General features: G+C 70.8%; 44 protein-coding genes, 1 rRNA gene and 1 other RNA gene (1 of these 46 running past the window's edge). 18 read left to right on the top strand and 28 right to left on the bottom strand.

What is annotated here, in order from left to right; all coding sequences use genetic code 11:
- Together ACZ6MZ_RS18420 and ACZ6MZ_RS18415 are read right to left on the bottom strand one after the other, a co-directional pair.
- Positions 1-243: the 5' end (the start) of a CGNR zinc finger domain-containing protein gene (locus ACZ6MZ_RS18420; RefSeq protein ID WP_469352996.1), read on the bottom strand. The gene continues 351 nt to the left of window position 1, outside the view; the window shows 243 of its 594 coding nt (coding positions 1-243); the start codon lies at positions 241-243; the stop codon falls past the left edge of the window.
- 130 nt (positions 244-373) lie between these two features.
- Complete coding sequence (locus tag ACZ6MZ_RS18415; RefSeq protein ID WP_384189227.1) at positions 374-904, bottom strand: GNAT family N-acetyltransferase; 531 nt, start codon at positions 902-904, stop codon at positions 374-376.
- Positions 905-1,383: 479 nt separating this feature from the next.
- Between ACZ6MZ_RS18415 and ACZ6MZ_RS18410 the strand changes: the two genes are divergently transcribed.
- The gene (locus tag ACZ6MZ_RS18410; protein ID WP_469352994.1) at positions 1,384-2,439 is read left to right on the top strand and encodes a LacI family DNA-binding transcriptional regulator; all 1,056 of its coding nucleotides are present in this window, start codon (positions 1,384-1,386) and stop codon (positions 2,437-2,439) included.
- 16 nt (positions 2,440-2,455) lie between these two features.
- On the opposite strand, the gene ACZ6MZ_RS18405 is transcribed toward ACZ6MZ_RS18410, so the two are convergent.
- The 4 genes from ACZ6MZ_RS18405 to ACZ6MZ_RS18390 all read right to left on the bottom strand — a co-directional run bounded on the left by ACZ6MZ_RS18405 (position 2,456) and on the right by ACZ6MZ_RS18390 (position 7,775).
- Positions 2,456-3,715, bottom strand: coding sequence for an acyltransferase family protein (locus ACZ6MZ_RS18405; RefSeq protein WP_469352992.1), 1,260 nt, complete (start codon positions 3,713-3,715; stop codon positions 2,456-2,458).
- Positions 3,712-5,835 carry a bifunctional polysaccharide deacetylase/glycosyltransferase family 2 protein gene (locus tag ACZ6MZ_RS18400; protein WP_469353332.1) on the bottom strand — a complete coding sequence of 708 codons (2,124 nt, stop codon included), beginning with the start codon at positions 5,833-5,835 and terminating at the stop codon, positions 3,712-3,714. Before ACZ6MZ_RS18400 ends, ACZ6MZ_RS18405 begins: the two co-directional genes overlap by 4 nt.
- Positions 5,836-5,901: 66 nt before the next feature.
- Positions 5,902-6,618, bottom strand: coding sequence for a hypothetical protein (locus ACZ6MZ_RS18395; protein WP_469352990.1), 717 nt, complete (start codon positions 6,616-6,618; stop codon positions 5,902-5,904).
- A gap of 191 nt (positions 6,619-6,809) precedes the next feature.
- Positions 6,810-7,775 (bottom strand): LysR family transcriptional regulator, encoded by a 966-nt coding sequence (locus ACZ6MZ_RS18390; RefSeq protein WP_469352988.1) that lies wholly within the window; start codon positions 7,773-7,775, stop codon positions 6,810-6,812.
- 103 nt (positions 7,776-7,878) lie between these two features.
- Between ACZ6MZ_RS18390 and ACZ6MZ_RS18385 the strand changes: the two genes are divergently transcribed.
- Complete coding sequence (locus tag ACZ6MZ_RS18385) at positions 7,879-9,240, top strand: MFS transporter (RefSeq protein ID WP_469352986.1); 1,362 nt, start codon at positions 7,879-7,881, stop codon at positions 9,238-9,240.
- Positions 9,241-9,311: 71 nt separating this feature from the next.
- Here ACZ6MZ_RS18385 and ssrA read toward each other — a convergent pair.
- The 5 genes from ssrA to ftsE form a co-directional block, all read right to left on the bottom strand.
- Positions 9,312-9,698, bottom strand: a transfer-messenger RNA (tmRNA) gene (gene ssrA / locus ACZ6MZ_RS18380).
- 127 nt (positions 9,699-9,825) lie between these two features.
- Positions 9,826-10,305: an SsrA-binding protein SmpB gene (gene smpB / locus ACZ6MZ_RS18375; RefSeq protein ID WP_384189217.1), complete on the bottom strand. Its 480-nt coding sequence runs from the start codon at positions 10,303-10,305 to the stop codon at positions 9,826-9,828.
- A gap of 34 nt (positions 10,306-10,339) precedes the next feature.
- The gene (locus ACZ6MZ_RS18370) at positions 10,340-11,524 is read right to left on the bottom strand and encodes a S41 family peptidase (protein WP_389789807.1); all 1,185 of its coding nucleotides are present in this window, start codon (positions 11,522-11,524) and stop codon (positions 10,340-10,342) included.
- Between the two features lie 67 nt (positions 11,525-11,591).
- The gene (gene ftsX / locus ACZ6MZ_RS18365; protein WP_389789804.1) at positions 11,592-12,512 is read right to left on the bottom strand and encodes a permease-like cell division protein FtsX; all 921 of its coding nucleotides are present in this window, start codon (positions 12,510-12,512) and stop codon (positions 11,592-11,594) included.
- A gap of 23 nt (positions 12,513-12,535) precedes the next feature.
- Entirely contained in the window at positions 12,536-13,225 is a 690-nt protein-coding gene (gene ftsE, locus ACZ6MZ_RS18360) for a cell division ATP-binding protein FtsE (RefSeq protein ID WP_360174845.1), read from the bottom strand.
- A 272-nt stretch (positions 13,226-13,497) separates the two neighbouring features.
- On the opposite strand from ftsE, the gene ACZ6MZ_RS18355 reads away from it, so the two are divergent.
- Positions 13,498-13,692, top strand: coding sequence for a hypothetical protein (locus ACZ6MZ_RS18355; protein ID WP_384189211.1), 195 nt, complete (start codon positions 13,498-13,500; stop codon positions 13,690-13,692).
- 166 nt (positions 13,693-13,858) lie between these two features.
- Here the strand turns inward: ACZ6MZ_RS18355 and ACZ6MZ_RS18350 are convergent, their stop codons facing one another.
- From ACZ6MZ_RS18350 to ACZ6MZ_RS18335, 4 genes are all read right to left on the bottom strand, one after another.
- Positions 13,859-14,725 carry a hypothetical protein gene (locus ACZ6MZ_RS18350; protein WP_469352982.1) on the bottom strand — a complete coding sequence of 289 codons (867 nt, stop codon included), beginning with the start codon at positions 14,723-14,725 and terminating at the stop codon, positions 13,859-13,861.
- 268 nt (positions 14,726-14,993) lie between these two features.
- Complete coding sequence (gene prfB / locus ACZ6MZ_RS18345; RefSeq protein ID WP_384189208.1) at positions 14,994-16,100, bottom strand: peptide chain release factor 2; 1,107 nt, start codon at positions 16,098-16,100, stop codon at positions 14,994-14,996.
- 553 nt (positions 16,101-16,653) lie between these two features.
- On the bottom strand, positions 16,654-17,889 hold the full coding sequence (locus ACZ6MZ_RS18340) for a protein kinase domain-containing protein (protein ID WP_389678770.1): 1,236 nt from the start codon (positions 17,887-17,889) through the stop codon (positions 16,654-16,656).
- 145 nt (positions 17,890-18,034) lie between these two features.
- Positions 18,035-19,675, bottom strand: coding sequence for a serine/threonine-protein kinase (locus ACZ6MZ_RS18335; RefSeq protein WP_469352980.1), 1,641 nt, complete (start codon positions 19,673-19,675; stop codon positions 18,035-18,037).
- A 441-nt stretch (positions 19,676-20,116) separates the two neighbouring features.
- Here ACZ6MZ_RS18335 and ACZ6MZ_RS18330 point away from each other — a divergent pair, with 441 nt between their 5' ends.
- The 4 genes from ACZ6MZ_RS18330 to ACZ6MZ_RS18315 all read left to right on the top strand — a co-directional run bounded on the left by ACZ6MZ_RS18330 (position 20,117) and on the right by ACZ6MZ_RS18315 (position 27,380).
- A complete protein-coding gene (locus ACZ6MZ_RS18330; RefSeq protein ID WP_469353330.1) occupies positions 20,117-23,554 on the top strand; it encodes an FHA domain-containing protein in 3,438 nt (1,145 codons plus the stop codon).
- A 293-nt stretch (positions 23,555-23,847) separates the two neighbouring features.
- Positions 23,848-25,149, top strand: coding sequence for an ABC transporter substrate-binding protein (locus ACZ6MZ_RS18325; RefSeq protein ID WP_389789839.1), 1,302 nt, complete (start codon positions 23,848-23,850; stop codon positions 25,147-25,149).
- 3 nt (positions 25,150-25,152) lie between these two features.
- The gene (locus ACZ6MZ_RS18320) at positions 25,153-26,502 is read left to right on the top strand and encodes a carbohydrate ABC transporter permease (RefSeq protein WP_469352978.1); all 1,350 of its coding nucleotides are present in this window, start codon (positions 25,153-25,155) and stop codon (positions 26,500-26,502) included.
- The gene (locus ACZ6MZ_RS18315) at positions 26,499-27,380 is read left to right on the top strand and encodes a carbohydrate ABC transporter permease (protein WP_384189201.1); all 882 of its coding nucleotides are present in this window, start codon (positions 26,499-26,501) and stop codon (positions 27,378-27,380) included. The genes ACZ6MZ_RS18320 and ACZ6MZ_RS18315 overlap by 4 nt, the downstream gene beginning before the upstream one ends.
- A 134-nt stretch (positions 27,381-27,514) precedes the next feature.
- On the opposite strand, the gene ACZ6MZ_RS18310 is transcribed toward ACZ6MZ_RS18315, so the two are convergent.
- A complete protein-coding gene (locus ACZ6MZ_RS18310) occupies positions 27,515-28,123 on the bottom strand; it encodes a TetR/AcrR family transcriptional regulator (protein ID WP_469352976.1) in 609 nt (202 codons plus the stop codon).
- 185 nt (positions 28,124-28,308) lie between these two features.
- On the opposite strand from ACZ6MZ_RS18310, the gene ACZ6MZ_RS18305 reads away from it, so the two are divergent.
- Both ACZ6MZ_RS18305 and ACZ6MZ_RS18300 read left to right on the top strand, forming a co-directional pair.
- On the top strand, positions 28,309-29,196 hold the full coding sequence (locus ACZ6MZ_RS18305) for an ABC transporter permease (RefSeq protein WP_469352974.1): 888 nt from the start codon (positions 28,309-28,311) through the stop codon (positions 29,194-29,196).
- Positions 29,189-29,959 (top strand): ABC transporter ATP-binding protein, encoded by a 771-nt coding sequence (locus ACZ6MZ_RS18300; RefSeq protein WP_469352972.1) that lies wholly within the window; start codon positions 29,189-29,191, stop codon positions 29,957-29,959. The genes ACZ6MZ_RS18305 and ACZ6MZ_RS18300 overlap by 8 nt, the downstream gene beginning before the upstream one ends.
- Before the next feature lie 65 nt (positions 29,960-30,024).
- Here the strand turns inward: ACZ6MZ_RS18300 and ACZ6MZ_RS18295 are convergent, their stop codons facing one another.
- Complete coding sequence (locus ACZ6MZ_RS18295) at positions 30,025-35,076, bottom strand: NAD-glutamate dehydrogenase (protein WP_469352970.1); 5,052 nt, start codon at positions 35,074-35,076, stop codon at positions 30,025-30,027.
- 451 nt (positions 35,077-35,527) lie between these two features.
- On the opposite strand from ACZ6MZ_RS18295, the gene ACZ6MZ_RS18290 reads away from it, so the two are divergent.
- Positions 35,528-36,094 carry a DJ-1/PfpI family protein gene (locus ACZ6MZ_RS18290; RefSeq protein ID WP_469352968.1) on the top strand — a complete coding sequence of 189 codons (567 nt, stop codon included), beginning with the start codon at positions 35,528-35,530 and terminating at the stop codon, positions 36,092-36,094.
- 107 nt (positions 36,095-36,201) lie between these two features.
- Here the strand turns inward: ACZ6MZ_RS18290 and ACZ6MZ_RS18285 are convergent, their stop codons facing one another.
- Both ACZ6MZ_RS18285 and ACZ6MZ_RS18280 read right to left on the bottom strand, forming a co-directional pair.
- Complete coding sequence (locus tag ACZ6MZ_RS18285; protein WP_469352966.1) at positions 36,202-36,873, bottom strand: HAD family hydrolase; 672 nt, start codon at positions 36,871-36,873, stop codon at positions 36,202-36,204.
- A 37-nt stretch (positions 36,874-36,910) separates the two neighbouring features.
- Positions 36,911-37,417, bottom strand: coding sequence for a DUF6912 family protein (locus ACZ6MZ_RS18280; protein ID WP_469352964.1), 507 nt, complete (start codon positions 37,415-37,417; stop codon positions 36,911-36,913).
- 279 nt (positions 37,418-37,696) lie between these two features.
- Between ACZ6MZ_RS18280 and ACZ6MZ_RS18275 the strand changes: the two genes are divergently transcribed.
- Positions 37,697-38,233: an Rv3235 family protein gene (locus ACZ6MZ_RS18275; RefSeq protein WP_469352962.1), complete on the top strand. Its 537-nt coding sequence runs from the start codon at positions 37,697-37,699 to the stop codon at positions 38,231-38,233.
- Positions 38,234-38,338: 105 nt separating this feature from the next.
- Here ACZ6MZ_RS18275 and secA read toward each other — a convergent pair whose 3' ends face one another.
- Entirely contained in the window at positions 38,339-41,164 is a 2,826-nt protein-coding gene (gene secA, locus ACZ6MZ_RS18270) for a preprotein translocase subunit SecA (RefSeq protein WP_389789777.1), read from the bottom strand.
- A gap of 240 nt (positions 41,165-41,404) precedes the next feature.
- On the opposite strand from secA, the gene ACZ6MZ_RS18265 reads away from it, so the two are divergent.
- Positions 41,405-41,974, top strand: coding sequence for a GNAT family N-acetyltransferase (locus ACZ6MZ_RS18265; RefSeq protein ID WP_469352959.1), 570 nt, complete (start codon positions 41,405-41,407; stop codon positions 41,972-41,974).
- A gap of 97 nt (positions 41,975-42,071) precedes the next feature.
- Complete coding sequence (locus ACZ6MZ_RS18260; RefSeq protein WP_469352957.1) at positions 42,072-43,268, top strand: winged helix-turn-helix domain-containing protein; 1,197 nt, start codon at positions 42,072-42,074, stop codon at positions 43,266-43,268.
- Positions 43,269-43,287: 19 nt separating this feature from the next.
- Here ACZ6MZ_RS18260 and ACZ6MZ_RS18255 read toward each other — a convergent pair whose 3' ends face one another.
- The 7 genes from ACZ6MZ_RS18255 to mtnA form a co-directional block, all read right to left on the bottom strand.
- The gene (locus ACZ6MZ_RS18255; RefSeq protein ID WP_384189181.1) at positions 43,288-44,049 is read right to left on the bottom strand and encodes a response regulator; all 762 of its coding nucleotides are present in this window, start codon (positions 44,047-44,049) and stop codon (positions 43,288-43,290) included.
- Between the two features lie 213 nt (positions 44,050-44,262).
- The gene (hpf, locus tag ACZ6MZ_RS18250) at positions 44,263-44,952 is read right to left on the bottom strand and encodes a ribosome hibernation-promoting factor, HPF/YfiA family (RefSeq protein ID WP_384189180.1); all 690 of its coding nucleotides are present in this window, start codon (positions 44,950-44,952) and stop codon (positions 44,263-44,265) included.
- Between the two features lie 316 nt (positions 44,953-45,268).
- Positions 45,269-45,991 carry a ComF family protein gene (locus tag ACZ6MZ_RS18245; RefSeq protein ID WP_384189238.1) on the bottom strand — a complete coding sequence of 241 codons (723 nt, stop codon included), beginning with the start codon at positions 45,989-45,991 and terminating at the stop codon, positions 45,269-45,271.
- Between the two features lie 111 nt (positions 45,992-46,102).
- Entirely contained in the window at positions 46,103-47,953 is a 1,851-nt protein-coding gene (locus ACZ6MZ_RS18240) for an LpqB family beta-propeller domain-containing protein (protein WP_469352954.1), read from the bottom strand.
- Positions 47,943-49,988: an MtrAB system histidine kinase MtrB gene (mtrB, locus tag ACZ6MZ_RS18235; protein WP_469352952.1), complete on the bottom strand. Its 2,046-nt coding sequence runs from the start codon at positions 49,986-49,988 to the stop codon at positions 47,943-47,945. The genes ACZ6MZ_RS18240 and mtrB overlap by 11 nt, the downstream gene beginning before the upstream one ends.
- 1 nt (position 49,989) lies before the next feature.
- Positions 49,990-50,667, bottom strand: a complete 678-nt coding sequence (mtrA, locus tag ACZ6MZ_RS18230) for a two-component system response regulator MtrA (RefSeq protein WP_005486885.1) — start codon at positions 50,665-50,667, stop codon at positions 49,990-49,992.
- Positions 50,668-50,682: 15 nt separating this feature from the next.
- Positions 50,683-51,831 carry an S-methyl-5-thioribose-1-phosphate isomerase gene (gene mtnA, locus ACZ6MZ_RS18225; RefSeq protein WP_384189174.1) on the bottom strand — a complete coding sequence of 383 codons (1,149 nt, stop codon included), beginning with the start codon at positions 51,829-51,831 and terminating at the stop codon, positions 50,683-50,685.
- Between the two features lie 194 nt (positions 51,832-52,025).
- Between mtnA and ACZ6MZ_RS18220 the strand changes: the two genes are divergently transcribed.
- From ACZ6MZ_RS18220 to ACZ6MZ_RS18200, 5 genes are read left to right on the top strand one after another with little or no spacing between them, the layout of a single operon-like run.
- On the top strand, positions 52,026-53,261 hold the full coding sequence (locus ACZ6MZ_RS18220) for a DUF7847 domain-containing protein (RefSeq protein ID WP_469352949.1): 1,236 nt from the start codon (positions 52,026-52,028) through the stop codon (positions 53,259-53,261).
- A 4-nt stretch (positions 53,262-53,265) separates the two neighbouring features.
- Complete coding sequence (locus tag ACZ6MZ_RS18215; protein WP_469352948.1) at positions 53,266-53,955, top strand: DUF4129 domain-containing protein; 690 nt, start codon at positions 53,266-53,268, stop codon at positions 53,953-53,955.
- Entirely contained in the window at positions 53,952-55,151 is a 1,200-nt protein-coding gene (locus ACZ6MZ_RS18210) for a DUF4350 domain-containing protein (RefSeq protein ID WP_469352946.1), read from the top strand. The genes ACZ6MZ_RS18215 and ACZ6MZ_RS18210 overlap by 4 nt, the downstream gene beginning before the upstream one ends.
- A complete protein-coding gene (locus tag ACZ6MZ_RS18205; RefSeq protein WP_384189167.1) occupies positions 55,148-56,131 on the top strand; it encodes an AAA family ATPase in 984 nt (327 codons plus the stop codon). The genes ACZ6MZ_RS18210 and ACZ6MZ_RS18205 overlap by 4 nt, the downstream gene beginning before the upstream one ends.
- 11 nt (positions 56,132-56,142) lie before the next feature.
- Positions 56,143-57,453, top strand: coding sequence for a DUF58 domain-containing protein (locus tag ACZ6MZ_RS18200; RefSeq protein WP_469352944.1), 1,311 nt, complete (start codon positions 56,143-56,145; stop codon positions 57,451-57,453).
- A gap of 125 nt (positions 57,454-57,578) precedes the next feature.
- Here the strand turns inward: ACZ6MZ_RS18200 and rrf are convergent.
- A 5S ribosomal RNA gene (gene rrf, locus ACZ6MZ_RS18195) occupies positions 57,579-57,671 on the bottom strand; the annotation flags it as partial.

The raw sequence follows: 57,671 nt of genomic DNA, 5'->3' as shown, positions 1-57,671 counted from the left end.
GGCGCGTACCAGCTGGCCCACGCCGTCACGGAGTGCGGCGAAGGACCGCACCCAGCGGGCGTCGACCGCGGCGAGCGGAGTGCCTTGCGGCACCAGTCCGGCCCCGATCAGCCAATGGCCGAGCGGTACGGCATCGTCGAGCTGTTCCCGCCCTCTGGTGGTCGGTTCTCCGGTGGCCACCAGATCCAGGCAGACCCGCCCGGAGTCGAACCGCCACTCGTACGAGCCCATGCCCGCCGTCATGTGCCTGTCACCGCCTCGGGTTCACCGGTGCGTGCCGTTCTCCTCAGAGTGCCCGCCCCGGGGCCCGGCCGGAACCCCTGCTACCGGTGCCACTGCCCGCACAGGGGCCCGGACTGGGCCCGCACAGGGCCTAAGGCGCGGCGTTCGGCGGGCCGTCGTGCAGGATGCGCTGGAAGAGATAGACGTCGCGCCACTCCCCGTCGATGTGCGAATAGCGCGGCGCGGTGCCGATCAGCTCGAAGCCGCATTTACGCAGAACCGCCTGCGACGCGCCGTTGGCGAGCACCGTGGCCGCCTCGACGCGGTGCAGGCCCAGGTCGTCGCGGGCCGCGCGGCATGCCTCCTCGACGGCGCGGGTCGCCAGGCCGCGGCCGGTGTACGCGGCATCTGTCCAGTAGCCGACATGCGCGTTGCGGAAGTGCCCGAGGGCGATGCCGGAGAGCGTCGCCTCGCCGACGATGCGCCCGCCGTCGGCGAGATGCCAGCGCCGGACGGACGGATCGGCGAGCCGGTTGGCCTGGGCCCGCGGGGTGAAGAAGTCGGCGGGACGGTACGGCTCCCAGGGGCGCATATGTTCGCGATTGCGGACGAATGCCTCGGCGACGAGTTCGGCGTCGTCCGGGGTCGCGGGCCGGAGGCGGATGGAGGAGTCGTTGGCCATCTCCGTACCGTACCGACGCGATCGGGCCCCGGCCCCGGCGGTCCCCGTGGCCCGGGGCCCCGGTGAGACGTAACAGCGTTCAGGCGCCGGTCCGTTGGGCGCGCGGCAGAGAAACCCGGCGTCGTCGGCGGGCGGTACAATCCGCAGCACGGGGGCGTGGACGACGGAGCCGCCGCGGCGCCGGAGCAGGGCGCCCGGGCCCGCGAAGATCCGCCGGACAGGGCCTGGCTCGTCGGCCCGCCGGGCGGCCGTGATCCCGATCGTGAAGGTCGTGCCCAGGTCCCTCGTCCCGCTCACTCACGCCGGACGGGATCGTCATCGCCGGGGCTCGGTTCGCCGGGATTGCCCCGCTGCTCCGCACCGTTCCCGCAAGCGGCGAAAAACCATGGCACGAACCGTTTTCCCGCATGAAACCCTGAACTGGCGCGGCCGGCAAGGGATGTGGCGGCTCGGACGGCACCCAGAGACGGAGACGACTGATGGCACGTACGACGACGTCCGGTGGGCGCGGGGACAGGCCGGCCACGCTGGCACTGGTCGCCCAGCGGGCGGGAGTATCGCCTCAGACGGTGTCCAACGCGCTCAACTCCCCCGACCTGCTGGCCCCGCTGACCCTGGAGCGGGTCCGCAGGGCCATCACCGAGCTGGACTACCGGCCTCACCAGGCCGCCCGCTCCCTGCGCACCCGGTCCAGCCGGCTGATCGGTTACGGCGTCCAGGCGGCGGTCGACGCGGTGTCGGGGCCGGTGATGGAGCACTTCCTGCACGCGTTCTCGGACTCGGCGAACCAGACCGGATACCGGGTCCTGCTCTTCGCCGCGCCCGCCCACACCGAGGACGAACCCGACTGCTACGCCGAGCTGTTACGCGAACAGTCGGTGGACGCCTTCGTCCTGAGCAACACCCACCGCGGCGACCCCCGCCCCGGCTGGCTGCACAAGCGCGGTATCCCCTTCGTCGCGTTCGGCCGCCCCTGGTCGGCCCGCTCCGTCGGGGACTGGGTGGACGTCGACGGCGCCCATGGGACCGCGGCCGCCGTCGACCATCTCGTCGGCCTCGGCCACCGCAGGATCGCCTTCCTCGGCTGGCCCCGCGGCTCCGGCGTCGGCGACGACCGGGCGCTGGGCTGGCGCGAGGCGATGCGCCGGCACGGTCTGTCCGTGCGTGACCTGCGGGTCACCGCGCTGGACGACGTCGACGCGGCCCGGGACGCGGTCGGACCGCTCCTCCCGAAGGGCATCACGGCGGTGGTGGCGGCCAGCGACACCCTCGCCCTCGGCTGCTACCGGGCGCTGCGGGACAGCGGCCGGACACCAGGACAGGACGTCGCCGTCGTCGGCTTCGACGACTCCTCCGCCGCCGCGCTGCTCTCCCCCGGCCTGAGCAGTCTCCGGCAGCCCCTGGACGAGGTCGGCCGGGCCTGTACCCGGCTTGTCCTCAGCCGGATAAAGGATCCGCAAGGAGCCCCGGAACACGTCCTGCTGACACCCGAGCTGATCGTCCGGGAGAGTTCCGCGCACGCGGTCCAGCCGTGATCCCCACGCCGGCGCGTCAGCGCGTGTGCGAGCCCGCCGCCCGTGGCCTCGCGGGGGTCGAGCCGTTCGGCCACAGGCGCGGCCGGCGCTGGGCCGCCACGTCCTCGACCCAGCCCACGGCAAGGATCATCAGGGCGATCAGTGGCCAGACGAAGACCAGGGTCAGGAGGGAGTACGACGCGTCCAGCTCCGCCGAGAAGGCGTCTATCCCGGGGATGTTCCAGAGCTGGTCGATGAGCGGAACCGTCGCCATGATCAGCAGGTTGTGCCAGAGATAGATCGTCACGGCACGGTTGTTGGCGAGGGTGATCACCGAGTCGTACGTCGCCAGCCTGCCGGGAAGTCTCTGCCAGGACGGGGAGTACTGGAGCAGGATCGCGACGAAGCCCAGCGACCAGGTCGCCTCGGCGAGCGGGATCTCGTCGAAGTTCCACCCCTCCGGGCCGAGATGGCCGGAGGCCCACCACAGGCCGAAGGCCATGGAGAAGGCGGCCAGCGAGACGGTGAGGTAGCGCGGGATCTTCTGGAACATCCCGTCGTTGTGGGCGAAGCCGAGCACCCAGCAGGCGCCGTAGACCGCGAAGTCGGTCAGCGCGAGCCCCGCCTCGCCGGGGACCTCCACCAGGCCCGTGCCGATGACGGCGGTGAGGGCGACGGGGAAGGCCAGCGTCGCCCACGGGACCTTACGGAAGGCCCAGAGGAGGAGCGGTGAGGCGAGGACGAACCAGAGGTAGGCGCGGATGTACCAGAGCGGTCCTGCCGCCTGGTCCGCCCAGGACTGGTCCAGCCAGCCGCCCGGGTCACCGCTCTCGAAGGGGTACGGCGGGGCGCCGAACGGGACGAGGTAGTTGGCCAGTTTGATGAACCACCACTGGCCCTCCTCCCTGGCCGGCTGCCAGCCCAGCACGAACATCAGCGGCACGATGACGAGCGCGAAGGCCCACATCGGGGGCAGCAGCCGCCGCAGCCGGCCGCGGATGACGCTCGCGCCCGACCGCCGCGAGAGCGACCGGGCCATCAGCGATCCGGCCAGCGCGAACATCACGCCCATGGAGGGGAAGAGGATCGTCAGCCAGGCCCAGCCGAAAATATGGAAGATCACGACACGCACCAGCGCGACGGCCCGCAGCAGATCCAGATAGCGGTCCCGGCCGGGCCTGGCGGGCGCGTCGCCCGGGGCCGCGGCGGCCGGTGCGGGATCCGGCCGGGCCGGCCCGGAGGCCGCCTTGTGTCTGGCCCGGGGGACGCCCCCGGTGCCAGCGGGATGAGTGGTCACGCCACGGGCCTCCGATCGGTGCCGCGTCCGCGCGGGCTCGGAATCGAGCCGGGCGCCCCCACCACGCCGGTACGGCGCAGCTTCTGCCAGCGCAGCCGGCCGCCGGTGAGCGCGGTGATCCAGGACTGGAGCAGCACCACATACATGAGCTGCCGGTAGAGGATCTGCTGGAGGGGCAGCGAGATCAGATGGGTCATCCGCTCGCGGTCGAGCCGGAAGGCGTACGCGGCGCAGACGGCCTGGATCAGCAGGACGCCCAGCCAGGCGACGACGGTCTTCTGGGTGGGGCCGAAGACCAGGCCGTACAGCAGGAATACGTCGATCAGCGGGGCCAGCAGCGGCGCCAGCACCATGAAGAGCGAGACCAGCGGCAGACCGACGCGGCCGAAGCGGCCGGACGGGCCGCGTTCGATGAGCGCGCGGCGGTGCTTCCAGATCGCCTGCATCGTGCCGTAGCTCCAGCGGTAGCGCTGGGACCACAGCTGCTGCACGGACTCCGGGGCCTCGGTCCAGGCGCGGGCGCGCTCCGCGTACACGACACGCCAGCCGTCGCGGTGCATGGCCATGGTGATGTCGGTGTCCTCGGCGAGGGTGTCCTCGCTCATGCCGCCGACCCGGTCCAGTGCCTGGCGCCGGAAGGCACCGACCGCGCCCGGGATGGTGGGCATGCAGCGGAGCATGTCGTACATCCGCCGGTCGAGGTTGAAGCCCATCACGTACTCGATGTGCTGCCAGGCCCCGATGAGGGTGTCGCGGTTGCCGACCTTGGCGTTGCCCGCGACCGCGCCGACGCGCGGATCGCCGAAGGGCTGTACCAGCTCACGCACGGTGGACGGCTCGAAGACGGTGTCGCCGTCCATCATCACGACCAGGTCGTGACGGGCGTGCGCGATGCCGTTGTTGAGGGCGGCGGGCTTGCCGGAGTTCGGCTGCCGTACGACATGGACGTTCGGCAGCCAGAGCTCCTCGACGATGTCGGCGGTCCCGTCGGTCGAGCCGTCGTCGATGACGATGACCTCGATCGGATGGTCACTGGCCATCAGCGAGCGCACGGTGTTGGCGATGCACTCGCGTTCGTTGTACGCGGGCACCAGCACCGTCGCCGGTTCGGTGACGGGCGGGCCCCAGCGGAAGCCGCGGCGGCGCACCTTGCGCGCGTGCGCGAAGGAGAGCAGCAGCATCAGGCCGAACCGTACGAAGACCAGCACGCCGATGACGGAGAGCCCGACGACCAGGGCGCCGGTGATGGTGTCCGAGAGGGCGACGGCGCCGACCCATGCCTTGCCCTTCCAGAGGTTCGTGCCGGTGACCGGTGTGTGGGCGCTGGGGGCGCCGAGTGCCTCGGTGAGGTTGGCGAACTCGTACCCCTTGTTCTGCATCTTCGGCAGGAAGTGGCCGAGCGCGGCGACGGTCTGCGAGCGGTCGCCACCGGAGTCGTGCATCAGCACGATCGCGCCCTTGCCGTCCTTCGGGCTGGCGTTACGGCTGATCGCGCCGACCCCGGGGCGCTTCCAGTCCTCGCTGTCGGTGGTGTCGAGCACCGTGATGTAGCCGAGGCTGCCGAGGTACTGGGCGACCGGCCAGGACTTGTTGTCCATCGCGTCGGCGAACGAGGAGTACGGCGGCCGGAAGAGGGACGTCCTGATCCCGGCCGCGCCCGCCAGCGCCAGCTGGTTCTGCGAGAGCTCCCAGTCGATCCTGGACTTGGTCTGGTACGAGAGGTCGGGGTGGTTGAAGGTGTGCAGGCCGACCTCGTGGCCCTCGTCCACCATCCGCTTCACCAGAGCCGGGTAGCGGGAGGCCATCGTGCCGGTGACGAAGAAGACGCCGTGGGCGTCGTACTCCTTCAGCTTGTCGAGGACCTTGGGGGTCCACACCGGATCGGGGCCGTCGTCGAAGGTCAGGACGAGCTTGTGGTCCGGGATGCTCAGCGACTTGGCGGGGGCCGAGCCCCGCGCGTCGATGACCGGGCCGCCGCCGAGTATCCGGTCCGGCACCTCGTCGGTGGCGGCCGCGGGACGGACGCGGTGGTCGGCGAGGATCTCACTGTGCACATAGCCGCGCAGCATCAGCATCGCGAGCAGGGCGACCAGGATGAGCGAGGGCAGCAGGTAGCGCATGGGCAGCCTGCGCCGCCTGACGAGCCCGCCGGTGCGCGGACGGGCCCGTCTGCCTGAGGAAGTCATCTAGGGTGCGCCTTCCACGGCCATCGGCCGGCCGCCTTGTTGTGCGGACGGAAGCTCGGCGGAAGGGCTCGGATCGGTGGTCGGGGAGCCCGAATCGACGGGCGGATCCGGCTGCTGCGGCTCGCCGCCCGTGCCGCCCGTGGTGCCGGGATCCCCGCCCGGGTCGGAGCCGGGATCGACGGACGTCCCCGGGTCGGGCTTCGTACCGCCCGCGCCGGGCGAGGCCTTGGGCGGTTTCGCCGAGACCGACGTCCCCGGCTCGGGCTCGCCCGAGGCACCCGGGGTGGCGCTGTCCGAAGGCAGCGGGATGACCGCGCCGTTCGCGTCCGTCGCCGTGGGCGTGGGCGCCGACGCACCGGGCGTCACGCTCACGGACACGCTGGTGGTGGGAGCGGGCTGGATCTCGACCGTATCCGGCTTCTTGTCATCCGCGAGACCGGGTATCTGGAGCCAGGGCGCGCTGGAGTTCCCGCCGACCAGGGCGGCCACCAGCGTCATGGCATAGCAGGCACAGGCGATGGCCACGACCCAGCCGGCCCGGCGGAACTTCTTGCTCCGGCGGCCGCTGGCATCGACGAACACGGGGCGGTCCGAACCCTCGGGTCCGGCTTCCCGCGCGGGACCTGACTCCTGCGCGGTACGGGTTCCCGCGGGCAACTCCGAGAGCTGGCGGCCCAGTCCGTCGAGCTCGACGGTGACATCGCTCGGCTCATGCATACGCCCGGTTCGGGCATCTTCTTGCCAATTGTTCACTGCAGCACGCACATCCCCCACCACTGACAGTATTGGGTGCGCATACGGCTGGCCGGATATGCCGTCGACCGGGCCCCCACCCGAACCGAACGCCCCCTACCACACCGCACCCGGACCAAGAATGTAGCGCACGCCGACGACGCCCGAGTTCTGCTTCAGGGGTTGCTGTGCATCAAAGGAGTGACGGTGGTATGAAGCCGGCTCCCGGGCGGACGCTCCAGCCATCCTTCCTCGGCGGCGAGTCCGGCCGCGGCGGCTCGCAGGGCCGCGACTCCAGGGTGATCCGGCCCCTTGCGCCACACCAGGGACAGCGGTGACAGGGGTACGGGGTCGACGAGCGGACGCAGCACCGCGCCCGGCATCGCAGGAAAATCCAGCACGGCGAGCACCGGCGTGCGGTGCTTCTCCATCACCCGCCGGAATTCCTCCGCCCCCACCGCCATCGGCGCCGGCGGGGCCACCTCGATGGAGCGCCCCGCGAAGAGCTGCCGCGCCAGCTCCGTCCACTCCACGGTCCCCGGATTGCCCGCCCCCGCGTACACGTACTCGCCGGCGAGTGCGTCGAGCGTCACCTCGGCGCGCTCGGCCAGGGGGTGGTCGTACGGAAGCAGTACGGCCATCGGCTCGTAGCGCACCAGCTGGCGCGAGAGCCCGGAGCGCAACGCGGGAGCGAGCCCCTCGAAATAGCCGAAGGAGGCATCGAGCCGGCCGGCGAGAATCGCGGCCGCGGCGCCGGTGAGACCGCTCTCGAAGCGGGCCATCAGCTCGTGTCGCGGGGCGAGTTCGCGGGCCCGGGCCAGCACCCGCCCCGACACCATGCCCTCGCTGTTGAGGTCGACGAGCAGCGGTCGCTCCTCGCCCGCGCAGGCGGCCAGCAGCTCGTCCTGGGCCGCCAGCACCCGCCGGGCGTACGGCAGCAGCCGCTCGCCGTCCGCCGTCAGCGTCACCTGCCGGGTGGTCCGTACGAACAGGTCGGCGCCCAGCTCCCGTTCCAGCCGGCGGATGTCACGGCTGAGGGCCTGCTGAGCGATGTACAGCCGGGCGGCGGCACGGGTGAAGTGCAGCTCTTCCGCGGCGGCGGTGAAGGCGCGCAGCAGCCGGGGATCGATGTCTCGGGGCACGCCGTATTCAACCCGGGGACCGCCACGTTTCACAACACGGCCGCGTGAATGGCCACGGATCAGGTGTTGGACCGGGAGCGCGGCGGGCGAGGAGGGTGAAGCCATGCCGCACTCACCCGACCCTCCGCTGATGACCGTCACGGGCGACACCCTGGTCCTGGCGCCGCGGTTCGACCCCGGCCACCAGCCCGCGCCGCGCCGGGCCCGCACCCGCACCCGCACCCGCACCCGCACCAACCCGTACGCCCGGCTCTTCGCGATCCCCGGCGCCCGCGCCTTCACCGCGGGCAATCTCCTCGCCCGGCTCCCGATGGGGATGTTCAGCGTGAGCGCGGTGATCATGATCGCCGGGTCGCGCGGCTCGTACGCGCTCGCCGGCGCCGTCACCGCCACCGGTCTCGTCGTCACCGCCCTGGTCGCGCCGTGGACCGCGCGGCTCATCGACCGGTACGGGCAGGCCCGTATCGCCGTGCCCGCCACCGCGCTCGCCGTGCTCGGCTCGCTCGTCCTGCTGCTGTGCGTGCGCTACGGCGCCCCCGACTGGACGCTCTTCGCCGCCTACGCCGCGACCGCCACCACCCCGAACCTCGGCGGTATGTCCCGCGCCCGCTGGGCCCATCTCCATCGCGAGGCGGCCCCGGAGGCGGCCACACCCGCGAACGCGGCGGCCCTGCACACCGCCAACTCCTTCGAACAGGCCGCCGACGAACTCTGTTTCATGCTGGGCCCGGTGATCGCGGCCTTCCTGTGCACCGCGCTCTTTCCCGAGGCGGGCACCCTGACCGGCGCGATCCTGCTGCTGACCGGCGTACTGATCTTCGCGGCGCAGCGCTCCACCGAGCCGCCCGCCAGCGGCCGTACGGAAGCGGCGCGCGCCCCGATGCGTTCGCCCGCGCTGACCGCGCTCCTCGCCGTCTTCCTCGCCACGGGCGCGGTCTTCGGCTCGACCTCGGTCGTCACGATCGCCTTCGCGGACGACCGCGGACATCAGGCCTGGTCCGGGCTGGTGCTCGCGCTCCAGGCCGCGGGGTCGTGCGGAGCGGGCCTGCTGCTCGGCTCCCTGCGCCCCGCCCGCCGTATCGTCCGCCGGCTGGTGCTCTGCCTCGCCGGGATGTCGGCGCTGCTGACGCTGCCGCTGCTCGCGGCCGCGTCGGGGTCGTCGGGGTCGCTGCCCCTGCTCGCCTGCGGACTGCTGCTCGCGGGCGCCGCGACCGCTCCGACGATGGTGACGGGGATGACGCTCGTCCAGCGGCTCACTCCCGAGAGCCGGTTGAACGAGGGAATGACCCTGGCGGTCACCGCCCTGCTGGCCGGTATCGCGGCCGGCTCGGCGGCCGGCGGCTGGACCGTGGAGCGCACCGACCCCGCCTTCGGGTACGTCATTCCGCTCTGCGCCGCGATCCTCGCCCTGCTGACGGCGGTCGCGGCCTCGCGCCTCATCCGCAGGGCGCCGGGTGTCGGCTGAGAAAGCGGCCGGGCACGACGAAGGCCCCGCTGCCAGGGCAGCGGGGCCTTCGTTTACCGCGAACATGGGAATTGTGGAGATGGCGGGAATCGAACCCGCGTCCAACGGTGCAGAACCAGGGCTTCTCCGAGCGCAGTCCGCTGTGATTTTCTCGGCCCCGGAGATCTCGCGGACAAGTCTCCGACGGGCTCAGTCACTGTTTGATTTCCCTCCGGGCCCCGTGACCGGGCTCAGAGGTTTAGTCCCCTAGCTGATGCCAGGATCCGGGTCGGGAACAGCCCCGGGCTGACACTCCGCAGAGTCTTCGCTAGCTGCTAATTAGGCAGCAAGTGCGAAGGCGGAGGAATCGCGCTTAGAATTGGCGATTATAGTTTGCGACATATGGTTAACGAGATCATTGCCGCTTCCTCGGCTCGCTTCCCCTGCTTCGACATCCGCTGTCGAAACCGATCATCCCCATGTTTTTGCCACTATTGAATTAGACACCCATCGGGCGGTGCTCATTTTCTGAGCGCGTAACCGCCGTGAGGTGCGAGTGCCATCGTACGTGACAAACGCACGACGGTGCCAGCTTATTCCGCCGGGTCAGGCCCGCTGCCGCCGCCGCACCGCCGAGACCGCGCGGTCCGTCTCGCGCCGGTCCTGCTTCTCCCGCAGCGTCTGGCGCTTGTCGAACTCCTTCTTGCCCCGCGCCAGCGCGATCTCGACCTTGGCCCGGCCGTCCTTGAAGTACAGGGACAGGGGCACGATCGTGTGACCCGTCTCCTGCGACTTGGACTCCAGCTTGTCGATCTCGAGCCGGTGCATCAGGAGCTTGCGCTTGCGCCGGGCGGTGTGGTTGGTCCAGGTCCCCTGGCTGTACTCGGGCACATGCACGTTGTGCAGCCACGCTTCGTGCCCGTCGATCTGGACGAAGCCGTCCACCAGCGAGGCGCGTCCCTGACGGAGCGACTTCACCTCGGTACCGGTCAGCACGAGCCCACACTCGTAGGTGTCGAGAATGTGGTAATCGTGCCGGGCCTTCTTGTTCTGCGCAATCAGTTTGCGCCCTGTTTCCTTAGCCATAGTCCCGCCATTTTCGCACCTCGGCGCAACTTCTTTACGGCGTGCCCCCGAGGCCGCTCAGCACGGTCCGCGCCCGCTCCTCGGCGCGCTCGCTCACCAGCAGATCCGGGGTGACACCACGGCCGTCCACGCCATGGCCGGCCGGTGTGCGGTAGTGGCCGACGGTCAGCTCGGCGACGGAGCCGTCGGGCAGCCGGCTCGGCATCTGGACCGAGCCCTTGCCGAAGGTGCGGGAGCCGACAGTGATGGACCGGCCGCGGTCCTGCAGGGCGCCGGTGACCAGCTCGGCGGCGCTCATCGTGCCGCCGTCGACCAGCACCACCACGGGCCGGTCGGTGTCACCGCCGGGATCCGCGTACAGGGCGCGCTGCTCGCCCCGTATGTCGTACGTGGCGACGAGACCGCCGTCGAGGAAGGCGGAGGCGGCGGTGACCGCCTCGGTGACCAGCCCGCCGCCATTGCCCCGCAGATCGAGCAGGACGCCGGAGCCCCGGGGGGCGTCCAGCACCGCGTCCCGTACCCGCTTGCCCGTCCCCTTGGTGAAGGAGTCGACCCTGATCCGCAGCGTGTCGCCGCCGATCGAGTCGACCGTGACGGATTCGGTGGCGAGCCTGGCCCGGCGCAGGCTCAGGGTCCAGCGGTGCCCGTCCCGCTCCAGCCCCAGCACGACCGAGGTGCCGACGACGGTGGCGCCGGTCCTCGCGCGCGCGGAGTCGCCGCGCAGCAGCGCCATGACCTCGGTGACGGGCCGCTCGGCGACGCCGCTTCCGTCGATGTCCCGGATGGTGTCACCGGACCTGATGCCGGCCTTCTGCGCGGGGCCGCCCGGCTGGACCCTGACCACCTTGATCAGTGCGTCCGCGGTGCGCCTGGCCGAGAGCCCGACGCCGGTGTACTCACCGTCGAGGGCCTGCTCGAACTCCTCGTACTCCCGCTTGTCGTAGACCGCGCCCCAGCGGTCACCGCTGCGGCTGACGACCTCCTCGGCCGCGTCCGCGCCGGACTTGCCGTCGGCCATGGCCTCGGCGGCTGCCCTCGTGACATCGTCGCTGTCGACCGTCGAGGCCACGGAACGCGTGGGCACGCGGCGCGGCTTCTCGTCGGCGCCCGGCAGGGAGTTCGTCGCCGCGGCCGTGGCGAGCACGCTCGCGAAGACCAATGTCAGGGCCGCCCCGCGGCGGAAACCGCGGGCGCTGTGGTGCGACTCGGAGCCCGACATGGCGTTGAGTCTAGGACAACCCCTGGCAGCCGAACGGTGCTTGTCGAGACGACGCCAGGGGTACTTGTCACACCCGGAGATACTTGCGCAACGCGACGAAGGCGGCCACGGCGGGCATCAGCAGCCCGATGGCGATCACCAACGGGAGCTTCGCGAGCACCGCGTCCCAGCCGATGAAGTTGACCAGCTCCATCTTGTCCGCCAGGGCAAGGCCGTTGTCGATCAGGAAGTAGCGGCCGAGGATCAGCATCGCGCAGGCCACGGCACCGCCGATCAGTCCGGCGAACGCGGCCTCCATGATGAACGGCATCTGGATATAGAAGCTGGAGGCGCCGACGAGCCGCATGATCCCGGTCTCTCGCCGTCGGCTGAACGCTGATACGCGAACGGTGTTCACGATCAGCATCAGCGCAATGACCAGCATCAGCGCCATCACGCAGAGCGCGGCGACATTCATGCCGTTCATCAGATCGAAGAGGTTCTGCAGGATGTTGCGTTGATCCTGGACGGACTGGACGCCGTCCCGTCCCGCGAAGGCGGTCGCCACCACCTGGTACTTCTCGGGGTCCTTCAGCTTGACGCGGAAGGACTGCTGCATCTGGTCCGGGGTGATCGTGCTGGCGATCGGAGTGTCGCCGTACTGCTCCCGGTAGTGCTTGTACGCCTGGTCGGCCGTCTCGAAGTGGACGGTGTCGACGATGCTGTCCATCTTCTTCAGATCGGTCTCGATCTGCTTCTGCTGCGTGGTCGTGACCGCGCCCTTGGCGCACTTGGGCGTGGTCGTCGCGTCGTTCTTGCTGCAGAGGAAGATCGAGACATTGACCTTGTCGTACCAGTAGTCCTTCATCAGGCTGACCTGCTCGCGCATGAGCAGCGCGCCGCCGAACAGGGCGAGCGAGAGGGCTACGGAGACGATGACGGCGAAGGTCATCGTGAGATTTCGGCGGAGACCGACGCCGATCTCCGACAGGACGAACTGGGCGCGCATGGCGTCCTTTCAGCTTTCGATGCTCAGTGCTGGTAGCCGTAGACGCCGCGCGCCTGGTCGCGCACCAGACGGCCCTTCTCGAGCTCGATCACGCGCTTGCGCATCTGGTCGACGATGTTCTGGTCGTGGGTCGCCATCACGACGGTGGTGCCGGTGCGGTTGATGCGGTCCAGCAGCTTCATGATGCCCACGGAGGTCTGCGGGTCGAGGTTGCCGGTCGGCTCGTCCGCGATCAGCAGCATGGGGCGGTTGACGAAGGCCCGCGCGATGGCGACGCGCTGCTGCTCACCACCGGACAGCTCGCCGGGCATCCGGTCCTCCTTGCCACCGAGGCCGACAAGATCGAGGACTTGGGGGACGGACTTGCGGATCTCGCCGCGGGACTTGCCGATGACCTCCTGCGCGAACGCCACGTTCTCCGCGACGGTCTTGTTCGGCAGCAGCCGGAAGTCCTGGAAGACCGTGCCGAGCTGGCGGCGCATCTGCGGCACCTTCCAGTTGGACAGGCGCGCGAGGTCCTTGCCGAGCACATGCACCATGCCATGGCTGGTGCGTTCTTCGCGGAGGAGCAGTCTCAGGAAGGTCGACTTCCCAGAACCGGACGAACCGACCAGGAAGACGAACTCTCCCTTCTCGATTTCGAGGGAGACGTCACGCAGGGCGGGGCGGTTCTGCTTCGGGTAGGTCTTGGAGACATTGTCGAATCGGATCACGGATGCACCACGGTCGGCCGGGAGTAGGTGAGCGAGACATTACGCGAACCCGACAGGAGTGCGCAGTCCGCGTCCGGGACCGAACGCCGGGCTTGGGCGATTTATCACGGATGCCGGGCGGTCGCCACCCCTGCCGGGCCGTACGGAATCCGGTCGGCCGCGCCGAAACCGCCGGGAACTGGCACAGTGGTAGGGGGAACGGTCGTGTTCCCCCGAGCGTTGAGCGGAGAGACACTGACAGCGGCTCCGCCGCGCGGTGAGGAGGAATGCGCATGACCTACGACCGATTGGTGTGCGCCAACTGCGCGGGACCTGTCAGCGAAGGCAGGTGCCGCGTCTGCCGCGCCCACAGAGAGCGACTCCAGCAGCAGGGCCCCCTGGGAGGCCTGAGCCCGGTGGCTCTGCTGACGCTGCTGGTCCTGCTGGTGGCGGCGGTGGCGCTGGTGGCGGCACACCAGCCCGCGTAACACCCACCCCGCACATGTGCACAGAGAAGGGCCCGGACGCTGCTAGAGCGTCCGGGCCCTTCCGCACGTGAGGTACGGGTCGTCCTACGTGCTGGGTCCTACAGGTCGTACTACGTGCTGGGTGCTACGTGTCGTACTGGGTACTACGTGTCGTACGCGCCCGTGGTCAGACGGCGGTACGGCCACCGCCGACCAGACGCGGCAGCATCCGGAAGCCGATGCCACCCGCGATCATGGTCGCCGCACCGATCAGCAGGAACGAGGTCTCGGCGGCGCCGGTCTCAGCCAGCTCCTCCTTGGCCGCACCCTGCTGCACCGGCTGGGAGCCGGCGCTGTCGGTGTCGGTGTTGTCGGCGCACTCGGCGCCGTCGAGGTCGACGGTGCAGGTGCCGGCACCGTCGTCGGTGCCGCCGTCCTGGCCGCCGTCCTGACCCGCGTCGGTGCCACCGTCCTGGCCGCCGTCCTGGCCGGCATCCGTGCCACCGTCCTGGCCGCCGTCCTGACCCGCGTCGGTGCCGCCGTCCTGGCCGGCATCGGTGCCACCGTCCTGGCCCGCGTCGGTGCCACCATCCTGGCCGCCGTCCTGGCCGGCATCGGTGCCACCGTCCTGGCCCGCGTCCGTGCCGCCAACCTGACCGGCGTCCGTGCCGCCGACCTGGCCCGCGTCCGTGCCGCCGACCTGACCGGCATCGGTGCCACCGTCCTGGCCCGCGTCCGTGCCGCCAACCTGACCGGCGTCCGTGCCGCCGACCTGGCCGGCATCGGTGCCACCGTCCTGGCCCGCGTCCGTGCCGCCGTCCTGGCCGGCGTCCGTGCCGCCGTCGACCCCACCCGGGTCGCCGCCGCCGTCCTGGCCGGCGTCCGTGCCACCGTCGTCATTGCCGATACCGAGACCGACGTCGACCAGGCCGGTCTCGACGGACACGCCGATACCGGCGGCCTGAGCGGCGCCCGCGGCGGTCAGCGAAGCACCCGCGGCGATCACCGCGCCGGCCGCTATGCGCGCTACGCGGATCCGCGTCTTCTTGGTCATCTGCTTGCTACCCCCAGTAGCTCATTCGTCATTGGTGCAGCGTCCGGGGCAGCGGCCCTGGGGGTCCGTGTGCTCCGCCCCCGGTCGCACGCGCCCCAGAAATACGCATGCCACGCGCCACCATTCCGAGTTTTGAGATACCCGTCAAGGTCGTTGCGCGTGCGATGACCGAAAACGCGTCAGTTGTCCGCCGGCGGGCACGCAACTGTGACATAAAAGGGAACTGCCGCCCCACAGGCGGCAGTTCCCTTGTCGACAAAGCGCGAAATTACTTCTCCTGCTGCTTGCGCCAGCGAATTCCGGCCTCGAGGAAACCGTCGATCTCGCCGTCGAGCACTCCCTGCGGATTGCCCACCTCGAAGTCCGTCCGCAGATCCTTGACCATCTGGTACGGGTGCAGGACGTACGAACGCATCTGGTTGCCCCAGGAGTTGCCGCCGTCGCCCTTGAGGGCGTCCATCTTGGCCTGCTCCTCCTGGCGGCGGCGTTCGAGCAGCTTCGCCTGGAGGACGTTCATGGCGCTCGCCTTGTTCTGGATCTGGGAGCGCTCGTTCTGGCAGGAGACCACAATGCCGGTCGGGATATGCGTGATCCGGACCGCGGAGTCGGTGGTGTTGACGCCCTGTCCGCCGGGGCCCGAGGCGCGGTAGACATCCACGCGCAGCTCGGTTTCGTCGATCTCGACATGGTCGCTGGACTCGACGACCGGGAGCACCTCGACCCCCGCGAAGGAGGTCTGCCGGCGGCCCTGGTTGTCGAAGGGCGAGATACGGACCAGGCGGTGGGTGCCCTGCTCCACGGAGAGCGTGCCGTAGGCGTACGGCGCCTTGACGACGAAGGTGGTCGACTTGATGCCGGCCTCTTCCGCGTACGACGTCTCGTAGACCTCGGTGCCGTAGCCGTGCCGCTCGGACCAGCGCAGATACATGCGCTGGAGCTGCTCGGCGAAGTCCGCGGCGTCGACGCCGCCCGCCTCGGCGCGGATGTTGACGAGCGCCTCGCGCTCGTCGTACTCGCCGGAGAGGAGCGTACGGACCTCCATCTCCTCCAGCGCCTTCCGCACCGACACGAGCTCGGACTCGGCCTCGGCGAGGGTGTCCGCGTCGTCCTCGGCCTCGGCCAGCTCGAAGAGCACTTCCAGGTCGTCGATACGCCCGCGCAGCGCCTCGGTCTTACGGACCTCGGCCTGCAGGTGCGAAAGCTTGCTGGTGATCTTCTGCGCCGCATCCGGGTCGTCCCAGAGGGACGGGACCGCGGCCTGCTCCTCGAGCACGGCGATGTCGGCCCTCAGCTTGTCGAGGTCCAGGACGGCCTCGATCGACCCCATGGTCGAGGAGAGGGACTTGAGCTCTTCGGATACATCGACGACTGCCACGGGTCCAGCGTAACGGCTGAGCGAAGGAACCCAGCCACCATCTTTTTTTGAGGGCTCGGTTCGCCTCCGGGCGCTTTATGCCACTGTCGACGGTCGACCGTGCTCGATTCGCTCGTTCCTCACGAACCTCCGCGCGCTCTCCCTTTCGACAGCGGCGCGCCCTTCGGCTCACTCGCCGGGGGGCGTGGAGACGGGGGGCGCGTTCTTCCCTTCGGCAGCGGCGCGCCCCTTCGGCTCACACACCCCTTTTTTCAGGGCTCGGTTCGCCTCCGGGGCGCCTTGTGCCCCTGTCGACAGTCGACCGTGCTCGGCCCCTCGTTCCTCGGGGCCTGTGCGCGTTCTCTCTTTCGACAGCGGCGCGCCCCTTCGGCTCACTCGCCGGCGGTCGTGGAGACGGGGGCTCGTTCTTCCCTTCGGCAGCGGCGCGCCCCTTCGGCTCACGCACCCCCTCTTTTGGGGGCTCGGTTTGCCTCCGGGGCGCTTTAAGCCACTGTCGACGGTCGACCGTGCTCGGCTCACTCGCCGGTGGTCGGGGAGACGGGCGGCCGGGCGGCTATGGCACCGGGGAGGTTGTCTGCTTGGAGTCCTGGGGGGCTTCGTCCGTGCCGTCGCTGCTTGTGGCCAGCCAGCCGCCCACTCCTACGGCCGCGATCAGCAGGACCGTCGCCGCCCCCAGGGTGATACGGCGCTTGCGGACCGCTCCCGCCTTGTGGCGGGCCGATCCTGGTCGGCGCTGGCCGGGGGAGCGGGGCGCGCGGGCTGTGCCGCGGGCGCCGCCCGCCAGTTCGTCGGGGGCCGGGACGCGCATGCTCGTGTGGGTGTCCCGGTTGGAGTCCGGGGCGGCGCCGGGCACGAGCGGGACCGCCCCGCGGCGGCGCGGCTCCTCGTGGCCGGCGGGACGGGGATCCTCGTACGGCTGCTCGGCCGGCTCCGCGTCGGGCTCGTCCACGTCCAGCGGGGGGATGCCCGCGAGAAGCGGCAGCTGCTCGCGCAGCCGGGCCGCCAGCTCCGAGGCGCGCAGCCGGGAGGCCGGGGCCTTCGCCAGGCACTGGACGAGGAGCTGCCACAGCTCCTCGGGGATGCCGGGCAGCGGGACGACGGACTCGGTGACATGGCGCCGCAGTACGGCTCCGGGGTGGCCGCCGCCGAACGGGGTGAAGCCGGCGAGCAGCTCGTACAGGACGGTGGCCAGCGCGTAGATGTCGACCGCGGCACGCGGTGGCAGGCCCTCGACGATCTCGGGCGCCAGATAGTCGGGGGTGCCGATGATCCTGGTGGCCTTGGTGCGCCGCGGGGTGTCGATCAGCTTCGCGACACCGAAGTCGGTGAGCAGGGCGGGGTGCGCGCCGCCGGGGCCGAGCGGGCCCTCCATGTCGAGCAGGATGTTCTCGGGCTTGACGTCGCGGTGGACGACCCCCGCGGCGTGCGCGGCGGCGAGACCGTCGGCGACATCGGCGATGATCGCGACCGCCGCCTCGGGGGCGAGCCGGCGCTCGCGGTCCAGGCGGGTGCGCAGATCCGTGCCTCTGACCAGCTCCATGACGAGCGCCAGGTCATTGCCGTCCACGACGAGATCGCGGACGGCGACCACCCGGGGGTGGTCGAGACCGAGCAGGGCGGTGCGCTCCTGGACGAAGCGCCCGACGAGCTCCTGGTCGGACGCGAGGTCCTCGCGCAACAGCTTGATGGCGACGGGGCCTTCGGGCCCTTCGCCGAGCCACACCGTGCCGGCGCTGCCCCGCCCCAAAATCTGATGGGCGGTGTACCGGCTGCCGATATTCCGTGCCAAGACTGCTCCCTCAGCGGCTGGCGTTGCCCATCAAAGTACGCGGGTATCGGGGTGTTCCGTGCCCCGGTTGGCGCCGGCCCTCACCTCCACGGGGGAAATATAACGGTCTGGGGGGTCGCTTTCCCCCCGGACCACCCCCGGAAGATCAATTTGCCGAGTTCGAACTGCCCAGACGCGAGAACCAGTTCGTCACCTTCGAGATCGTGTCACCGATCATGGTCCAGTAGCTCGTGCCCTGGTTGACCCAGTCCTGGAGCGGGGTCAGCTCCCAGATGAGCCAGCCGGCGACGAAGAACAGGACGAGCGTGAACAGACAGCCCTTGAGGCAGCCCAGGCCGGGGATCCGCATCGGATTCGCGCTGCGCTGCCTGGGCGGGCGTGGCTCGCGCTGCCGGCGGTCCGGCTGCTGCGGCTGCGGCTGCGGCGGCGCGTACTGCTGCTGCTGAGGCGCCGGGGCGTACCGCTGCTGAGGCTGCGGCGCGTACGGCTGCTGGGGCTGCCGCTGCTGGCGCCCGGGCTGTTGCGGCGGCGGCTGTTGCTGCGGCTGCCGGGGGCCCTGCGGCCGCTGCGGACGGCGGCGCAGCGGGTCCTGGTTCGGGTCGAGGTACTGGACCTGGGTCTGCTCGTTGCGGTCGCGGGCGGCCTGCAGCTGGCCCTGCCAGGGGTGCGGGCCCTCGGGCTCCGGCTGTCCGCCGGGGCGCGGCGGTACGGGCGGCATGACCGAGGTCGGGTCGGCGCCCGGGCCGGATCCGTGGCCGCCGGGGCCGGTGGAGGGCATGACGCTGGTCGCCGCGTTGGGGTCGTAGGAGCCCGCGTTGCCCGGCAGGACCTGCGTCAGGTCGGAGGCGCCCGGTGTCTCGGGCACCGGCGCGGGCGCCGGGTCAGGGGCGAGCAGCGCGCCGACGCCGAGCGCGGCGTCGACCTGGGCGGGCGTCGAGTGCACGCCGACACCGGCGGCGACGGTCCGCAGGCCACGGGCGAGGTTCTCGGCGCTGGGCCGCTGGTCCGGGTTCTTGCGCAGGCAGCGCTCTATGACCGTCCACAACGGCTCGGGCACGGTGCTGGGGCGGCGGGGCTCCTCGCTGAGATGGCGGTGGAGCACCTCCAGGGCCGACCCGCCGGCGAACGGGGGGCGCCCCGTGACCAGCTCGTACAGCAGGATGCCGGCGCCGTAGATGTCGACGGCGGAGGTCTGCGGGCGGCCCTCGGCGGACTCCGGCGCGACATAGGCCGGGGTGCCGACGAATTCATGCGTACGGGTCAGGCCCGGGGAGTCCGCGAGGCGCGCTATACCGAAGTCGGTGAGCATCGGGTGCAGCCGCTCGCCGTCGTTCTTCAGTAGGACGTTGGCGGGCTTGAGGTCCCGGTGCACCACTCCGTCGGCATGGCTGGCGGCGAGCGCGTCCGCGATCTGCGCGGTCAGCAGGGACGCCGCGACCGGGCTGAAGGGGCCGTTCTCGCGCAGATAGCGGTGCAGGTCGGGACCGTCGACCAGGTCCATGACGAGCGCGAGGAGATCGCCCTCGACGACCAGGTCCCGGGTACGCACGATATTGGGGTGGGTGAGGCGGAGCAGGACGGAGCGCTCGCGCAGGAAGCGCATCACCACGTCCGCGTCGTTCGCCAGCTCCTCCTTGAGGACCTTGATCGCGACGGTCTCGCCTGGCTGACCGGCCACGGCCGCCTCGGCGCCCGCGGTCTCGCGCTGGCGGGCTCGCCAGACGGTGCCCGTGGCGCCGCGTCCGAGCGGCTCCTCGAGCAGGTATTTGCTGCCTACCGGCCGCACGTCATGCGCTCCCTGCTGGTCGTGGTGTCCTCATGGTCCCGGGCTCGGGATCCCCGACCAACTGTAGACCGGCTGAACGAAACACCGGTCTGTCATCTTCAGGTACACGCCGGTCGGGTTCGGAAGAAAGACGCCCGCGTCGTGCGGTTGGTTGCCGAACGGCCTCGTCCGGGGCGTCCCGGACGGTCCCGAGGCGCGTGGAAGCAGAACCCAAGCAGGCACTTTTACCCCCACAGCCGACCATTCAAGATCATTTATTGAGAACCCCCGGGCGTGTTGTCAGTGTCAGGTGCGAGGATGCCCCCAGCGCGGGAGGTGTGCGGTGGGGGGCCGCACCGTCCGTGCCGACCTGTACCGGACGACGCGTCGGTGCGTGGTGGGGGGAATCACAGGGCTTTTCCTCTGCCGGGCACCCCGCGCATGAAGGGACCGCTGACGGCGATGCAGATCCGGCTGACCGTCCTCGCGCCGCGCAGCGGCCATGCCGCCGGGCGCGCGTGCGACGTGCTCGTCACCGCCCCGGCCGGGACGGCGCTCGCCGCCGTCGCCTCCGGCCTCGCCACCGCCGCCTCGGGACCTGACGCCTCCAGCGCCGTCGTCCTGTACGCCGGCCGGGAGCGGCTCGACGCACAGCGCTGCGCCCTGGGCGAGCCGCCGCTGCTCGACGGAGCGGTGCTCTCCCTCCAGGTCCCCGGCGAGGACGACGCTCCCGCCGAGGACGACGCCCCGGCCCAGCTCCATGTGGTCGCGGGCCCCGACGCGGGCGGTGTCCATCTGCTGCACGGCGGGCAGATCAGGATCGGCCGCTCCGCCGACGCGGACGTCCCCCTGGACGACCCCGATGTCTCGCGGCTGCACTGCGCGGTGACGGTCGCCGAGGACGGCCGGGTCTCGGTCGCGGACCTCGGCTCCACGAACGGCACAGTGCTGGAGGGCGCCGAGGTGGGCGACCGGCCGGTCCGCCTGGCCCCCGGCGCGCTGCTGCGGCTCGGCGAGTCCGCGCTCCGGCTCACCGCGGGCGACCGTACGGCCGCGCTGGCGACAGCCCCGGACGGCGAGGGCCATCTGCGGATCGTCCGGCCGGGCGCGGGCGGCCCGAGCCCCGTCCCGTACGCCACCGAGGGCGGCGCCCAGGACCGGGACCGCGGCGCCGGAGGTTCCACGGCGGGCCCGTACGGCACGGACAGCGCCGCCCACGGGCCGGGCGCGCAAGGCCCCGGCGGACCGGGTACGGCCCCGGCCGGGGAGGCCCAGGGCCGCCCCGAGGGCCGCACGGTCCAGTCGTACGGACCCGCCCCGGGCCTCCAGTACGGCAGCAGTACGCCGGGCAGCCCGCCGCGCGTGCCCGACCCCCGTAGCGCCGATTCCCGGAATATCGCCGACACGCACTTCGGCGGCCGCTCGCCCGTGGCCGGCGGCCCTGACCGGATACACACCAGGACGGCCGCGCAGGATCCGGCGGACGGCGCCGCCTCACACACGGGCGGCGGACCGGCCGACGACGGCCCCCAGCCGCACAGCAGGACCTCCGGAGCGCGAGCGCACGGGACGCCCTCCGACGGGCCGGAGCCGCTCGACGCCGCGGCCCGGCGGCGGGGCGGCATAGGCGCCTGGGCGCGGCGGCTCACCGGAAGCCGCGGCGAGGACCTCCCCGAGACCCTCCCCGGCCCCCGGCACGCCGCCGGGAGTGCCGGCCGCGCCCCCCGCCCGGACACCTGGCCGGATCCGGCCGCGGTGCTGCTGACGGCCCTCGGTCCCGGCCCCCGGCTGTGGGAGCGGGACCGCTCGCACGCCGAGGCGCTCGTCGTCCGGCTGGGCACCGCGGACCGTCCGGCCTCCGGCGGAGCGGGAGCGCTGCCCTCCGTGCCGGTGACAGTCGGGCTGCGCGAGGCCGGTTCACTCGGTCTGGCCGGCCCCAGGGAGCGGCTGGCCGGGCTGGCCAGATCGGTCGTGGCCCAGCTCGCCGCGCTGCACTCCCCCGCCGATCTGGAGATCGTGCTGATCAGTTCCGACCGGGCGAGGAGCCTGGAGCAGCGCAGGCAGGAGTGGGGCTGGCTCGGCTGGCTGCCGCAGGTGCGGCCCGCCCACGGCCAGGACTGCCGGCTGCTGCTCGCCTACGACCGGGACCAGGCGGGCGCCAGGACCGCCGAGCTGACCCGCCGGCTGGACGACGGACCGCTGGGCCCCGGCTGGGCCTCGGCCGCGCCCGCGGCCGTCGCGGAGGCCGCCGCCCACCACCAGGGGCCGTACACGGTGGTGATCGTCGACGGCGATCCCGGTTCCGCCGCGCTGCGCGAGACGACGGCGCGGCTGGCCGGCGTCGGCGCCGCCGCCGGCATCCATCTCCTCTGTCTCGCCGAGACCCCGGCCGCCTCCCCCCTCTCCCCGGTCGCCGCGACCTATGAGGCGGCGTGCGCGGCCTCGCTCCCCTTCCGCGAGTGCGGGGCCGTCGCCCTGCTGAGCGGCGATGTGGCCACCGCGCTGCGGCTGCTGCGTACGGCGGTGGGACAGCCCGCCGGGCATGGCACGGTCGCCGTCGTGGACGCGGTCTCGCCGGCCTGGGCGGAGCGTTTCGGGCGGGCGCTGGCGCCGCTGCGCACCGCCGCCGCGGGGAGCAGCCAGGGGCGTCCCGCCGCCGCGCTGCCGCAATCGGCCCGGCTGCTCGACGAGTTGGGTCTTGCCCGGGCCACCCCGGCTTCCCTGATGGCGCGTTGGGCGTCCGTCGCCGACCGCACCGGGGACTGCACGGCGGTGCTCGGCTCCGGGCCGCGCGGCCCGGTCAGCGTCGATCTGACGGAAGAGGGCCCGCATCTGCTGATCGAGGGCCCCGCGGGCAGTGGCCGTACGGAACTGCTGCGCTCCGTGGCCGCCTCGCTGGCGGCCGCGGGCCGGCCCGACCGGCTGGGGCTGCTGCTGGTCGACGGCGCCGGGGGCGAGCGCGGTGAGGGCCTGTCCGCCTGTACGGAACTGCCGCATGTCACCGAGCATTTGATCGCTTCCGACCCGGTCAGGATGCGGCAGTTCGCCCAGGCGCTGGGGGCCGAGCTCAAGCGGCGGGCCGAGCTGCTGGGGCGGCTCGACTTCGCCGAGTGGCACAGCCGGCAGGAGGTGTCGGACCGGATGATCGGCCAGCGCCCGCCGAGCGCCGCCGAGCAACGGGCGGGCCGGCGGGGCGAGTCACGCACCGTCCACCTCCGCACGGACCAGCTCCGTCCCGATCAGTCCCGCGCGGACCAGCAGCCGGGCGACCGGCGCGGTGAGCAGCGCGGCGACCTGGAGTCGCCCATCAGCGGCACCCTCAGGCTCAGGACCACCTCGGCCCGTGCGGAGCAGGAGCAGGGGCCCGCGCCCCTCCCCCGGCTCGTCGTGCTCGTCGACGACTTCGACGCGCTGGTCGCACCGGCGCTCGGCAGTCCGGGGCGGCCGGCGGCCGGTTCCGTCGTACGGGCCCTGGAGGCCGTTGCCCGTGAGGGTGAGCGCCTGGGCGTGCATCTGGTGGCGACCTCGGCCCGCCCGGACCGTACGGTCGACACGGAGCTGGCACAGGGCGCCCGGCTGCGGGTCGTGCTGGACGCGCCGGCCGCCGCGCCCGCCCCGGACGACCCGGCGCCCGGCCGGGGCCGTCTCGGCCATCCGGACGGCCGGGTGACCCCGTTCCAGGGCGGCCGTGTCACGGGCCGCATTCCGCGTACGGCGACCCTGCGGCCCACCGTGGTGCCGCTGGAGTGGGAGCGGATGGGCGATCCGCCGGCCCGCCGCCCGGTCCGGGAGCTGGGCAACGGCCCGACGGATCTCGCACTGCTCGCCAGCGCGCTGGAGCGGGCCGCCCGTTCCGTCGACGCCGTACCGGTTGCACCGCTGACCCCGGCTCACCCCTGAAGATCCCCTTACGTCCCGTCGTGCCACGTCACGAGCCCATCACGATCATTGAGTTGACACCTAAAACGGTATTGCGGCACCCGGGTACCCGGCGTAGGACTGTGCGCACGGGACGAGAGCAGCGCCGCCACGTCACGGCCGCGTCGCCGGTCCCGCATGCGTAGATCCGTACGCGCACGGGAAGAGACGGGGCAGTAATGCGCACAACTCGCACAGCAGGTAAGGCTCTTGGTAACGGCAGGGCAGCGCTCGGCTCCCGTAGGGCCGCCGTGGCGATCGTCGCCGTCGGTGCCATGGCCCTCACCGGCTGCGGTGGCGACTCGAACGACGCCAAGGACAAGGACGCGGGCGCGAGCAAAGAGCCCGCGACCAGCGTCCAGCTCCCCAAACTGAACGGGGAGAAGATCGAGGTCGCGGCCGTCTGGACCGGACCCGAGCAGGAGAACTTCACCAAGGTCCTGACCGAGTTCGAGAAGCGCACCGGAGCGACGGTCACGTTCGTCCCCGCGCAGGACCCGATCGTCAACTTCCTCGGCACGAAAATAGCTGGTGGCAGCCCGCCCGACGTGGCGATGCTCCCGCAGGTCGGCGCCATCCAGCAGGCCGTGGCGAAGAAGTGGGCCAAGCCGGCCGGAGCCGAGGCGAAGGCCCAGCTCGAGAAGAACTACGGCAAGGGCTGGCAGGACCTCGGCGCGGTGGACGGCACGCAGTACGGCGTGTACTTCAAGGCCGCCAACAAGTCGCTGGTCTGGTACAACAACGCCGCGTTCGAGAACGCGGGCGCCGCGGTCCCGAAGACCTGGAAGGACTTCCTGACGACGGCCGAGACCATCTCGGCCTCGGGCGTCACCCCGGTCTCGGTCGGCGGCGCGGACGGCTGGACCCTCACCGACTGGTTCGAGAACATCTATCTCTCCCAGGCGGGCCCGGAGAAGTACGACCAGCTGGCCAAGCACGAGATCAAGTGGACCGACGGCTCCGTGAAGGACGCCCTGACCACGCTCGGCCAGCTCTTCGGCAAGCAGAGCCTGATCGCGGGCGGCGCCGACGGCGCGCTCCAGACGGAGTTCCCCGCGTCCGTCACCCAGACCTTCACCGGCGGCGACCAGCCCAAGGGCGCGATGGTCTTCGAGGGTGACTTCGTGGGCGTCAACATCGCGCAGACCGAGGCCAAGATCGGTACGGACGCCAAGGTCTTCCCGTTCCCGGCGGTCGGTACCGACTCCCCCGTGGTGACGGGTGGCGACGCGGCCGTGGCGCTCAAGGACACCAAGGGCGCGCAGGCGCTGCTGACCTTCCTGGCGTCCACGGACGCCGCGAAGATCTGGGCGGAGGCGGGCGGCTTCGTCTCGCCGAACAAGTCCCTGGACGTCGCCTCGTACCCGAACGACGTCCAGCGTGACATCGCCAAGGCGCTGATCGCCGCGGGCGACGACTTCCGCTTCGACATGTCGGACCAGATGCCGCAGTCGTTCGGCGGTACGCCCGGCAAGGGCGAGTGGAAGGCGCTCCAGGACTTCCTGAAGAACCCGAAGGACGTGGCGGGTGCCCAGCAGCAGCTGGAGCAGGCCGCGGCCAAGGCGTACCAGAGCTGACGGGTGAAGTCGGCGGCCACGGGGGGCACCGGACCGGTGTCCCCCGTCAACACAGGCAAACGCAAGAGCGTGACGGGCACACGTAAGTACATCGCGGCCGGCTTTCTGCTGCCCGCGCTGGTGCTGCTGGGCGCGCTCGTGGTCTACCCGATCGGGTTCTCGGTCTACCGGTCCTTCTTCGACAAGTCGGGCGACGGCTTCGCCGGGCTCGACAACTACGTCGAGATCTTCACCGACGACACCATTCTCACCGCGGTCCAGAACAACGCGATCTGGGTGGTGGTGGCGCCCACCGTCGCCACGGCGCTCGGTCTGATCTTCGCGGTGCTCACCGAACGGGTGCGCTGGGGCACGGCGTTCAAGCTGATCGTCTTCATGCCGATGGCGATCTCGATGCTGGCCTCGGGCATCATCTTCCGGCTGGTGTACGAGCAGGACCCGGAGCGCGGTATCGCCAACGCGGTCTCGGTGAGCGTGCACGACACGTTCAACGAGTCGGCGGGCTACCCCAAGGCGCACCCGCTGCCCGTCCATCCGCTCAAGGCGGAGGGCGGCGGCGCGTTCGTCACCAAGGAGCCCGTGAGCGCGGGCACCGAGGTCCAGCTGCCGCTGGTGGGTGTGGCGCCGGCGCTGATGCCGTCCGACGCGCAGACGGCGAAGGCCGCGAAGCCGGAGGACGGCCGGGTCACCGGTACCGCATGGCTGGACTTCACCAAGGGCGGCGGCGGAAAGCCCAATGTCGTCGACGCCAAGGAGCTCGGTCTCAAGGGCATCAAGGTGGAGGCGGTCAAGGACGGCAAGGTCGTGGCCTCCGCGACGGCGGGCGCGGACGGTACGTTCAGCCTGCCGGCGGCGGCCGACGGCGCCCAGCTCAGACTGCCCGCGGAGAACTTCCGCGAGCCGTACAACGGCGTGGACTGGCTCGGCCCTTCGCTGGTCACCCCGGCCATCATCGGCAGCTATCTGTGGATGTGGGCAGGGTTCGCGATGGTGCTGATCGCGGCCGGTCTGGCGAGCGTGCCGCGTGAACTCATGGAGGCCGCCCGGATGGACGGCGCCAATGAGTGGCAGGTCTTCCGCCGGGTCACCGTGCCACTGCTGGCACCGGTTCTCGCGGTCGTCATGGTCACGCTGATGATCAATGTCCTGAAGATCTTCGACTTGGTCTTCATCATCGCGCCGGGGTCGTCCCAGGACGACGCGAATGTGCTGGCGCTCCAGCTCTACCGCTCGTCGTTCGGCACGGACGCGGATCTCGGGGTCGGCAGCGCCATCGCCGTACTGCTGCTCCTGCTGGTGATTCCGGTGATGCTGTTCAACGTCCGCAGGATGCGAAGGGAGACTCGCCGATGACCACGAACGACGGTGCGGTCAAGGCGAAGCAGTCTCTGGCGGGCCGGATCGCGGCCCGTCTGGGCGGCGGTGCGATGCAGGTCTTCCTGATCCTGGTCGGCCTCTTCTGGCTGATGCCGACACTCGGACTGCTGGTCTCCTCGCTGCGCGACCCCTCGGACATCAGCGCGAGCGGCTGGTGGAAGGTCTTCTCCGCCCCCGCCCAGCTGACCACCGAGAACTACTCGCGGCTGCTCGACAACGAAACCATCACCAACTCGCTGTTCTCCACGATCATGATCACCGTCCCCGCGACGCTCCTGGTCGTGGTGATCGGCTCGCTCGCCGGATACGCCTTCGCCTGGATGGAGTTCCCCGGCCGCGACTGGTGGTTCCTGGTGGTCGTCGGGCTGCTGGTGGTCCCCGTACAGGTCGCACTGGTCCCGGTCTCGAAGCTGTTCGGCTCCATCGGCATCTTCGAGACGACCTTCGGCGTGGTCATCTTCCACGTCGCCTTCGGTCTGCCCTTCGCGATCTTTTTGCTGCGGAACTTCTTCGCGGAGATCCCGAGGGAGCTGCTGGAGGCCGCCCGGCTCGACGGGGCGGGCGAGATCCGGCTGTTCACGCGTGTCGTGATGCCGCTCGGCGGTCCCGCCATCGCCTCGCTCGGCATCTTCCAGTTCCTCTGGGTCTGGAACGACATGCTGGTCGCGCTGATCTTCGCGGACTCCGAGAACCCGCCGATCACTGTCGCACTGCAGCAGCAGGTACGGCAGTTCGGCAACAACATCGATGTCCTGGCGCCCGGCGCCTTCGTCTCGATGGTGATTCCGCTGGTCGTGTTCTTCGCGTTCCAGCGGCAGTTCGTCACGGGTGCGATGGCGGGAGCCGTCAAGTAGCCATCCGGCACAGCCTGTGGGAACAGCCGGGGAGGATCGGTCGCGTGTCGGCCGGTCCTCCCCGGCTTTGTGCGTGACGGCCGGCCCTCGGCCTCAGTGACGGCGGGCCCTCAGCCTCAGCCTCAGCCGCACCCTCAGCTTCGGCCGAGCGCCGCGACGGCCGAGGCCGCCAGATCGTCCAGATACCCCTCGGGCAGGTCGCTCCGCACGACCACCAGCCGCCAGTAGAGCGGTCCGACGATCAGATCCAGGGCCCGGTCGGGGTCCGCGCCCTCGGGAAGCTCACCGCGCTCGACCGCCTCGCGGACGATCACGGCGGCGATGCCCCGCTGCCCGTCCAGCAGCGCCGCCCTGATCGCGTCAGAGATCTCGGGATTACGGGCCGCCTCCACCAGCAGGTCCGGGATGACCTGCGAGGCCACCGGGTGGCGCAGGGCGTGCGAGGCCACTTCGAGCAGGGCGCGCACATCGCCGTACAGCGAACCGGTCGCGGGGGCGGGCAGTCCCTGCGCCGCGAAGGCGGAGACCAGATCGAGGACCAGCGCCAGCTTGGATTTCCAGCGGCGGTAGACGGCGGTCTTGCCGACCCCGGCCCGGCGCGCGATGCCCTCGATGGACATCCGGGCGAAGCCGACCGCGGCCAGCTCCTCGAAGACGGCGGCGCGGATGGCGTCGGTCACGTCCTCCCGGAGCACGGCGGCTCCCGCGGGGACGCGGCGTGAGGTGCGCGGGTCCGTGGTCATGGGCACCGAGCATAGCCGTACGCCGACGTCACGACGACACGGTTGCGTTTCGACGTGGGACGGATCTACCCTCGGCGTAGCGACGATACGGACCCGTTCCATCCTCGGCGCCGTACCGGCCACCGTCGAAAGGGCCACCTGTGAGCCAGATCGCAAAGCCCCCACCGGCCGTAGAGCCCGCGCCCGTGACCGCGCCGGCATCCGTGACGGACCTCGGCGCCCTCGCCGCCCGGCACGGACTGACCGTGAGCGGGGCCCGCCCCTCGCTGCCCGCCTATGTCCGGCAGCTCTGGTCGCGGCGGCACTTCGTCACCGCCTTCGCCACCGCCCGGCTGACCGCCCAGTACAGCCAGGCGAAGCTCGGCCAGATCTGGCAGATCATGACCCCGCTGCTCAACGCGACGGTCTACTACTTCATCTTCGGTGTGCTGCTCCGCACCAAGGACGGCGTCCCCGACTTCATCCCGTTCCTGGTGACGGGCGTCTTCATCTGGACCTTCACCTCCAGTTCCGTCACGGCGGGCACCCGTGCGATCTCCGGCAACCTCGGGCTCGTACGGGCTCTGCACTTCCCACGCGCCGCCCTGCCGGTCGCGCTCGCCCTCCAGCAGCTCCAGCAGCTGCTGTTCTCCATGGGCGCGCTGGCCGTGATCCTGGTCTGTTTCGGGCAGCACCCCAGACCCGGCTGGCTGCTGGTGGTGCCCGTCCTGGCCCTCCAGGCGCTGTTCAACACCGGGCTCTCGATGATCGTGGCGAGGCTGGCCGCCAGGACCCCTGACATCGCCCAGCTGACGCCCTTCGTCCTGCGCACCTGGATGTACGTGTCCGGCGTGATGTGGAGCGTCGACAAGGTCGTCGGTGGCGGGCGGCTGCCGCATGCCGTCGCGGTCGCCCTGGAGTGCAACCCGGCCGCCGTCTACATCGACCTGATGCGCTTCGCCCTCATCGACAGCTTCACCGACAGCCGGCTGCCCCCGCACATCTGGGCCGCCGCCGTCGGCTGGGCGCTGCTCGTCGGGGTGGGCGGATTCCTGTTCTTCTGGAAGGCCGAGGAGGAGTACGGACGTGGCTGACCGCATCCCCACCGTCGTCGTCGACGGGGTCCACATCACCTATCAGGTGCACGGCACGCGCGGCGGCCGGGGCAGTGCCACCTCCGCCCTCAGCCGGATCGTCTCGCGGCGGGCGGCGCCCGGAGTGCGCGAGGTGCACGCCGTGAAGGGCGTCAGCTTCGTCGCGTACAAGGGCGAGGCGATCGGTCTGATCGGCTCCAACGGCTCCGGCAAGTCCACGCTGCTCAAGGCCGTCGCAGGACTGCTGCCTCCTACGGAGGGCAAGGTCTTCACCCGGGGGCAGCCCTCGCTCCTGGGGGTCAACGCGGCGCTGATGAGCGATCTGACCGGCGAGCGCAATGTCATCCTCGGCGGGCTCGCGATGGGCATGTCGCGCGAGCAGGTCCGTACCCGCTACGACGACATCGTGGAGTTCTCCGGGATCAACGAGAAGGGCGACTTCATCTCCCTGCCGATGCGTACATACTCCTCGGGCATGGGCGCCCGGCTGCGTTTCTCGATCGCCGCCGCCAAGAGCCATGACGTCCTGCTGATCGACGAGGCGCTGTCCACGGGTGACGCGAGGTTCCAGCGGCGCAGCCAGGAGCGCATCACCGAACTGCGCGAGGAGGCCGGCACGGTGTTCCTCGTCAGTCACAGCGACAAGACGATCACCGAGACCTGCGACCGGGCGCTGTGGCTGGAGTCGGGAACGCTGCGGATGGACGGTCCCGCGGCGGAGGTCGTCGCGGCGTACGAGCGATTCACCGGCAAGAAGACATAGAGGCGCCCGGCTCGCGGTGAGCCGGGCGCCCCTCATGTCCGGTCAGCTGCCGCGCTGTCGCGCTGTCAGCTGTGCGTACGCAGCAGCGTCCGCATCGTCCGCATCGCGACCGACAGGTTCGCCAGGTCGAAGGCGTCCGAGCCCTGGATCTCCTCCAGCGTGGCGCGCGCCCTGGTGAGGATCGCGGCGTTCTTCTGCTCCCACGCCGTGAACCGCTCCCCGGGCGTCGAGCCGCCGTCACCCACGGACAGCACGTCCGCCGTCAGGCCGGCGTGCGCCGCGTACAGGTCCTCGCGGATGGAGGCGCGGGCCATGGACTGCCAGCGGTCGTCCCGCGGCAGCTCGACGATCCGGTCCATCAGCTGGGCGATCCGCAGCCGGTCGCCGAGGTCGTAGTACACCTCGGCGACGGACAGCGCGTCCTGGCCCGTACGGTCCGCGATGGCCACGATGTCGAGCGTCGGGAAGACGGACGAGAAGCCGGCGACCCGCAGGGCCACCTCCTCGGGAACCCCCGCGCCGGTCAGCTCCTTCAGGATGGCCTGGTACCACTCCAGCTCCGCGCCGCGCAGCATCGTGGGCAGCTGGGCCCAGACCTGCTCCACGCCCGCCGAGAAGAACTCGATGGTTTCGGCGATCTCCAGCGGCTGCGGCCGGTTGCCCAGCAGCCAGCGCGTACCGCGTTCGACCAGCCGGCGCGAGTGCAGCCGGATCCGGGTCTGGACGGCGGCCGGGACCTTGTTGTCCAGGGCCTCGACGGCGTCCCAGACGGCGCCGAGACCGAAGATCTCGCGGGCCGAGGTCTGCGCCCGTACGATCTCCTCGATCGACGCCCCCGTCTCCTCCCGCAGCCGGTGCAGGAAGGTCGAACCACCGCTGTTGACGGTGTCGTTGACCAGCAGCGTCGTGACGATCTCGCGGCGCAGCGCGTGCGTGTCGATCTGCTCGGCGAACTGCTCGCGCAGCGGCTGGGGGAAGTACGCGTGCAGCAGCTTGCGCAGATACGGGTCGTCCGGCAGCTCCGTGTGGATCAGCTCGTCCGCCACCGTGATCTTGGTGTAGGCGAGCAGCACCGCGACCTCGGGCTGGGACAGACCCTTGCCGGAGTTGAGCAGTTCGCGGATCTGCCGGTCGGTCGGCAGGAACTCCAGCGCCCGGTTGAGGTCCCCGTCCCGCTCCAGCCGGCGCATGAACCGCTGGTGGGCGTGGAGCAGGGACGGGGACTGGGCGCCGGCGTTGGCGAGGGCGGTGTTCTGCGCGTAGTTGTTGCGCAGCACCAGCGCGCCGACCTCGTCGGTCATCGCGGCGAGCAGCTTGTTGCGCTGCTTGACGGTCATGTCGCCGTCCGTCACCAGGCCGTTGAGCAGGATCTTGATGTTCACCTCGTGGTCGGAGGTGTCCACGCCGGCGCTGTTGTCGATGGCGTCGGTGTTGATCTTGCCGCCCTCGCCGCCGGCGCCGCGCCGGGCGAACTCGATCCGGCCGAGCTGGGTCAGACCCAGGTTGCCGCCCTCGCCGACGACCTTGACCCGCAGATCCTCGCCGTTGACGCGGATCGCGTCGTTGGCCTTGTCGCCGACGTCGGCGTTCGACTCGGTGGACGCCTTGACGTACGTACCGATGCCGCCGTTCCAGAGCAGGTCCACCGGGGCGTGCAGGATCGCCTTCATCAGCTCGGCGGGCGTCAGCTTGGCGACGCCGGGCTCGATGCCGAGGGCCTCACGGACATGCGCGTTGACGGGGATCGACTTGGCGGTACGGGGGTGGATCCCGCCGCCCTGCGACAGCAGCTGCTTGTCGTAGTCGGCCCAGGAGGAGCGCGGCAGCTCGAACAGCCGGCGGCGCTCGGCGTACGAGGTGGCGGCGTCCGGGTGCGGGTCGAGGAAGATGTGCCGGTGGTCGAAGGCCGCCACGAGCCGGATGTGCTCGGAGAGCAGCATGCCGTTGCCGAAGACGTCACCGGACATGTCCCCGACCCCGACGACCGTGAAGTCCTCGGACTGGCTGTCGTGGCCGAGCTCGCGGAAGTGCCGCTTGACGGACTCCCAGGCACCACGGGCGGTGATGCCCATGCCCTTGTGGTCGTAGCCCGCGCTGCCGCCGGAGGCGAAGGCGTCCCCGAGCCAGAAGTCGTAGGAGACCGCGACCTCGTTGGCGATGTCGGAGAAGCTCGCGGTGCCCTTGTCGGCGGCGACGACCAGATACGTGTCGTCCTCGTCGTGCCGGACCACATCGGCCGGCGGCACGACCTCGCCCGCGACCATGTTGTCCGTGATGTCGAGCAGCGCCGAGATGAAGATCTTGTACGAGGCGATGCCCTCGGCGAGCCAGGCGTCCCGGTCCACGGCCGGGTCGGGCAGCTGCTTGGCGACGAAGCCGCCCTTGGCGCCGACCGGCACGATCACGGTGTTCTTGACCATCTGCGCCTTGACCAGGCCGAGGATCTCCGTACGGAAGTCCTCACGCCGGTCCGACCAGCGCAGACCACCGCGGGCGACCTTGCCGAAGCGCAGATGCACGCCCTCCACGCGCGGGGAGTACACCCAGATCTCGAACGCCGGGCGGGGTGCGGGCAGGTCCGGGATGGCCTGCGGGTCGAACTTCATCGACACATAGCTGTGGTGGCTATTGCCCGCCGCCTGCTCGCCGCTCTTGCCTCCCTTGCCGCTCTTGCCACTCTTTCCGCTCGCCCCGTCGGCGCTCTGGAAGAAGTTGGTGCGCAGCGTGGCCTTGATGAGGGTGAGGAAGGACCGGAGGATGCGGTCCTCGTCGAGGCTCGCGACCTGGTCGAGTGCTCCGTCCAGCTCCTCCAGCAGCCCGTCCGTCAGCTCCGTACCGGCGCTCTGGCGTCCCGGCGACATCCGGGCCTCGAAGAGGGAGACCAGCAGCCGGGTGGTGTGGACGTTGATACGGAGGGTGTCCTCCATGTAGTCCTGGCTGAAGGTGGAGCCGGACTGGCGCAGGTACTTGGCGTACGCGCGCAGCACCATCGCCTGCCGCCAGTTCAGACCGGCCCGCAGGACGAGGGAGTTGAAGCCGTCGTTCTCCGCGGCGCCCGTCCACACGGCGGCGAAGGCTTCCTGGAAGCGCTCGCGGGCGTCGTCGGCGAGATAGTCGTTGTCCGCGCCGCCCAGCGGCATCCGCAGGCCGAAGTCGTAGATCCAGGCGTGCGTACGGTCCGTGCAGCGCAGCTCGTACGGCCGCTCGTCGACGACCTCGACACCGAGCCGCTGGAGCACCGGGAGGACGGCGGAGAGGGAGACCTGCTCGCCCGAGCGGTAGATCTTGAAGCGGCGCTCGCCGGGGCCCGCGCCGACCGGCTCGTACAGCGAGAGCGAGAAGTCCTTGTCGGCGGTGCCGAGGGCTTCGAGGTGGACCAGGTCGGCGACGGCCGCCCGCGGGGAGTGGTCGGCCTTGTAGCCCTCGGGGAAGGCTCCGCCGTAGGAGCGCAGCAGCTCGGCGGCGCGCTCCTCGCCGCACTCGGCGTTCAGCGCCTCGCCGAAGGCGTCGGTCCAGGAGCGGGCGGCCTCGACGAGCCGGGCCTCGATCCGGTCGGCGTCGGCGTCGGTGAGCCCGGTCAGCTGGGTGCCGGGCGGAACCCGGACGACGAAGTGAATACGGGAGAGGATCGATTCTGTGTTCCACGCGGTGAAGTCGACGTTGGACCCGCCGAGCTCCTCCTTGAGGATGTCGATCAGCCGCAGCCGGACCCCGGTGGTGTACCGGTCGCGCGGCAGATAGACGAGGGCGGAGTAGTAGCGCCCGTACTCGTCCTGGCGCAGATAGAGCCGCAGCCGCCTGCGCTCCTGGAGGTACAGCACGCTGGTGACGATCGAGCGCAGCTCGTCCACGGGCGTCTGGAACAGCTCGTCGCGCGGGTAGGTCTCCAGGATCTGCAGCAGATCGCGGCCGTCGTGGCTGTTGGGCGAGAAGCCGGCGCCCTCCAGGACCTCGGCGACCTTGCGGCGGATGACCGGAACCCGGCGTACGGACTCGGTGTACGCGGCCGAGGAGAAGAGCCCGAGGAAGCGCCGCTCTCCGACGACATTGCCCTTGTCGTCGAACTTCTTGACGCCGACGTAGTCGAGATAGCCGGACCGGTGGACGGTGGAGCGGCTGTTGGCCTTGGTCAGGACGAGCAGCTTGTGCTCACGGGCCTTGGCGCGGGCGTCGGCGGTCAGCCTGCTGAAGGACGGGCTGACCGGGTGATCGTCGTCCTCGCTGTGCTTCGGGTCGGAGCGCAGGATGCCGAGGCCGGTGCCGGGCACGGCGGACAGGGAGTCCGAGTCCGTCAGCTGATATTCGCGGTAGCCGAGGAAGGTGAAGTGGTCGGCGGCGAGCCAGCGCAGCAGCTCACGGGCCTCTTCGCGCTCCTGGGCGGGGAGGTCGTCAGCGGTCGGCTCGCCCGGCAGTTCCTCGGCGATGCGCAGCGCGGACTCTCGCATCTTGTCCCAGTCCTCGACGGTCTCCCGTACGTCGGACAGGATGCGCCGGAGGGCGGCGGTCATCTGACTGAGGTCGTCGCGGTCGGTCTCGCGGTCGACCTCGACATGGATCCAGGACTCGGTGACCGCGTCGTGCGGGCGGTCCGTGGTGGCCGTTCCCTCGGGGAGCACCTCGATCAGCCTGCCGGTGACATCACGGCGTACGACGATCTGCGGATGGATCACGGCGTGGATGCCGCGGCCCTGGCGGGAGAGCTCGTTGGTGACGGAGTCGACAAGGAAGGGCATGTCGTCCGTGACCAGCTCGATCACGGAGTGGCTGCAGGTCCAGCCGTTCTCCTCGACGCTCGGCGTGTGGACCCGTACATTGGCCGTCCCCTGGGGGCGGTTCGCGGCCAGCCGGTAGTGGGAGAGCGCGGCACCGAAGATGTCGACCGGGTCGCGGTCGGCCAGGTCCTCGGGGGCGGTGTGCAGGTAGTAGCGCTGGAGGTACGCGAGAAGCGTGTCCCGGTCGGGACGCTCCGCGCGGTCGGACCTGTCGGACCCGGCCGAGGCCTCGTCCTTCCGGGGGAGACCCCCCGGACCCCCGGTTCCCCCCGCCGGGCTGTTCTCAGCGACCCGGGCCGCCTTTTCGAGCAGCTCGGCCTTGGCTTCGTCCAGCTTGGTCTGCATGTCCTCTGGCTCCTGTCGCGCGCCGTTGCGTGACGTAGGTGAAGGAAGCGACACAACGCCACGACGCGGGGTTTCCGGTCGCAGTCGACGTTATGCCGCGATGAGAGATGTCCGGGACCATATTGGCCAATTTTGACGGTCGGCCCGGGCTGTGAGGATCATCGATCGCCCGGGCGCTATGGCGCTCCGGGCGCAGGCCGGGGGCTTCGCTGCCCCCACGGCATATCGCGCTGATCACGGGCCCAAGGCTATCGCCCTCCACCCGGGCCCCGTCATGAGCCGTATGTGTACAAAAGCGGGGGTGGAAGTTTGACACTCTGGACAGCGACACGAAGCCCTCGCACGTACTCATGGGCGGACACCTCCCTCCCTCAGCTCTCGCCGACCGGCGCGGACCGGGACCACACTGGTCGACAGGGGGACAGACCGGAACATTCTCCCGGGAGCAGTCATGGCAGCCAAGATTCTGATCGTCACCGGCGACGCCGCCGAGTCCCTCGAAGTCCTCTATCCGTACCAGCGCCTGCGCGAGGAGGGGTACGAGGTCCATATCGCCGCCCCCACGCGCAAGAAGCTCCGGTTCGTGGTCCATGACGTCGAACCCGGCTTCGACACGTACACCGAGAAGCCCGGCTACACCTGGCCCGCCGACCTGGCCTTCTCCGAGGTCGAACCGACGCAGTACGCCGCGGTGGTCATCCCGGGCGGCCGCGCCCCCGAGTATCTGCGGGGCGACGCGGAACTCCGCAAGATCCTCAAGTCCTTCTTCGACGCGGACAAGCCGGTCGCCCAGATCTGCCACGGCCCCCTGCTCACGGCCGCCATCGGCGAACTCGCCGGCCGCCGCGTCACGGCCTACCCGGCCCTGGAGCTCGACATGCAGGCGGCCGGGGCCACCTTCCAGGACGCCGAGGCCGTGGTGGACGGCACCCTCGTCTCCGCCCGCGCCTGGCCCGACCACTCGGCCTGGATGCGCGAATTCCTGAAGATCCTGCGAGCGAAGGCACCGCTGACCTGAGCGGTACGCACCGGGGAAGCCGGCCGGCGCCACAGCTCGGGGCAGCAGGCTCTGCGCCACAGCTCAGGCCGGCGGGCGCCACAGCTCAGGCCGGCAGGCTCCGCAGCTCAGGCCGGCAGGCTCTGCGCCAGGGCGACCGCTTCCGCGAGGCTGTCCACGACCGGGACACCCACCGCCTCCAGGACGGCCCTGCTGTGCGAGCCCCCGGTGTAGAGCACCGCACGCGCGCCCACGTGCGCCGCCGCCACCGCGTCGTCGACCGCGTCGCCGATCACCACCGTGTGCTCGGCCGATATCGCGCCCGCCCCGGCCAGCGCGGCCAGATGGCGCTCCATGTGCAGCGCCTTGCTGCCGCCGGACGGTCCCGTCCGCCCGTCGACCCGGATGAAGTGGCTCTCGATTCCGTACCCCCGCACGACCGGGACCAGCTGCTCGTGCCCGTACATGCTCAGCAGCGACTGGCTGCGGCCCGCCAGCTGCCACTGCGCCAGCAGCTCCTTGACGCCTTCCGTCAGCCCGCAGGCGACGCGCCGCTCCGTGTAGTGCCGGTGGAAGGACTCGTCCATGACGGCCCATTCCGCGTCGCTCGGCACGCGGCCGATCAGCCGCTCGTAGAACACCGGGATCGGTATGCAGTACAGCTCGCGGTAGCGGTCGAGCGTGATGGGCTCGATCCCGATCTCCGCGAAGGCCGCGTTGGTCGCGCCGAAGACCGCCTGGATGTCGTCGAGGATGGTGCCGTTCCAGTCCCAGACCAGATGCGTGTTCTGCTTCCCCATGCCGAGAACCGTACCGGCCGGGTCTGACAACGCGGCGTCAGTCGATGAGGTTGGGAATCTCCTGGACGCCGTACCAGAGCAGCTCGTGATCCTCCGCGCCGTCCACCGTGAACTGCGCGTCGTCGTCGCCGTGGTCCGCCGCCCCCAGCGCGGCCGCCGCGGCCGACACATCGCCGTCCGCGTCGTCGGAGTCGACGTGCACCGCCGCCGCCTTCGTCAGCGCGACTGCCGAGGCGATCCGCACCTCACCCACCCCGCCGGCGTCCATCCCCCGGTCGGGGTCCGCGACCGCGTCCTTGTCCGGTACGTCGAGCGCGAGGACCACCCGGCGCCTGGGGGCGCCCGGGTCCGCGGCGAGCAGCCGGAGCGAGCCCGCCGCGGCCCGGTTGAGCGCCGCGTACTCCAGCTCCTCGATGTCGTCGGAGACGTACCACTCACGCAGTCCGGGGGTCACGGCGTACGCGGTCAGCGGCCCTGGCCCCAGCTCGCCCGTCTTGTGCGCCTCGGCGAGACCAGGAAGGGTCAGGGGGACGTAGACGCGCATGGGCAGGCCGCTTTCGTAGTCGGAAAACACCTAAGGATACGTGCGGGAGTCCCTCTTCGGGGTGACGCTCAGGAAGCCCTCAGGCGTCCACCGAGACCCCCGCCCCAGCCCGCCGCCGGGCCCGGCAGGGGGCGGGGACCACCCGGATAGGTGATTCCGTCGGCCCGCGCCCCGACGGCGTACCCGCCTTGCGACGGTGCCCCAAAGGCCCGTAAAAGATCCCCCATCAGAAGTTACCGCCCGGTATCCGACCGGACGGGCAGAACGGGGGCGATCTGCATGACCATCACGGGCACCACCAGCTCGATCGGCACCACCTCCACCCGCGCCACGGACGGCGCAGCGACGGACGGCGCCGCGACGGACCGGGCCGCGGCCAGGACGATCGCCGGGGCCAGGCCCCCGGGCCGGCGCGACCAGCGCGGGCCCGGCACCGGCCGCCCGCGGCGGCGCCCGCACATCCCGCCGCAGGAACTCTTCGCGGAGCGTCTGCTCGCCGTCCTCAGCGGCCACCGCCCCGTGCACTGGATGCTCGGCCAGACCGTCGGGCAGGCATACGAACAGCTCGTCCGCCTCGCGCCCGGCACCCCGCTCAGGGCGAGGGGCGTGCGCCCTGTCATCCGCACCTGCCGCGGCTTCCAGCCGCGCCCCGGCGTGGTCGAGGCGTCCGCCAGCATCGCCGCGGGAGAACAGGTACGCGCCATGGCCTTCCGCCTGGAGCAGGGCGCCGATCTGCGCTGGCGCTGCGCCGCGGTCGAGCTCGGCGGCGAGCGGATCACGGCCGGCACGGACCACGACATGAGGCACCGGACATGAGCCACGGGACATAAGGGCCGGACATGAGGACGGGCCGGGGCGCGCACCGCGAGTGCGCTCCCCGGCCCGTACCCCGGCGATCAGACGATCCGGGACTCCGGCGCCCTACTTCTTGCGGCGGCGTCCGCCGTTGCCGCCCTTCTGGGCCTTACGGCGCTCGGCGCGCGTCAGCCCGTCGGACGTGGACCGCGTCGGCCCGTCCGCGTTCTGGAAGTCGCCCTCGACGATGCCGCCCTCGCCGTCCACCGTGGGAGCGGAGAAGTGCAGCCGGTCCGGGCGCTGCGGAGCGTCCAGGCCCTTCGCGCGGATCTCCGGACGGGAGGCGCCCGCGGGCACCGCGTCCTCCTTGGTGAGGGAGGTGCGCTCGGCCGAGTCCTGTACCGGGACCTCCTCGACCTGCTGCTCGACCTGGACCTCCAGGTTGAACAGATAGCCGACGGACTCCTCCTTGATGCCGTCCATCATGGCGTTGAACATGTCGAAGCCCTCGCGCTGGTACTCGACCAGCGGGTCCTTCTGCGCCATCGCACGGAGGCCGATGCCCTCCTGGAGGTAGTCCATCTCGTAGAGGTGCTCACGCCACTTACGGTCCAGGACGGACAGCACCACGCGCCGCTCCAGCTCACGCATGATGTCCGAGCCGAGCGAGTCCTCGCGGTCCTGGTACTGCTCGTGGATGTCGTCCTTGATGGACTCCGCGATGAACTCGGCGGTGATCCCGGCGCGGTCGCCGGCCGCCTCCTCCAGCTCCTCGACGGTGGCCTTCACCGGGTAGAGCTGCTTGAAGGCGCCCCACAGCCGGTCCAGGTCCCACTCCTCGGCGAAGCCCTCGACGGTCTCCGCCTGGATGTACGCGTCGATCGTGTCGTCCATGAAGTGGCGCACCTGCTCGTGCAGGTCCTCGCCCTCCAGGACGCGGCGGCGCTCACCGTAGATGACCTCACGCTGCCGGTTGAGGACCTCGTCGTACTTCAGGACGTTCTTACGCGTCTCGAAGTTCTGCTGCTCGACCTGCGACTGGGCGGAGGCGATGGCGCGCGTCACCATCTTGTTCTCGATGGGCACGTCGTCCGGCACGTTGGCCATCGACATCACGCGCTCGACCATCTGCGCCTTGAACAGCCGCATCAGGTCGTCGCCGAGCGACAGGTAGAAGCGGGACTCGCCCGGGTCGCCCTGACGTCCGGAACGACCGCGCAGCTGGTTGTCGATACGGCGCGACTCGTGCCGCTCGGTGCCCAGGACATAGAGCCCGCCGAGGTCCTTGACCTCCTCGAACTCCGCCTTGACGGCCTGCTCGGCCTTCTCCAGCGCGGCCGGCAGGGCCGCCGCCCACTCCTCGACATGCTCGACGGGGTCCAGGCCGCGCTGCCGCAGCTCCGCCTCCGCCAGGTCGTCGGGGTTGCCGCCGAGCTTGATGTCCGTACCACGACCCGCCATGTTCGTGGCGACGGTGACGGCGCCCTTGCGGCCGGCCTGGGCGACGATCGTCGCCTCCCGGTCGTGCTGCTTGGCGTTGAGCACCTCGTGCTGGACACCGCGCTTGCTGAGCTGCTGCGAGAGGTACTCGGACTTCTCGACCGAGGTGGTGCCGACCAGGATCGGCTGCCCCTTGTCGTGCTTCTCCGCGATGTCGTCGACGACCGCCGCGAACTTGGCGACCTCGGTGCGGTAGATCAGGTCGGACTGGTCCATGCGGACCATCGGCCGGTTCGTCGGGATGGGTACGACGCCCAGCTTGTAGATCTGGTGGAACTCGGCGGCCTCGGTCATGGCCGTACCGGTCATACCGGAGAGCTTGCCGTAGAGGCGGAAGAAGTTCTGCAGGGTGATCGTGGCGAGGGTCTGGTTCTCGTCCTTGATGTCCACCCCTTCCTTCGCCTCGATCGCCTGGTGCATGCCCTCGTTGTAGCGGCGGCCGGCGAGGATACGGCCGGTGTGCTCGTCGACGATCATGACTTCGCCGTCGATGACGACGTAGTCCTTGTCGTTCTTGAAGAGCTCCTTGGCCTTGATGGCGTTGTTCAGATAACCGACGAGCGGGGTGTTCACCGACTCGTACAGGTTGTCGATGCCGAGCCAGTCCTCGACCTTCGAGACACCCGGCTCATGGATGGCGACGGTGCGCTTCTTCTCGTCGACCTCGTAGTCGCCGGTCTCCTCGATGCCCTTGAGCGGGTTGCCGGCCTCGCCCCTGGTCAGCCGCGTGACCAGCTTGGCGAAGTCGCCGTACCACTTGGTGGCCTGGTCGGCGGGGCCGGAGATGATCAGCGGCGTACGGGCCTCGTCCACCAGGATCGAGTCGACCTCGTCGACGATCGCGTAGTTGTGGCCACGCTGGACCAGCTCTTCCTGGGACCACGCCATGTTGTCGCGCAGGTAGTCGAAGCCGAACTCGTTGTTCGTGCCGTACGTGATGTCGCAGGCGTACATCTCGCGACGCTGGGCCGGCGTCATGTTGGCCAGGATGCAGCCGACGTCGAGGCCCAGGAACTTGTGGACGCGGCCCATCATCTCGGAGTCACGCTCGGCCAGGTAGTCGTTCACCGTGATCAGGTGGACGCCCTTGCCGGACAGTGCGTTGAGGTAGGCGGGCAGGGTGCCGACGAGGGTCTTGCCCTCACCGGTCTTCATCTCGGCGACGAAGCCGAGGTGCAGCGCGGCGCCGCCCATCAGCTGTACGTCGTAGTGACGCTGACCGAGGACACGCTTGGCGGCCTCACGGACGGTCGCGAAGGCCTCGGGAAGCAGGTCGTCCAGGCTCTCACCGTCGGCGAACCGCTCTTTGTACTCGTCGGTGAGCGCCCGCAACTCGGCGTCGGAGAGGGTCATGAAGTCCTCTTCGATGGAGTTGACCTGGTCCGCGATGCGGTGCAGTTTGCGCAGGATCTTGCCTTCGCCTGCACGCATGAGCTTGTTGAAGACGGACACTGAGGCTGGTCTCCTTGCCGGTCGGGCCTGGCACGTGGGTCGTATACGGACACGGGCGCGGGCACGGCAGGCGGGCCCCACCGCAACGGCCATCGTAAGCGAGGACCCGCCCGCGCCGGGAGGGCTGCCGTCACGCGGGCCCGCTGTCACCCACAAACAGAACGCGCGGAACCCGTGGAAGGTGCCGGTACGGCAGGAAAAGCACTCGTACTACAAGACGCGGTTCAGCAGAATCCGTCCATGGAACCCGTCACTCTCACCACCGAGCGCCTGCGGCTGCGCTCACTGACGCCGGCCGATACCGACGACGTCCGGGCGGCCTGCCAGGATCCGGACATCCAGCGCTGGACGTCGTTCCCCTCGCCGTACGAACGCCGGCACGCGGCAGACTTCATCGAGCGGATGGCCCCGGACGGCTGGCGGACCTCGACCATGTGCACCTTCGGCGTCGTGCCCCTCGGCGGCGGCCCCGTGATGGGCGCCGTCAACGCGCACTGCCAGTCGGGCACCTGGGAGATCGGCTACTGGACGGCCAAGGAGTACCGGGGCCGCGGCTACACGACGGAGGCCGTGACGGCGGTGGCCCGCTGGGCCTTCACGGCGCTGGGCGCGGAGCGGCTGGAGTGGCGGGCCGAGGTCGGCAACGCGGGCTCGCGCGCCGTCGCCGAGAAGGCCGGTTTCGTGGTGGAGGGCGTCCTGCGCGCGGCGCTGCTGAGCAGGGACACGCTGCGGGACGCCTGGGTCGGCGCGCTGCTCCCGTCCGACCTGGGCCTGCCGGGCCACCATCCGTATCTGCCCGCGCGCCCCTGATCTCCGGGGCTCCCCTTTCCGGGACTCCGCTCCCGCGCTTTTCCAGGACTCCGCTCCCCCGGTCCGGCTGTCAGTGCCGCGGTCTATCGTGCGGACCATGACGACGTTGCCGCCCGCCACCACCGAGCTGTCCGCCGACGAAGCCCGCCGTATAGCGCTGCGCGCCCAGGGCCTCCTCGGGGCGCAGGACCGGCGCGGCGGGGTCCGTGGCGTGCTGCGCCATCTCGGCGCCGTCCAGCTCGACACGATCTCGGTCCTGGCGCGCTCGCACGAGCTGATTCCGTACGCCCGGCTCGGCGCCGTCGGCCGCAAGACGGTCGAGGACGCCTACTGGACGCCCGCGCCTCCCGGCGCGTCGCCGTCGCGGCCGCACGCCTTCGAATACTGGTCCCACGCGGCCTGCGTCCTGCCCATCGAGGAGTGGCCGCACTTCGCCTTCCGCCGCCGCGCCTACCGGGCCCGCCCGCAGTGGTACCACGAGCTGGCGGACGGCTCGTACGACGCGGTGATCAAGCAGTTGCGTACGGAGGGGCCCCTGACCGCCACGGAACTGGGCGGCGCCAAGAACGGCGGGCCGTGGTGGGACTGGTCCGAGGCGAAGGTCGCCGTCGAGCGCGCGCTGATGTACGGCGAGGTCGTGTGCACCGGCCGGCGCAGCTGGAAGCGGGTCTACGACCTCGCCGAGCGCGCCGTCCCCGACGAACTCCTCCACGACGACCTGGACGACAGGGAGTGTCTGCGCCGGCTCGTGCGGCTCGCGGGCAAGTCGCTCGGCGTCGGCACGCGCGCCGACATCGCGGACTACCACCGCCTCAAGGGCGAGCAGGTCGACGCCGTGATCGCGGACTCGGGGCTGGTGCCGGTGACGGTCGGGGGCTGGGGGAAGCCGGCCTGGGCCGATCCGGAGGCGCTGGCGACCACCCCGCGGGGCCGGCACCGTACGACGCTGCTGTCGCCGTTCGACTCCCTCATCTGGGAGCGGGCCCGCACCGAGCGGATCTTCGGATTCACCCACCGCCTGGAGGCGTACGTCCCCAAGCCCAAGCGGGTGTACGGCTATTTCGCGATGCCGCTGCTGTCCGGCGGCAGGCTGCTCGGCCGGGTCGATCCGGCGCGCGAGGGCACGACACTGGTGGCCAAGCAGGTGTCCCTGGACACCCCGAAGGCCGTGCTCCCGATGGCACAGGCGCTGCGGGAGGCAGCGGAGTGGGTCGGCTGCTCGGACGTACGCGTGGAACGGGTCGACGCGCCCGGACTACGCGCCCCGCTCGCCGAGGCGCTCGCCCGTGTCTGAACCGGAAACCGCGGACCCGTCAGCGGATCTCAAGAATTTTCTCCCGCATCGCGTAGACCACGGCTTCCATCCTGGAGTGCAGCTGTAGCTTCTCCAGGATATTGCGGACGTGGTTCTTCACGGTGTTCTCGGAGATGAACAACTCCTTGGCGATATCACGGTTGTTCATTCCCGTGGCCACCAGCTTGAGGACTTCCAGCTCGCGTTCGGTGAGACGCGGCGCGGGCACGAGCCTGCGCTCATCGGTGCGCTGGATCATCGATTTGAACTCGGTCAGCAGTTTGGACGCCATGGACGGGCTGATCTGTGACTGTCCGTCGGCCACGGCGCGAATCGCGGTGGCCACCTCGTCGGTGGAGATCTCTTTGAGGAGATAACCGGTGGCGCCCGCCTTGATCGCGTCGTAGAGGTCGGCCTCCTCGTCGCTGATCGTCAACATGATGATCTTGGCACTGGGGGCCACCTCCTTGATGGAGGTGCAGGCCTCGATGCCGCCGCGCTTGGGCATCCGTACGTCCATCAGCACGATGTCCGGCAGCAGATCGGCGGCCTTGTCGACGGCCTCCGCGCCGTCACCGGCCTCACCGATGACCTGGATGTCCTCCTCCTGGGCGAGGACGATCTCCAGGCCGCGACGGAAGAGCGCGTGGTCGTCCACGACAAGAACCCGGATCGGCTCCTTGCGCGAACCGTCCCGTTCCGCGTCGGCGTCGGATCCGGCGCCACCGAGCGTGTCGTCTCCACCGCCCGCGCTGTGCACCGGTCCGAAGCTGTCCGCCATCTTTTCTCCCCCTGAAGGCCCTGGCCCCACGTTCCTGTGGGCCGGCCAACCGCAGTTCGCAGACCACCTGTTGGCCTGCGACTCCATGATTTCATGCCCGGACGGCGCAGCGGGGATCCTTACGGCGCGCGATGGTGCCCCTGAGGGCACAGAGGGCGCTCAGGGGCACCACCGGAGCACGGATCCCAACAGTGTCAGGGCCCCGGCAGGACGTCAGCCGCCGAGGGCGCCGCCGGCGCCGCCCGCTTCCGAGCCGGCCAGCGGGTCGGTCCTGAGATGGATCACGCCGTAGTCATAGGCGTGGCGCCGGTAGACGACGCTCGGTTCCTTCGTGTCGGAGTCGACGAACAAGTAGAAGTCGTGCCCGACCAGTTCCATCTCGTAGAGCGCCTGGTCGAGGGTCATCGCCGCGGCTACGTGCGTCTTCTCCCGGACCACCAGGGGTCCTTCACCCTGTACCTCCAGCGAGCCGATCATGGTGGTGGGGACGGCCTCGGCCGCCTCCTGAGCCGCGGTCTCGCCGTTCGCGTTCAACTGGGCCACGCCAGGAACGACATCGACGACCTCGGCTGCCGACAGCCGACCGTTGCCACGCCGGTTGTAGCGCTTCTCGTGCTGCTTGCGCAGCCGCGCCTCCAACTTGCCTGTGGCCAGGTCGAGCGCCGCGTACGGATCGGCGGCAGCCGCCTCCGCACGGATCACGGGGCCGCGGGAGTGGAGCGTGATCTCCACCCGGTCGCACCGGTCGGCCTGCCGCGGGTTGGGCTCCTTGGAAACCTCGACGTCGAGGCTGATCACCTTGCCGTCGAGCTTCTGGATCTTGTCCAGCTTCAGCTTCTCGGCCACGTGCTTGCGGAACCGCTCTGGTACCTCTGTTTTGCGACCCTTGACGACGATGTCCACGCAGAACTCCGTTCCCGGATCACTCCGCCTCGCTGCGGAGTTACTCCCTGTTGCACCAGACCCCAGTAGTCACAGGGGCCTCGGACTTGGCGACTTTCACCTCCTCCTCCCCCGTCGGGGAGTTCCCCACTCCCCCGAACTTCCGAGGTTCTGAAAAACGCCCGAAGCAGAGCAATGCATTCAGCGAGTCACGGCTTCCGCCATTCCTTACAACCGAACATAGCCCTCCCGGGCGGGTGTCGGCACCCGCTACCGGCGCGTACCCCTGTTCAGGTGTTTTCCTTCCCGGTTCCCGTCCAACGATGCAAGATCGCGATCAGTTCCGGTTTATTTCGAAGGAGAGAGGCGGTGCGGCCACCACGGCCGCGCTCACCTGTACGAATCCCGGAATGCCGGGCCTGACGGCGGCACGCAGTGCCCTGGCCGACTCGGCGAGTGAGGCGCCGGTCGTCATGAGATCGTCCACCAGCACCACCCGGCCGCCCTCCAGCAGCCGCGCGCCCCCCACGGCGACCTCCAGGGCCCCGGACAGATTCGCCAGCCTCTGGCGGGCACCGAGGCCCGACTGGTCGGCCACCGTACGCCGCTGCCGCAGCACCGGCAGAACCCGGCACGGCCGGCCCGTACGCCTCAGCTCACCGGCGGCGGCCAGCGCGATCCGGCGGGCGGCGTCATGCCCGCGCGCTCCGACCGCACGGCGCGTGGACGGCACCGGCACGAGCAGCAGCGGGGCGACGCCCGTACCCGGCGGCGCGGCGGCCTGTACGGCCCCGGCCAGCGCGCGGCCCAGCGGCCCCGCCAGCCCGAGCGCGCCGCGCTCCTTGTGCGCCAGCAGCACGGCCCGTACGGCGTCCTCGTACGGCGCCGCCGCATGGACCGCCGGCAGCCCCGCGGGCTCCGGCACCGGCCGCACCCGGCACGGCCACGTGCCGTACAGCGCCCGGCCGCAGTCGCCGCACAACGGAGTCCTGGCGCTGCCACAGCCGCCACAGGCAACCGGCAGCACCAGCCCGGTGATCTCTCGCCACCACACCCGCATGCCCCACACTGTGCCAACCACCGAGGCACCCCGGCCACCCCTGTGGACAACTAGTTCAGGCAAAGATCCGAACGGTAGTTCAGGCAAAGATCCGACCGGCCGGTATCCGGGTCATCCGGGGTAGACGGGCGACGAGCCCACATCGACCATCGTCTGCCAGTTCGCGCCGGTGGGCAGCCGGACGATTCCCGCGTCCTCGGAGTCGGCCACCAGCGGCTGCCGGTCGTCGCCCGCCGCCGCGATGGCCGTCACCTGGTTCAGTCCGGGCAGCACACCGGCCGCCGAGGTCGACCCGTCGGTCTGTATGTAGCGCACCTGCTGCACGCCGCCCTCCTCCTTGCCGACCACCACGAGCCGGCTCGGTCCGGCCCAGGACACCGCGGTCACCGTCTCCATCTGCGGCGCCCCCGACTGCGGTTCCGCCACGGACACCTTCGGATCGGCCGCGGAGCCGTGCCGCTCCACCCGGCCGATCTGGAGGGTCGTCCGCCCGTCCCGCGTCAGCAGCAGCGCGATCCGTACGCCGTCGGCCGACACCCGCAGGGCCTCGATCCGCGCGCCGTCGAGTCCGTCGACCGCGACCTCGCGCGGGGCGCCGACGCCCTGCGCGAACCGCAGCAGCCGCGGCTTCGCGGGATCGCGGTCGGCGACCCAGAGATCACCGTGTCCGTCCCAGCTCGGCGCGGACAGCCTGTCCTCGGCCCGCGCGCCGTTGCTGGTCACCAGCGGATCGCCCAGCTCGCTGTCCGAGGTGATGGATGAAACGTAGAGCGACTTGGCGGCGTCCGCGACGCCCGCCGCGTGCTTCTCGTCGCGGGCCACCGCGACCGTGCCCAGCTTCACGTCCCCGTTGCCGAAGGGCCCGATCACATGCGTCCGGTCGACGCTCTCGTCGCTGCGGGCCTCCAGCAGCGACAGCCGTCCACGGTCGTCGAGGAAGTACGGATGGTCGAGCCGGCCCGTGGTGCGGTCGGGCGCGAACTCCTCGGCCTGGTCCCCGCTGAGCACACAGAGCGAGGACCCGTCCGCCAGCAGTTCGACCTGGCCGACCGGAGTGGAGGTGAGATCCCGCAGAGTGAAAAGCAGCTGCGCGGCCATCTTGCGGCACTGCTCACGCCCCGCCCCGGCCGCCTTCCCGTTCAGCGGCACCTTCAAAGCGTTGCGGTCGTCGAACTCCAGCGACGTGGTGCCCTTCTGCAGCGCCGTACCGGCGGGGAAGGGCGAATCGACGACCGGCGTCAACCAGTTCGTGGGCCCGTCGAGCAGCACCTTGACCGCCTGCGTGACCGGGTCCATCCGCGTCGTGGGATCTATTCGCTGGCGGATGTAGACGGGGTCGGCGACCAGCCAGTTCTCCCCGGACGCGAAGTAATACTTATTCACGGAGCGGTAATTCCGCTGGAAGTCCGACTCACCGAGCACCAGCCCCTGCGGCAGGCGGTCGATGCGCCACTCCTTGCCGTCCGACCCGGTGCTCTGCTGCACCAGATGGATGGCGCCGTTGTACCGGATCGGCGTGATCGGCTCATACGCGTGCGTGGAATCCACGTCGGCGATCCGGTCGCCGTACAGCGGATAGGTGAGACCGGTGCTGTCGGTGCCTGATGGCTCCGTGGGGCCCGCGGGGTCGGGCGCGGCGCTCAGCACGGTGGTGCCGGCCTCCGGCTGCCAGTTCCGCGACGCCTGCTTCGTCAGATACTTCCTGGCCATCGCGAAGTCGGGATCGTCGCTGGTCATGGCCTCGAGAAAGCCGTCGACGATCTCGTCGGGCTCCGCCTTGTCCCGGGGCGGTACGGCATACACCCGCACCTGGGACTCACCGGGCGGCGAGGCCTTGACCGGTTCCACATCGCCGCTGCTCGGGATGGACGCGCACCCGGTCAGCAGCAGAGCGAGCGTCCCCAGCACGGCCGGCGCCTTCACCGCACGTCCCTGGCCGTACCGCCGGCGGTCAGCGCCCACGAATCGTGTCCTCCCGCTCCGGAGTCTGGCGTGCAGAGTCGTGTGATTCAGCGCCGGGGGGCCGCTCCCCCGCAGGGCGCGCCACCACCCGGGAGCCACTGCCCGGCAACGCCGTCGGATCCACCGCGGCCGCCGTACGGGGCGGCGGGGGCGCGCAGGGCGGTACGGACAGCGCGGACCGGTCCGCGCGCGGCTGGACCGGCACGCTCGCCAGCCGGTGGGCGCTCTCCTTGAGATCCTCGGGGCCGGAGCGCTCGCGGTTGCGCCGGGAGTCCTCGGGCTCCAGGGGTATGGGCGAGCCGCGCAGCGCCTCGTCCGCCGTGCGCGGCAGCGTCAGCCGGAACTGGGAGCCGCCTCCGGGCTCACCCCAGGCCTGCAGCCAACCGCCGTGCAGCCGCGCGTCCTCGACGGCGATCGACAGGCCGAGTCCGGTGCCCCCGGTCGTACGGGCGCGGGCCGGATCGGCCCGCCAGAAGCGGTTGAACACCCGGGTCGCCTCGCCGGGCTTGAGTCCTACGCCGTAGTCGCGCACGGCGACCGCGACGGCCCCGCCCGCCACCCCCATCCGCACGACGACATCCCGGCCCTCGCCGTGCTCGACGGCGTTGACGACCAGATTCCGGAGCACCCGCTCGACGCGGCGGGCATCCGCCTCCGCGACGACGGGCTGCTCGGCACCGAGGACACGGATCCGGCTGCCCTTGCGTTCGGCCAGCGGCGCGGCGCCGCCGATCACCCGATGGACGACTTCGCGGAGATCTATCGGCTCGGCCTCCAGCGCCGCCGCGCCCGCGTCGAACCGGCTGATCTCCAGCAGGTCCGAGAGGAGCGACTCGAAGCGGTCGAGCTGGTCCCCGAGCAGCTCGGCGGAGCGCGCCGTCACCGGGTCGAAGTCACTGCGTGCCTCATGGATGACATCGGCGGCCATCCGCACGGTCGTCAGCGGGGTGCGCAGCTCGTGCGACACGTCGGAGACGAAGCGCCGCTGCATCCTGGAGAGTTCCTCCAGCTGCTGGATCTTGAGCTGCAGATTCTGCGCCATCTTGTTGAAGGCCTCACCGAGGCGGGCGATGTCGTCCTCACCGGTGACCTTCATCCGCTCCTGGAGACGGCCGGTGGAGAGCCGCTCGGCGATCCCTGCGGCCATCCGTACGGGCGTGACGACCTGGCGCACCACCAGCCAGGCGATGGCCCCGAGCAGCACGACCACGAAGAGCCCGGCCGTGGCGAGTGTGCCCTTGACCAGGTTGAGCGACTGCTCCTCCTGCGTCAGCGGGAAGATGTAGTAGAGCTCGTAGGCGTTGCGGTCGATGTCGTTCAGCCGCTTGCCGACGATCAGCCCCGGCTCAGGCTCCCGGTCCTCGGTCGCACCGGTGTATTTGATCAGGGCATATGCCTCGAACGCTCCGGTGCCCTTCGCGACCTGGGTCCGCAGATCCACGGGAACGCTGGCGAAGTCCACCCCGCCGGAGACCCGGGGCGCGCGGTTGGTGGAGGCCGCGTCCTCCGAGGCGGGACTCAGCGCCACCACGTTGAAGGCACCGGGGCCGCCACTGGCGAGCTGCTCGACGAGGTCGGACCGCCAGTTGACGGAGTTCCTCCCCGACCTGCCGCTCGTCCCGTCACCGTCCCGCCCGCCAGGCGCCGCCGGTGCGTCGGCCTTCTCCTTCGCCACGGTGAAGCCGCCGGCCGCCTGGCTCTGGGCCGCCTTCTCCTTGGCTTCGAGCAGGCCGTTGCGCACCTGGCCGATGACGACGAACCCGAGCAGCAGCACCACGCCGAGCGACATCAGCAGCGTGGCCGCGACGACCCGCAGCTGGATGTTGCGCCGCCACAGCCGTACGGCGGGCAGCAGCGGCCGCCTCACCCAGCGCACCAGGAGCCGCAGCACCGGCCCGCCGGGCGAGCCGTCCTGGAGCAGCCGGCCGCTCTGGAACAGCCGGCCGAACCGGAAGAGCACACGTCCGGGGCCGGCAGCCCGCCCCGCACGGACTCCCGGCTCGCCGGGCTTCGGAGCAGCGCTGCCGCCCGGCATGTCAGCTCGGTCCTGCCTTGTAACCGACACCACGGACGGTCACAACGATCTCCGGCCGCTCCGGATCCTTCTCGACCTTGGAGCGCAGCCGCTGGACATGCACATTGACCAGCCGCGTGTCCGCCGCGTGCCGGTACCCCCACACCTGCTCCAGAAGCACCTCACGGGTGAACACCTGCCACGGCTTGCGGGCCAGCGCGACCAGCAGATCGAACTCGAGCGGCGTCAGGGCGATGGACTGCCCCTCCCGCTTCACCGAGTGACCCGCCACATCGATGACCAGATCGCCTATGGCGAGCTGCTCCGGCGCCGGCTCCTCCGACCTCCGCAGCCGCGCCCTGATCCGGGCCACCAGCTCCTTCGGCTTGAACGGCTTGACGATGTAGTCGTCGGCCCCCGACTCCAGGCCCACCACTACATCGACCGTGTCGCTCTTGGCCGTGAGCATGACGATGGGCACCCCGGACTCGGCCCTGATGAGCCTGCACACCTCGATGCCGTCCCGTCCGGGCAGCATGAGATCCAGCAGCACCAGATCCGGCTTGGCCTCACGGAACGCGGCGAGCGCCTTGTCACCGTCCGCTACGAACGACGGCTCGAAACCTTCACCACGCAGCACAATGCCGAGCATCTCGGCCAGTGCGGTGTCGTCATCGACGACAAGGACACGTCCCTTCATATCGACATCATCCCATTACTTAATCGTTACCTGGCGTGACCTGGCACACAGCTCCGCGATTCCGCCCCCGGTCACCGGGGACAGCGCGCCGTATTCGGTGACGATCGCCGTCACCAGTTCCGGAGGCGTGATGTCGAAGGCCGGGTTGTACGCCTGCGTTCCCAGCGGCGCCACCGGCATCCCACCTCCCGCCTCCACTCCCGCCACCGCAGTCTGCGGCGCCGTGAGCTCCGTCACCTCCTGCCCCGGTCGTTGCTCCACCTCGATCGACGCCCCGTCCGGACTGTCGAGGTCGATCGTCGTGGTGGGGGCTACCACGACGAACGGGACATGGTGGTACTTGGCCAGCACGGCGAGCGGGTAGCTGCCCACCTTGTTCGCCACCGAGCCGTCGGCGGCGATCCGGTCCGCCCCGATCAGGACGGCGTCCACCTCCCCGGCCGCGAAGAGCGAACCAGCCGCGTTGTCCGTGAGCAATGTGTACGCCATCCCGTTGCGAGCCGCCTCGTACGCCGTCAGCCGGGCGCCCTGGAAGAGCGGACGCGTCTCGTCCACCCACAGGCGCCGCAGCCGGCCGGCCCGGTGGGCCGACAACGCCACGGCGAACGCGGTGCCCTCCCCGCCCGAGACAAGCGCCCCGGTGTTGCAGTGGGTCAGGATCCGGTGGCCGCCACCCGGCAGCAGTTCATCGAGGAGCGTAAGCCCAAACGTGGCCATCTGCGCGCTGGCCTCGGCATCTTCCCGGTGCAACAGCCTGGCTTCGGCGAGCGCGGCAGCGGCTGCCTGCTCCAGGTCCGCCCCCTTGTCGGCCGCCGCCCGGTACGCGTCTCGCGCCCGCCGGACCCCGTACCCGAGGTTCACCGCGGTGGGCCGCGCCCGCGCCAGCTGCTCCGCCGCGTCCTCCACGTCGAAGCCCCGCACCGCGGCGAGCGCCACCCCATAGGCGCCAGCGACCCCCAGCAGCGGCGCCCCCCGCACCGCCAGGGTCCGGATCGCCTGGACCAGAGCGGGCACATCGGTGCAGACCAGCTCGGCTTCCTCGACGGGAAGTCTCGTCTGGTCGAGAAGTACCAGTACGGGCCCTTCCGGCGGCTCGTCCCAGCGAAGTGAGGGGAGCATGGACGGCTCCGCGCCGGCCGCGGTCTGTGCGTACTGATCAGCCATCCGCCCAGTCTGCCCGCTGCGGCACGGACAATGAAGGTAAGCACGAAGGCGAGTAGGAGACACGGCCCCCGGCCCGCTGCGGCGCTACGCGTGGCACGATGGCTGCCAGCCCGCCGTCCCGCTGTGCGGACAGGCACTGTTGAAGCGCCGGCTAACCGAGTCGGCCACCCAACCAATCCACGAGGTGGACGACCGTGAACGACACTCCGGGCTGGGCCTCGCCCGGATCCGCCCCGTCCGACGGCCAGGACGCCACGGTGCCCCGGCCCGCCGAGCCCGTCGACGACTCCGGCTCCCCCTCGAAGTGGACCAAGGCCCAGCCCCCGGCCGGACAGTGGTCCCCGCCCAGCGCCCCCGGCGCCGGACCCGCCACGCCCCGGCCCGCACCGGGCTGGGGAGGCCCCGCCCAGGGCGGAGGACAAGGACCCGGCTGGGGCCGGCCACCGGCCGCCAAGCCGGGTGTGATCCCGCTCCGCCCGCTCGGCGTCGGCGAGATCCTCGACGGCGCGGTGTCCACCCTGCGCGCCCACTGGCGCACGGTGCTGGGCGTCACCATCGCCGTCGCCGTGATCTCCCAGATCGGCGACATCCTCGTCCAGCGCTACCTTCTCCCCGAGCCGGTGGCCCTCGATCCCGAGGCGAATCCCTCGGAAGCCCTGAGCCAGGCCGCCGACTCGGCGCAGTCGAGCCTCATCGGCCTCGCCCCGTCGCTGCTCATCACGGTGATCGGCACCCTCTTCACCACGGCCGTACTGACCGTGGTGATCAGCCGCTCCGTGCTGGGACGCCCCGTCACGCTCTCGGAAGCCTGGCACGAGGCCCGGCCCCGGCTCCCCCAGCTGCTGGGCCTGACCCTGCTGCTCCCGCTGATGAGCGCGGCCGTCATGACCGTCGGCATCCTCCCCGGCCTGCTGGTGGGCTCCGCCCCGGGGATCGCGCTCGCCCTGGTGGGCGGCCTTGCCGCCTTCGCGGTCATCATCTGGCTGATGGTCCGCTTCAGCCTCGCCTCCCCCGCGCTCATGCTGGAGCGGCAGGGCGTACTGCCGTCCATGCGCCGCTCCGCCAAACTCGTCGGGGGCGCCTGGTGGCGCACCTTCGGCGTGCTGGCCCTCACCCTGCTGCTGACCTTCGTGGTGTCGATGGTCATCGCCATCCCGTTCGCCGTCCTGGCGGCCGCGGTGGACAGTGACGGTCTCAGCGGGCTGCTCTCCGGCAGCAGCCCGGACGTCGGCTGGCCCTTCCTGATCATCACCGGCATCGGCACGGTGATCGCCTCCGCGATCACCTACCCGATCTCGGCCGGCGTGACCGTGCTCCTCTACGTGGACCAGCGGATCCGCCGCGAGGCCCTCGACCTCGAACTGGCGCGGGCCGCGGGCGTGTCGGGCTACGGCCCCCCTCAGCCGGGCCCCGACACCTCCCGGAGCTGATGCGGTGTCCATCACGGGGGGCGCGACAACAACGTGGCTGACGATCCGCGTCAGCGGCGACATACCGGTGGACACCCCCCGCGCCCCCGCCCGTGAAGCGGCGGAGCGGGAGCTGTCCAAGCCGATGTACCACGAGAACGACCCGAACCTGCTCCAACGCGCGCTCGACCGCTTCTGGGAGTGGGTCAACGATCTGTTCAACTCCCTCTCCGGCGCGGCCCCCGGCGGTCCGCTCGGTCTTGTCGTCATCGTCCTGGTCGTCGTGGCCCTCTTCGCCGCCCTCTGGTGGCGGCTGGGCACTCCCAGCCGCATACCGGGCGCGGTCGGCTCGCTCTTCGACGAGGGCCCCCGCAGCGCCGCGGAACACCGTGCCACCGCGGAAACACACGCCGCCGCCGGCCGCTGGAACCAGGCGGTCCAGGAGCGGATGCGCGCCCTCGTCCGCTCCCTGGAGGAACGGGCCCTGCTCGACCCGCGCCCCGGCCGCACCGCCGACGAAGCCGCCTCCGAAGCCGGACGTCCGCTCCCCGGCCACGCGGACCGGCTGCGCACAGCCGCCAGGGAGTTCGACGACGTCGCATACGGAGGCCGCACCGCCGACCGGTCGGCGTATCTGCGTCTGAGCGAGCTGGACCTCGACCTGGAGCGGACAAAGCCGCAGCTGAGCACCACGGCCGGAGGAACCGCCGAGTGACCTCGACGATCAGCTCCACCTCGGTCTCCCCCACCGCCCGCCAGGTCTGGAACCGGGGACGCGGACTGCTCATCGCGCTCGTCATCCTTCTGGTGGCCGGAATCGCGATGGCCGCCCTGCGCTCCGGTGACCAGCACGGCCGCCTCGATCCGCGCTCCGCCGACGCGCACGGCAGCCGCGCCGCCGCCGAACTGCTCAAGAACAGCGGAGTCTCCGTCGATGTCGTGACCACCCTGGACGAGGCCACCGCCGCGACCGGCCCGGACACCACGCTCCTGGTCACCAACCCCGACCTGCTGACCCCCCACCAGCAGCGGTCCCTGCACGACGCGACAGCGCCCTCCGGAGGCCGCACCGTCCTGCTCGGCGCCGGCCCGCCCTCCGTCGACATCCTGGCCCCCGGCGTCCGTACGGACACCCCGGCACCGGTCTCCGCTCGCGCCCCGCGATGTTCGCTGACCGCCGCCGACCGAGCGGGCACCGTCGACCTCGGCGGTGAGCGATACGACACCGACGCACCGGGCGCCGACTCCTGCTACCCGAGCGACGGATTGCCGACCCTGCTCAAGGTGGCGGCCACGGACGCGGCCCCGGACACCGACGCCGGTGACACCGTCCTGCTCGGCTCCCCCGCTCTCCTCTACAACGAACGCCTCGACAAGCAGGGCAACGCCTCGCTCGCCCTCCAACTCCTCGGATCCCGGCCTCATCTCGTCTGGTACCTCCCTTCGCTCGGTGATGCCTCCGCCTCCGACAGCGGCGACAGCGGCTTCCTGGATCTGATCCCTTCCGGCTGGCTCTGGGGCACCTTCCAGCTCTTCCTCGCCGCGGTGCTCGCCGCCCTCTGGCGCGCCCGCAGACTGGGCCCCCTGGTGGCCGAACGGCTCCCCGTCGCCATCCGGGCCTCGGAGTCCACCGAGGGCCGCGCCCGCCTCTACCGCAACGCGAACGCCCGGGACCACGCCGGCGCGGTCCTGCGCTCGGCGACCCGCGACCGTCTCGCTCTTCTCCTGGGCGTCCCTCCCGCCGGGGCGCACTCCCCCGAGGCCCTCGTCCCCGCGGTCTCCGCCCGCCTCTCGGACGCCCCCCAGGACCTCCGTACTCTGCTCTTCGGCCCGGCCCCAGCCGACGACACCGCTCTCATCCGCCTGGCGGACCAACTCGACGCCCTCGAAAGAGAGGTACGCACCTCATGAGTGCCCTGACCACAGAGACCGCTGAGAACTCGGACAGCGCCCGCGCTTCCCTGGAGGCACTGCGCACCGAGATCGCGAAGGCGGTGGTCGGCCAGGACCCCGCCGTCACCGGGCTTGTCGTCGCCCTTCTCTGCCGCGGCCACGTGCTCCTCGAAGGAGTCCCCGGCGTCGCGAAGACCCTCCTGGTACGGGCACTCGCAGCGTCCCTCGAACTCGACACGAAGCGCGTCCAGTTCACCCCGGACCTGATGCCGAGCGATATCACCGGCTCCCTTGTCTATGACTCCAGGACCGCCGAGTTCTCCTTCCAGCCCGGTCCCGTGTTCACCAATCTGCTGCTGGCCGACGAGATCAACCGCACGCCGCCCAAGACCCAGTCATCGCTTCTGGAAGCGATGGAGGAACGCCAGGTCACGGTCGACGGCACCGCGCGTCCGCTCCCCGATCCATTCCTGGTCGCCGCCACCCAGAACCCGGTCGAGTACGAGGGCACCTATCCCCTCCCCGAGGCCCAGCTCGACCGCTTCCTCCTCAAACTGACCGTTCCGCTGCCGTCCCGCGACGACGAGATCAATGTCCTGACCCGCCACGCGGAAGGCTTCAATCCGCGTGACCTCCGGGCCGCGGGGGTGCGACCCGTCGCCGGGCCGGCCGACCTGGAAGCAGCTCGCGCCGCGGTGGCCAAGACATCCGTCTCGCCCGAGATCGCGGGCTATGTCGTCGATATCTGCCGTGCCACTCGTGAATCCCCCTCACTCGCCCTCGGCGTCTCCCCACGAGGCGCCACCGCCCTGCTCTCCACCGCCCGTGCCTGGGCCTGGCTCACCGGCCGCGACTACGTCATCCCGGACGATGTGAAGGCCCTGGCCCTCCCCACACTCCGCCATCGCCTCCATCTCCGGCCCGAGGCCGAGATGGAGGGAGTCACCGCCGACTCCGTCATCACCGCGATCCTCGCCCACGTCCCCGTCCCCCGATGAGACGGTGACCCGTGGCCCTCACCGGACGAACCGCACTCCTCGCCGCCCTCGGCTCGCTCCCCGTCGGCGTCTTCGGCCCCAGCTGGGCGGGGATCCTTGCCGTCAACGCGCCGCTCTCCGTAGCAATTCTGTGCGACTACGCCCTGGCCGCACCAGTGCGAAAGCTCCAATTCACCCGAAGTGGTGACACGTCTGTTCGACTCGGCGAGGGAGCCGCGGTCCACCTCACCGTCACCAACCCCTCGGGCCGCCCCCTCCGCGCGCACCTCCGTGACGCCTGGCCGCCCAGCAGCTGGGGCGTCGGCAGCGAAGAGGCCTCGTCCCGGCGCGCGTTGACCGTCCCAGCGGGCGAACGCCGCCGGATCACCACGCTCCTGCGCCCCACCCGCCGCGGCGACCGGCACGCCGAACGCGTCACCGTACGCTCGTTCGGACCGATGGGCCTGGCAGCCCGTCAGGGCAGTCACGACGTCCCGTGGGCCGTGCGCGTGCTGCCACCCTTCTCCAGCCGCAAGCACCTGCCGTCCAGGCTCGCCCGGCTGCGGGAGCTCGATGGCCGCACCAGCGTGCTGACCCGCGGCGAAGGCACCGAATTCGACAGCCTCCGCGCCTACGTGCCCGGCGACGACACCCGGTCCATCGACTGGCGGGCCACCGCACGCCAGTCCACCGTCACCGTACGGACCTGGCGCCCCGAGCGCGATCGGCACATCCTCGTCGTTCTCGACACCGGCCGGACCTCGGCCGGCCGGGTCGGTGATGTGCCGCGTCTCGACGCGGCCATGGATGCCACGCTGCTCCTCACCGCCCTCGCCTCACGCGCCGGGGACCGGGTGGACCTTCTCGCCTACGACCGCCGCACACGCGCCCAGGTCCAGGGCCGCTCGGCAGGCGACGTCCTGCCGGCCGTGGTCAACGCGCTCGCCCCGCTCGAACCCGAGCTGGTGGAAACGGATGCCCGCGGCCTCAGCGCGGCCATCCTGAAGAGCGCCCCGCGCCGTTCTCTGATCGTGCTGATCACCGGCCTCGACGCGGCCCCTGTCGAGGAGGGGCTGCTCCCGGTCCTCCCCCAGCTCACCCGACGCCACACAGTCGTCGTGGCGTCGGTCGCCGATCCGTACATCGAAAAGATGAGTACGGGGCGCGGCACAGTGGACGCGGTGTACGAGGCTGCCGCCGGCAGCCAGGCGCAGGCCCAGCGCCGCCGTACAGCAGAAAAGCTTCAGCGTCACGGCGTCACGGTCGTGGATGCCACCCCGGAGAAGCTGGCCCCGGCTCTCGCCGACGCGTATCTCGCGCTGAAGGCGGCGGGGCGTCTCTGAGAGCCGGTGAATGGGGAGCCCCGGCCGAGGTCAGGCCGGGGCTCCCCATTCACCGTGGCCATGAAAATGGTCTTGAACGCAGAAATGCCCCGCACCATACGGTGCGGGGCATTCCCACAAAGGTTGTTCGGCGGCGTCCTACTCTCCCACAGGGTCCCCCCTGCAGTACCATCGGCGCTGTGAGGCTTAGCTTCCGGGTTCGGAATGTAACCGGGCGT

The sequence above is a fragment of the Streptomyces sp. NPDC042201 genome, from assembly GCF_055582185.1.
Note: the sequence above shows the minus strand (reverse complement) of the source record. Positions and strands in the feature narration are given on the sequence as shown.

Bases quoted from the DNA above. Each gene is read 5' to 3' on its own strand.
- ACZ6MZ_RS18285 (WP_469352966.1), bottom strand. From the start codon at position 36,873: ATGGGGAAGCAGAACACGCATCTGGTCTGGGACTGGAACGGCACCATC.
- ACZ6MZ_RS18205 (WP_384189167.1), top strand. From the start codon at position 55,148: ATGAGTGCCCTGACCACAGAGACCGCTGAGAACTCGGACAGCGCCCGC.
- ACZ6MZ_RS18260 (WP_469352957.1), top strand. From the start codon at position 42,072: ATGACGACGTTGCCGCCCGCCACCACCGAGCTGTCCGCCGACGAAGCC.
- ACZ6MZ_RS18290 (WP_469352968.1), top strand. From the start codon at position 35,528: ATGGCAGCCAAGATTCTGATCGTCACCGGCGACGCCGCCGAGTCCCTC.
- ACZ6MZ_RS18275 (WP_469352962.1), top strand. From the start codon at position 37,697: ATGACCATCACGGGCACCACCAGCTCGATCGGCACCACCTCCACCCGC.
- ACZ6MZ_RS18280 (WP_469352964.1), bottom strand. From the start codon at position 37,417: ATGCGCGTCTACGTCCCCCTGACCCTTCCTGGTCTCGCCGAGGCGCAC.
- ACZ6MZ_RS18295 (WP_469352970.1), bottom strand. From the start codon at position 35,076: ATGCAGACCAAGCTGGACGAAGCCAAGGCCGAGCTGCTCGAAAAGGCG.
- ACZ6MZ_RS18395 (WP_469352990.1), bottom strand. From the start codon at position 6,618: ATGCATGAGCCGAGCGATGTCACCGTCGAGCTCGACGGACTGGGCCGC.
- smpB (WP_384189217.1), bottom strand. From the start codon at position 10,305: ATGGCTAAGGAAACAGGGCGCAAACTGATTGCGCAGAACAAGAAGGCC.
- mtrB (WP_469352952.1), bottom strand. From the start codon at position 49,988: ATGCCGGGCGGCAGCGCTGCTCCGAAGCCCGGCGAGCCGGGAGTCCGT.
- ACZ6MZ_RS18350 (WP_469352982.1), bottom strand. From the start codon at position 14,725: ATGACCAAGAAGACGCGGATCCGCGTAGCGCGCATAGCGGCCGGCGCG.
- mtnA (WP_384189174.1), bottom strand. From the start codon at position 51,831: ATGGCTGATCAGTACGCACAGACCGCGGCCGGCGCGGAGCCGTCCATG.
- ACZ6MZ_RS18410 (WP_469352994.1), top strand. From the start codon at position 1,384: ATGGCACGTACGACGACGTCCGGTGGGCGCGGGGACAGGCCGGCCACG.
- ACZ6MZ_RS18315 (WP_384189201.1), top strand. From the start codon at position 26,499: ATGACCACGAACGACGGTGCGGTCAAGGCGAAGCAGTCTCTGGCGGGC.
- ACZ6MZ_RS18330 (WP_469353330.1), top strand. From the start codon at position 20,117: ATGCAGATCCGGCTGACCGTCCTCGCGCCGCGCAGCGGCCATGCCGCC.
- ACZ6MZ_RS18370 (WP_389789807.1), bottom strand. From the start codon at position 11,524: ATGTCGGGCTCCGAGTCGCACCACAGCGCCCGCGGTTTCCGCCGCGGG.
- ACZ6MZ_RS18400 (WP_469353332.1), bottom strand. From the start codon at position 5,835: ATGCGCTACCTGCTGCCCTCGCTCATCCTGGTCGCCCTGCTCGCGATG.
- mtrA (WP_005486885.1), bottom strand. From the start codon at position 50,667: ATGAAGGGACGTGTCCTTGTCGTCGATGACGACACCGCACTGGCCGAG.
- ftsX (WP_389789804.1), bottom strand. From the start codon at position 12,512: ATGCGCGCCCAGTTCGTCCTGTCGGAGATCGGCGTCGGTCTCCGCCGA.
- ACZ6MZ_RS18265 (WP_469352959.1), top strand. From the start codon at position 41,405: ATGGAACCCGTCACTCTCACCACCGAGCGCCTGCGGCTGCGCTCACTG.
- ACZ6MZ_RS18325 (WP_389789839.1), top strand. From the start codon at position 23,848: ATGGCCCTCACCGGCTGCGGTGGCGACTCGAACGACGCCAAGGACAAG.
- ACZ6MZ_RS18310 (WP_469352976.1), bottom strand. From the start codon at position 28,123: ATGACCACGGACCCGCGCACCTCACGCCGCGTCCCCGCGGGAGCCGCC.
- ACZ6MZ_RS18255 (WP_384189181.1), bottom strand. From the start codon at position 44,049: ATGGCGGACAGCTTCGGACCGGTGCACAGCGCGGGCGGTGGAGACGAC.
- ACZ6MZ_RS18245 (WP_384189238.1), bottom strand. From the start codon at position 45,991: ATGCGGGTGTGGTGGCGAGAGATCACCGGGCTGGTGCTGCCGGTTGCC.
- ACZ6MZ_RS18385 (WP_469352986.1), top strand. From the start codon at position 7,879: ATGCCGCACTCACCCGACCCTCCGCTGATGACCGTCACGGGCGACACC.
- ACZ6MZ_RS18355 (WP_384189211.1), top strand. From the start codon at position 13,498: ATGACCTACGACCGATTGGTGTGCGCCAACTGCGCGGGACCTGTCAGC.
- ACZ6MZ_RS18415 (WP_384189227.1), bottom strand. From the start codon at position 904: ATGGCCAACGACTCCTCCATCCGCCTCCGGCCCGCGACCCCGGACGAC.